Genomic DNA, 54,892 nt, shown 5'->3' on the forward strand with positions numbered 1-54,892 from the left:
CAGCCGATGGTGCGCAACGTGGGCGAGGCGCTGGGCGTGCACGCGCTGACCAACTTCGTCAACCCGTTCGGCCAGCCCAACCCGCCGAACCTGCGCTGGCAGTCGTCGGTGCGGGTGCAGGACATCCACGCCATCGAGAAGCAGCTGGAGAAGCTCCGCCCGCCGGTGTGGCCGGAGGCGGTGCTGGGCACCATCGACCGCGCCAAGGCGGCGCAGGGCCGCGCGCTGTTCGGCGAGCTGTGCGCCAGCTGCCACGAGGTGAAGCCGATCGCCGACACCACGCCGCAGGAGTGGCACACCCCGGTCATCCCGCTGCCCACCATCGGCACCGATCCGACCGAGGTGAACAACTTTAACACGGCGAAGCTGGACGGCACCAAGCTGGGCGTGACCGGCCCGGTGACGCCGGCCGCCGGCCTGAAGCTGGTGACCGAGAAGATCAAGGACCAGCAGTACGACAATCTCAAGCTCACCAAGGCGCAGCGCGCGGAGATGGACGGCTGGGGCCGGGCGAACGAGGTGCGCGAGACCTGCGGCTACAAGGCGCGCCCGCTGCACGGCGTGTGGGCGACGGGGCCGTTCCTGCACAACGGCTCGGTACCCAACCTGTACGAGCTGCTGGGGCCGGGCGAGGCGCGCTCCAGGACGTTCGCGCTGGGCACGCTGGAGTTCGACCCGGTCAGGGTCGGCTACCGGACGGAGCCGTTCGAGAACGCCTTCATCTTCGACACCACGCTCACCGGCAACTCCAACCGCGGGCACGAGTTCTCGAACACGCCGGGCACCGGCGTGATCGGCCGGGCCTTGAGCGAGGACGAGCGCTGGGCGCTGATCGAGTATCTGAAGGCCGTTCCCGGCGAGCCGTATCCGGTCGCCGCCCCGGTCAAGGGGCCGGTCGGGGTCTGCGGCAACGGTGCGTGAGCACCGGGATCGTTCGACGGACGAACGGGGGGCTCCGGCCCCCCGTTCTGCGTTCGGGATCAGCCCAGGCGGACGGCGGTGCCGTTGATCGACACCATGAGCATGCCGTTCTCCTTGCCCAGCACCTCGTAATCGATGTCGACGCCGACGATGGCGTTGGCGCCCACGGCGCGCGCGGCTTCCGCCAGATCGGCGAAGGCGGCTTCCCGTGCCTCGCGCAGCGCGTTCTGGTAGCCGCCGGCGCGGCCGCCGACGATGTCGCGGATGCCGGAGAACAGGTCGCGGAAGATGTTGACGCCGACGATCGCCTCGCCGGCGACGACGCCCAGGTGTTCGACGACGCGGCGGCCTTCGACGGTGTCGGTGGTGGTGATCAGCATGCTCGGACTCCGCGGTTGTGGGTTCCTCACCAGATGGCGTAGCCCAGGTCGCGCTGCAAGACCGCCGCGATCCGCACGAAACGCGCGCCGGCATGGCGAAGGGCATCGCCAAACGCGCGGAACGGCGCTATCGTAGCGAGGCAAAACCGCTTCACGGCCCCGCGACCATGTCCCTGCGCCGCACCGAGTCCTTCGGCTATGTGATCAACTACCTGGGGCGGCTGTTCGCCCGGGCGCTGGAGCGGCGCATCCAGCGCTATGGCCTGCACCCCGGCCAGTTCCCGGCCCTGCTTGCGCTGTGGGAGCGCGAGGGCATCAGCCAGGCCGAGCTGTGCCGGCTGGTGCAGGTGGAGCAGCCGACCATGGCCAACACGCTCAACCGCATGGAGCGCGACAGCCTCATCCGCCGCGAGCCGGACCCGCAGGACCGGCGCCGCGCCCTGGTCTTCCTGACCGAACGCGCCCGCGCGCTGGAGGTGGAGGTGACGGCGGAGGCGCGCGGCGTCAACGCCGTCGCCATCGGCAGCCTGACCCCGGAGGAGCGGGCGGAACTGTTGCGCCTGCTCAACAAGATGACGGGCAACCTCGAACGGGAAATGGGCCTCTGAATCGGAGTACCCGTGCGGTTTCGCAGCCCCGGACGCCGTGTTCGCGCGTTGTTCCCCCAGCTTCGCTTGCGAGGACGCACGTTACTGGGGTTGGCCGGGGTATGGACGACACGCGACGCGCGCTGATGCGCTGGATGACGGGCGTTATGGAGGCGCGCGGCTGGAGCCCCGGGACCTGGGCCCGCGCCGCCGGGGTGACGCCCACGAACCTGACGCGGTTCCTGCGCGATCCGGCGCGGGGAAGCATGCCGGGGGCGGACACGCTGGGCCGGCTGGCCCGCGCCGCAGGATCGGAGCCGCGCTTCCTCGACGACGGGACCTGCCCGCCGGTCAGCCGCGTGCCGGTGCTGACGCTGGACCAGGTGGAGGTGCTGCGCGACCTGGGCCGGCGGGCCGCCGAATCGTTCCTCGCCACCGTGCTGCGCCAGGGCGGCGACAGCGTGCCGGTGGACCGGCCGGCCTCGCGCCGGGCCTTCGCGCTGCGCATCGGCTCGCGCAGCCTGAACGCCGCCGGCGTGCTGCCGGACGACCGGGTGGTGCTGGAACCGCTGGACGTGCTGCCGCCGAAGCCGGGCGACATGGTGGTGACGGTGCACGACGACAGCGTGTGCGGCTACCGCTTCTTTCCGCCGCACCTGCTGCCGGTCTCCACCGATCCCGATTGCGGGCCGACGCCGATCACCGACGCCAGCGTGGCCGGCGTGGCGGTGCACATCGTCCGGCCGCTGCAGCGCTGACGCGGGCATTTACCTAAGGTTTACGAAACGGCGGCACGCTGGTGCGAAGACAACCGGCGAGCGCAGGCCATGGATGTGAAAGCCGCCGGCGGCACGGCCGCCATCACCCTCCCATCGATTCCCGTCCGCACGGCGGCCTCCGGCACCGCGGCGGAGGCCGGTGCGCCGGCCGGCGATCAGGTGACCCTGTCCGCCGCGGCCCGGCAGCTGGTGGCGGGCGGCACGCCGCCGGACCTGTCGCGGGCCATACTCCCGGCACTGGACATCGACGCGCTCCGGATCTCGGCGGAAGAGGCGACGCGCGCCGAGAAGGCGAAGTACAACGAGCGCTTCATGAGCTTCGTCCGCGATACGCTGGGCGTGGACAAGGACGTCGGCATCAGCCTCAGCGGCAAGGTCATCGACGTCCTGAAAAAGATGGCCGCGAAGCTGGGCATCGAGGAGCCGGGCGCGTTCGGAAAGGGCACCGCCAAGCAGGACGACGAGGACCTGGACCCGGTGCACGCGGACAGCTCCGTCATCACGCTGACCTTTCCGAAGGGCAAGGGCGGCGGGTCGGTGTCGATGTTCATCGACAACGACGCCTTCGCCATGCTGGGCGACGTGGCGCCCGGCGACCTGGAGAAGGGGCTGGTCAACATGATGGACCGCGGCGGCAGCGGCGACCTGATGCGCAAGGCCATGGAGTCCGGCCTGTTCGGCGAGCGCATGCTGAAGGACGTGGTCGAGCATCCGGAATGGCGTCAGGCGAAGGCGCGCTACGGCTTCTCGATGCTGGGCACGGATTCGCCGCCGGCCTTCATGATCCAGTCCCATGACAAGCCGGAATACGTGGAGACGAACGTCAAGGACCTCTCCCGCCGCCTGCTGCGCATCGCCAAGGCGGCGGGCGCATAAGGCGGGTTCCACGGGGCGCCGCCGTCCCCCGCCGTTCGCACGGCTGGACAAGGCCGATTGCTCCCGTACACTCCCAGGCAAAACAACCAATGCCTTCGGGCAGGGAGGAGTGTGCATGCGGAAACTTGGATTGCGCTTCGGCGGCCTCGCGCTGGCGGCGGGCGTGGCGCTGGCGGCGCCGGCCTTCGCCCCGGCCGCCTTCGCGTATGACGGCATCGTCGAGAAGAAGACCTTCGAGATGCCCAGCTACACCACCACCGGCGGCGAGACCATCAAGCAGGTCCGCGTCGGCTGGGAGGCCTACGGCAAGCTGAACGAGGCCAAGGACAACGTCATCCTTGTCACGCACTTCTTCTCCGGCACCTCGCACGCCGCCGGCAAGTACAAGGCGGAGGACAAGGCGCCGGGCTACTGGGACTCGATCATCGGCCCCGGCAAGCCGCTGGACACCGACAAGTACTACGTCATCAGCTCCGACACGCTGGTGAACCTGGGCGCCAAGGACCCCAACGTGGTCACCACCGGCCCCGCCAGCATCAACCCCGACACCGGCAAGCCCTACGGCATGAGCTTCCCGGTCGTCACCATCCGCGACTTCGTCAACGTGCAGAAGGCGCTGCTGGACAGCCTGGGCGTCACGTCGCTGCACGCGGTGATCGGCGCCTCCATGGGCTCGCTCCAGGCGCTGGAGTGGGGCATCGCCTACCCCGACATGGTGAAGCGCGTCGCGGCCGCCATCGGCGGCGGCGAGGCCAACGCCTTCCTCATCGGCTGGCTCAACGTCTGGGCGGCACCCATCAAGCTCGACCCCAACTGGAACAACGGCGACTACTACGGCAAGGCCGAACCGGTGAAGGGTCTGGCCGAGGCGCTGAAGGTCGTCACGCTGCACGCCAACTCCTGGAAGTTCTACGACGCGCAGTTCGGCCGCAAGCTCGCCGAGGAGGGCAAGGACCCGCGCGCCGCCATGGCCAACCAGTACGCGGTGGAGGCCTTCCTGGACAAGGCCGCCACCGGCCGCGCCGCCACCAGCGACGCCAACCACTTCCTCTACCTCGTGAAGGCCAACCAGGCCTTCGTCGCCGGCCACGGCGCCTCGCTGGACGAGGGGATCGCGAAGATCAAGGCGCCGGTCCTGCTGATCCCGTCGGCCGACGACATGGTTTTCCCGCCGGAGGAGGCCATGCGCGCCCTGAAGGACAAGCTGGCCAAGGCCGGCAAGGACGTGACCTACACCGAGGCGATCACCACCAACATGGGCCACCTCGACGGCGTGGTGCACATCGCCAAGGCCGGCGAGGAGATCGGCAAGTTCATGGCGAAGTGAACGGGCGGAGCCCCCTCACCTCGGGTGAGGGGGCTTCCCTTACGCGCTCTGTGGACGGATGTTCCGCACCGAGACGCCAATGACACTGGCCACGTCCTGCCACACACGCTCCGTGGTCAACGCCGTTCCGTTGCGTTGCTTGGCGAGTGCGAGACAACAGCGGTCGCCAAGGGACAATCCCTTCGACCGCGTCAACGGACGCAAGGCCCCCGCGATCTCCGCAAGGGTGGTATCGAACTCCACGATTCGGGGCCCAAGTGCGAGGGCTACGGCCTGCGCGCGGTCGGCCGGCATGCCGCGTTCGGCCAGTTTGCTGACCACCTCGGCCAGATTGACCGCGCAGAGCAATGCGCCCGGCATGACTGCCTCGACCGCCTCGTGGCCGGGCTCCTCGTCGATGAGCGCCAGCATGGCGGACGCGTCCAGAACGGCCGGGCTATTCACGCTCGGCTTCCGCCCGGCGGTCCCGGCTCAAATCCTCTGCCAGATCGGTGCCCGCCGGGATATAGCGGCGCACCTCGGCGCGAACCCGCTCCAGGACATCCCGGTAAGGCTCCAGAACGACCTTTCCATCCTGGACCGACACGACAAAAGTCCCGCCTTCGGCCATCCCAACCTCGGCCCGGACGGGTGCGGGAATGACCAAGCGCCCGTTCGGCGCCATCGAAACATGCGGCATGGCACGACCCTCAATATGGCGTGCTGGTGAATATGACATTTCCATCACCCTGCCACAAGCGCCGCTCAATCCCCCGGCAGCGGCCCCACGTAGTTCTTCATCAGCTTCGCCTGATCGCCGATGTAGACGGAACAGCGGCTGTCCTGGTCGTCGAAGAAATAGACCTTGCCGGCTTGGCGCTTCTTCTGCGGATCGTCCAGGTTGGCGCCGCCGGAGAACGCCACGCCGTACGTGCGCTGCGGCGTGCGCGCCCAGTAGAAGCCCGGCGTCTCCTGCGTGAAGGCCCCCAGCCGGCAGAGGTGGGAGAGCGCCGGGTCCAGCGTCGCCACCTCCCGCAGGTCGGTGGGCAGGCGGTAGACCACCTGGCTGCGGATGATGCGCGTGCGCGGCACCACCCGCTCCGGCTGGATCAGCGGCCGGTTGAAACCGCGCAGATGGTCCGGCCGCGTCTGCTCCAGCCGCAGCATCTCGGCCACCGCCGGGCTTGCCGCCAGCACCACCAGGACACCCATCAGCGCCAGAATCCGGATCGCCATGCCATCCTCCCGCGAGACGGCATGTTACCACGTTGTAACGCTCAGTGCACCGAGGGGTTGTTGGCGACGAAGGCGATGTAGGGCAGCCGCTTCAGCGCGTCGGCCACCATCAGGTAGGCGATGACGAAGGCCACCAGCGACGCCAGGAAGTAGCCGTAGCCGTACCACGCGAAGCCCATCTCGCTGAACACCAGCGTGCAGACGACGTTGATCGCCAGATACAGCGCCTGCGCCATCAGGTTGCGCCGCCGCAGGTCGAAGTACGACAGGATGATCGTGCAGAACAGGAACATCACCTGGAAGAACGCCCCCAGCGAGCCGAAGCGGAAGATGCCGATCTGCGTGTAGGTCAGCCCCAGCCAGCCCACCAGGCTGGGCGCCAGGAAGATCGTCACCGCGCACACGGCACCCTGCAGGATGATCAGGTTGCGCGCGCTTTCCAGCAGCGCCTGGATGATGGACGTGTGGTTGCGGGCGATCTGCGCGTAGGTCGCGTGCGCCTGGATGTCGCGGTAGAAGGCCTGATAGCGCTCGAAGAAGCGCGTCTCGATGTTCACCGTGAAGATGGTCAGCGCCGGCACGATGGTCAGGTACGCCACGAACATGGCGCTGTCGTAGGCCGAATAGATCACCATGGCGCCGGACACCGTCTCGCGCTCCGGCACGAACCACATGATCCACTTGTCGGCCCACACCGCGAGGTTGCCGACCAGCCCGATCAGGGCGAGGTCCCAGTACTTGCGGAAATACTCCAGGAAGGCGAAGACGCGGGCGACGCGGTACGGGTATTCCGCGAACACCCGCGCGATCAGCCCGAACTGGATGGTGGCGAGGCCGACGCTGAACCCCCACACCATGCCGGCCGGCCCGCCCAGCGCGCCGAACCCGATGGCGGCCAGAAGCGCCACCAGCATGCCCACCCCGAACGCCGTGGTGACCGCCACATAGTCCTTCAGCGCCGACAGGAAGATCGACACCACCCAGATGCCGCACACCAGGAAGAAGTTCACCAATGCGGCCAGCATCACCGCCACCGGCAGCGCGCTCAGCAGCACGTAGAACGGCCCCGCCGTCACCGCCGCCAGCCCATAGGCGATGGCCAGCGTCGCCAGCAGCATCCCCGGCGCGGTGTCCACCTGCTTCAGGTAGATGGCGTCGGCCAGATACCGCGTGGCGACCAGCACCAGCGGCCCGGTCAGCACCACCGAAAAGCAGAAGTTGTAGATGATGACGACGCGGAAGAGGTTCAGCTCCTCGTTCGAGGCGAGGTCCTTGCCCACCAGATTGATCCCGGCCAGCGCCAGGATGGTGAACATCCACGGCCCCGACGAGATGAAGGCCGAATGCGCGTAGCCCTGCAGCACGCCCAGCAGGTCGTCCCGGCGCGCCAGCCGGCGCAGGGCAAAACCGATGCCCGCCATATCAGGCCGCCTTCCCGAACAGGGCCGGCCGGTCCGGCATGGTGCGGTAGGTCTCGTAGACGCCGCGGTAGATGCGGTCGATCTCCTTCTTGTCGTAATAGCGCCGCACGCGTTCCTTGATGGCCGCCGCGCAGCGGTCCCGCCACACGGGGTCGAGCAGCAGTTCGCGCAGCTCGCGCGCGGTGTCCAAGGGCGAGGCCAGCGGCGTGATGGCGCCGCCGGGGCCGATGGCCGGCTCCTCGTCGCCGCGCCCCAGGATCAGCTCGGCGCAGGAGCCCACGTCGGTCGCCACTGTCGGCACGCCCGCCGCCCCCGCCTCCAGGATCACCAGCGGCTGCGCCTCCGACACCGAGGTCAGGGCGATGGCGTCCACCTTGCCCAGCCAGTCGGTCAGCTTGACGCGGCCGGCGAAGATGACGGTGTCCTCCAGGTCCAGGTGGCGGACGATGGTGCGGCACTCCTCCACGTACTGCGGATCCTCCTCCAGGGGGCCGAGGATCATCGCCTTCAGGTCCGGGATGTCCTCGCGCAGGATGCCGGCGGCGCGGATGTAGGTCTTCACGTCCTTGATCGGCACCACGCGCCCGATCAGCGCGATGGTCGGCGGCCGGTCGGAGGTGTCGCGCACCACCTTGGAATAGCCGGCGTAGTCAATGCCGTTGGGGATGATCTTCAGCTTTTCCGGGTCCGCCCCCTGGCGCCGCTGGAACTCCTGGTTGCCGCCGTACAGCGTGAAGATCTGGTCGCAGGCGTCGTAGCACGCCTTGGAATAGCTGGCGAAGGTGTCCAGCCACAGGTCGCGCAGGTCGCGCTTCTTCTTCTCCACGGCAAGGCTCATGTCGGAGCCCTCGAACAGCCACTCCGCCATCAGGATCTCGATGCGGCGTTCGTTGGTGTAGATGCCGTGCTCGGTCAGGATGGCCGGCCGCCCCGTCTCCAGCCGCGCCCGCGCCGCGAACAGCCCGGCGTAGCCCGTGGAGATGGCATGATAGACCTTGGCCGCCGGCATCGGCGCCAGCATGACCGAGAACATGCCGCCCATCAGCGCCCGCAGGCCCCAGAAGTACTCCAGGAACGAGGCGTCCGGCAGCGTCTGCTCATAGAGCCGCACGACCATCCGGAACGCGTCCTCGGAGTTCAGCAGCACCCGCCGCCCGATGCGCGGCCGTCGGGGGGCCAGCAGCCGCACCACCTCCTCCACCTCGGCCAGCCCGCCGCCCTGCTGGAGCTGGAGCAGCGGCGCCTCGATCCGCCGGAACAGCTCCGCCGCCTTGCGCGTCCACGGCCAGCCGGGGTCGGGCTCCTGCAGATAGACGTGGGTCAGCCCTTTCACGTTCGGCGGCAGTTCGTAGGCCAGCTTGCGCTGGCTGCGGTCGGCCACCAGCGCCACCACGTGGAACGTCAGCTCCGGATAGGCGCGGATCACGTCGTGCGTCCAGCTCGACACGCCGCCCAGCACGTAGGGGTAGGAGCCTTCCATCAGAAGGCAGACGTCGACCGGTTCGCCGTTCACGCCGCTTCCTCCAGCGCCGGCCGGTCATCGGCGTTCCACAGGTCCAGCACGTCGCGCAACGCGTCCGGCAGGTCGGCGCCGGGACCCAGATGGTCGGCGCGCAGGCGGCAGAGATCGCGCAGGTCGTCGAAACGATGCAGGCGGAACAGGCTCTCGGCGTACCAGAACAGGATGCGCCGGTCGGCCGTGCGCCCGGCCAGCGGCGCCAGCGTCTCGGCGGCTTCCGCGACCATCCCCAGGCGCAGCAGCAGCCGCCCCAGGTCGTGCCGGATGTCGTCGTCCTCGGGCGCCAAGTCCAGGCAGCCGCGGTATCCCTCCAGCGCCCGCTCGCGCACCTCCTGCTCGCGGTTGGTGTCGAGCAGGCCGCAGAAGGCGTAGTCGTCCAGATGCCGGGCCAGGGCGTAGCGGGTCGCCGCGTCGGCCGGGTTGGACTGCACGGCGCGGTCCAGCTGCTGCCAGCGCTCGTTGAACTCGTGCTCCACGCGCGCCGTGGCGGTCGCCGCCTGCACGCGCACGGACGGGTCGGCGTCGGCCAGCCCCAGCTTCAGCGCCGGCGTGAAGGCCGGCCGGAAGTGGCGCGCCACCAGCGCGATCACCGCCTGCTTCTGCGGCGGCGAGCCGACGGTCATCACGTCGGTGAAGCTCTCCCCCGCCGCCACGCTCGCCTGCTCGCGCCCCGACACGATCAGCTCGTACAGCTCCTGCGCCGGCTCAACCTGGCTTTCCGGGAACAGCGACAGGTACCATTCCTGGAAGCCCATGGCGTAGCGGCTGAAGATCGCGTGCATCACGGCGGTGGCCAGCGTGCAGGCCGGCCCCAGCGGCCCCAGGAACGGTGTCGTCACCGCCAGCAGCCCGGCCAGCCGCGCGTCGCGGTCGCGCTTCACGCGCCACCACACCCAACCCCACAGCAGCACGGCCAGCGCGAAATGCCCCACCGCCGCCATCAGCGCGCCGCCGGGCACCGGCAGCACGTCCAGCAGTGCGGCCGTGACGACGCCCTCCACCGTCAGCGCGGCCAGCCCGACCAGCGCGAACTCCGCCGTCCCCGGCCGGGGCGCGTCGGCCGGCACGGCGCCGTCCATGCGGTCGTCGGGCAACCGGCTCACTTCTCACCCCCGCCGACACTCTCGGCGACGAAGCTGATGGTGATGGTCGACAGCCGCGCCGGCAGCGCCTTGCGCACGGCCGTCTCCAGCTTGGCCGCCACGATGCGCGCCTGCTCCACGCCGGTGGCCGGCAGGACGACGCCGTAGACGAGGCCGTTGTGCCCGATGTCGCAGGCCAGATCCGTGTCGCGCAGCGACGCCCGCACCGCCTTGCCGATGGACGCCGCCACCTCGCTGCGCTGCGCCACGGTCAGGCGCGCGAGGCCGTGCGGCTTGATGGTGATCATGCTGGTCTCGAAGCCCAGGCGCTTGCCCAGGTGCGCCAGGAATTCCGCCTGCCGGCCGATGAAGCTGGAGGTGTAGAGCGAGCCGTCCTCGGTGAACACGCGCTGCTCGTTCGCCTCGCGGTACTGCTTGGCCTTGCCCAGCGCGGTGCCGATCCATTCGCACAGGATGCGGAAGTTCTCCACGCTGTTGACGCTGAGGTCCATGAAGCCGAGGCTTTCGATCTTCACCATGCCGAAGACCTCGCCGGTGTCCGGACTGACCAGCGGCCCGGCCATCAGCCCCTCGCCGCGCAGGGTGCGTTCCTCCTCCACCCGCGCCACGGACAGGAAACGCTGGCGCCCCACCACCGTCTCGAAGATGGCCGAGGAGTTGTCGAACCAGCGCGCGTAGTTGTCGTCGTCGTCCCACCCCTCGTTGGTCACCGATTCCAGCACGTCGTTGTTCAGCAGGAACAGCGAGAACTTCTCCGGCTTCATGACCGTGCGGATCAGGTCGGCCACGCCCAGCATGATCTCGCCCTCGTCCAGCTTGTCGATGGCGCGGGCGGCTTGGTAGAGCGTGAAGACGGTGCGCAGCTGGCCGGCGACGCGCGTCTCCAGGCTTTCCTTCACCGATTTCAGCTGCCGGTAGGAGCGCGCGATGGCGTCCGATTCCTTGCGCGCGGTGTCCAGGCTGGCGCGCAACTCCTCCCGCTCGCGCAGCTGGCGCATGCGCAGCTCGCCCACCAGCACGGCGGTGACCAGCCACAGGATCGGCTCCCGGCTGACGGCGTAGAGGTACTGGTACAGGTCCTGGCTGATCAGCTGTTCGGGCATGTTGCCCAGGCGCAGCGCCACGGTGGCCGCGATGGCGGCCAGCACGCCCTCGCCCGTGCCGTACTGCACGGTGATCAGCAGGACGGGGATCCAGAACGGGTGCGGCTGCACGCCCTCGAAGCGCATGCCGCCGGTGCTCAGCCAGTCGATCCCCAGCGCCGCGGCGAAGAACAGCGCCAGCTCCAGCAGCGCCACGCGCCGGAATCCCAGCAGGCGCGCGGGACCGTCCAGCCCCTTGGCCGACGTCTTGTCGGCCGGCGGCGGCTTCGTCTGCGTGCCCGGATCGAGGGCGGATGCGCTCATCGCGTGTGTGTCCGTGCTGCCCGGCGTCTTGATAGCGTGGTCATGGATACCGAGGGGTTAATAGCGCCACAGCAGGTAGCCGCCGGCCGCCCGCACCGTGTTGCCGGTGCCGCGCGCCGTGCTGATGGTGTGGCTGGCGCGCAGGCCGAATTCCAGTTCCGGCAGCGGCGCGAAGGCGACCTGTGCGGCGGCGAACGGCCCCCCTTCGTTGCGCCGGTCGTGCGACCAGCCGGCCTGCAGGTTGTAGCGGAACCAGTCGGTCACCGGATGGTCCACGGCCAGCTGCAGCGAGTGCACCTCGCGCGACACCAGCGGCAGCGGCGCCTGCACGTTGCCGCGCGGGTCGATGCGCTCCGTCTTGTCGGCCACGTACTCGGCGTCCAGGACGTAGGCGACGCTGGCGATCGGCCCCTCGTCGTTGAAGGTGTAGCGCACCCACCCCTCCACCGAGGCCGAGCGCGCGAGGTTCGGGTCGCCCGCCAACCCATACCGGTTGACCGCCCCGCCCAGCGACGCGGCAAGGCCCTGCCACAGCCGCTCGTCATGCGCCACCATCACGCGGTCGCGCCGGCCGGCGCCGACGATGCCCTCGATGAAGGTGTAGGTCGGCTCCTGCACATGCAGCGCCGCGCGCGTCTCGCCGCTGCCGTGCGTCACGCTGTGGCCGACGCCCAGGCCCACGGTGCGCTCCGCCAGGAACAGGCTGGCGCGGGTCTGCTGCGGCTCGTCCCAGTCGTGCACGACGCTGAGTTCGGCGCGGGAGCGCCGGCCGTGGAACGCCTGCGGCGGCCCGTCGCGGCGCGGCACCTGGTCGACGTCGACGATGCGGTTCTCCAGCGCGAAGCGGAACGCCGTGTCCGCCCCCAACTCCTTGACGCCGGTCAGGCGGGTGACGCGCTGCACGTCGGCGTTCTTCACGCGGAACAGGTCGAAGTCCAGGCGCACCTGCTCCCCATACTCGCGCAGCAGCCGCGCCTTGGCCTCCGCCGCCTCCACCCGGTCCGGGCTGAGGACCAGCGCCCGGTCGTACAGCCGCACCGCCTCGCGCCAGCGCCCCAGCCGCTCCTCGGCCTGGGCCAGCAGCTCGACCATCTCGCGGTCGCGCGGGTTGGCCGCGACGAGGCCGCGCAGCCGCTCGCGCGCCGCGCGCACCTCCCCCTCCTCCAGCGTGGCGAGCGCCCGGTAGTAGTCGAGCCGCCGTTCGGCGTTGACCTCCGCCTCGGCCCGCTCCCGCGTGACCGGGGCGGCGCGGGTGAAGTCCAGCCGCACGCCGGTGCGCTGCGCCTCGGCGTTCACCGCCACGTCGGGGGCCAGCACCAGCAGCAGGCTGTCGTAGCCGTACTGCGTGTTCTCCACCCAGCCCGACAGCCGGTCGGGAATGCCCTCGATGCCCTTGGCGTCGCCGATCGGCCGGCTGAAGCGCAGCGTCAGCTCCCGCCCCTGCTGCTGGCGCTCCACCGTCACCGCCTGCGCCCACGACAGCGTCAGCCGCGCCGCCACGTCCTCGCGCACGGCGTCCACCGCCATGGCCGGCGGCGCCTTCTGGGCATGGGCCGGCTGCGCCGCCATCAGCAACGCCGCCAGCAGCAAAATACCCCCTCCCCTGCCCCCGGCGGGGGAGGGAGGGGCCCCGCGCGAAGCGTGGGGGGGGTGGGGGCAAGTTGTTTCGGGACAACAAGCACCCCCAGTCCCGCCGCCCGCAAAGGCCGTTGCCCCCACCCTGCCCGCTTCGCGGGCTTCCCTCCCCCGCCTCTCGCGCTGGCCAGAGGCCAGCGCTGACGGCGTCAGGCGGATGCCCTTGGCATCCGCTGAGAGCCGGGGCCAGGGGAGGGAGAAAAGGGCGTCAGTCCTGCTTGAGCACATGCTGTGCCTCCTTCAGGCGGCGGTTCTCGATGAGCATGGCGGCGTAGTCGGCGCGCAGCTGGTTGTCCGTGGGCCGGCGGCGGCGCAGCTCCTCGAACAGCGCAACCGAATCGTCCACCCGGCCGACACGGTGCAAGATGTTGGCCTGCGCCTGTTTGATCCCGTCGTTGCGCGCCCCGGCCGGCAACGCCTCGATCTGCTGGAGCGCCCGGCGGTAGAACGGCAGCGCCTCGGCCGTCCGCTTGGCCGCCGTCAGCGCCTCGCCCAGGAAGTAGTTGGCCTCGTAATCGCCTTCCCCCTTGGCGAGGAAGCGGCGCAAGGCCCGCTCGGCCTCGGCGAGGTGCCCCTGGTCGTAGGCCAGCATGCCGACCTGCCGCAGCCCGTCCGCATCGTCCGGCTTCAGCGCCAGCAGCGCCTTCCACGCGGCCTCCGCCGCGGCACTCTCGCGCTGCGCCTCGGCCAGCCGGGCCCAGCGGCGCAGCACCTCCGGGTCGCGCTCGCCCGGCACGGCGGCGCGCACCGCCTCGCCCAGCGCCTTCGCCTTGCCGTCGGCCGCCAGCGCCTCGATGTAGGAGCCGCGCAGCTTGCCGTCCGGCGCCGCGCCGCGCTGCGCCACCGCGCCGATCACACGGGATGCCCCACCGCTCTCGGCCAGCTTGGCGTACCACGCCGCTTGCTCGGCCGGTTCCTTCGCCGCTTTAGCGCGCGCCTCGATCCAGTCCAGCGCGCCGGCCGGCGGGCGCGGCCCCCACAGGTAGAACAGCTGGCGCACGTCCGGCCCGTCCGGCCCCTGCCCCACGGCCAGCTTCTGGAAGGTCGCCTCGGCACCCTTCTTCTCGCCCATCTCCAAGAGCGCGAAGGCCAGCTCGCGGCGCTCCTTCACCGGCATGCGGCCGTCACCGGCGCGGGCCAGCAGCCACGCGCGCAGCTCGTCCCGGCGGTTCAGCTTGCCCAGCGCGTCGCGCACCATGCCGTCCCACGGCCCGGCCGGCGCCGCCTCGGCCAGCTGCTTCAGCGCCGGCAGGGCGCGCGCCGGCCCGCCCTCCTCCAGCAGCGCGAAGGCCATGGCCTCGCGCGTCTTCACCGCCAGCTCGGGCCGCTTCAGAAGCCGCTCCAGCAGGTCGGCGGCCATGTCCTTCCGTCCGGCCTGCCGCAGCGTCTCCACCGCCATCGCCCACCAGCGTTCCGGGTCGCCCTCGGCGTGCGCCGCCAGCACCGCGCCGGCCTCCGCCGCCCGGCCCGCCTTCCCGGCGGCGTCCGCATAGGCGTACACCCACTCCACGCCGCGCCGTTCCGCACGCTCCCGCAGGAAGGGCAGCGCCGCCGCGAACGCCTTGCGGTCCAGCAGCAGGTAGACCATCCCGTCCGCCTCCGCCTCGCCCATCGTGCCGGCGGCCAGCAGTTGCGTGACGTAGCCCTCCAGCTCCTCCCCCGCCCCGGCGGCGTCGAGCGCGGCGAGGTACAGGCCGCGCACATCGGCCAGGTCCTCGCCCAGCAGCGCCCGCAGGTGCGGCAGCGCGTCGCCCGGCCGCTTCGCCGCCAGCAGCGCGTTGACCAGCGCCAGCCGGCTGCGCGGCGTGGGCGCCGCCGCGAACACCCGCTCGGCCGCCTTCAGCGCCAGCGGCACGGCACCGCGCTCCACCGCCACCGACGCGATGTCCTGCAGCAGCCCGTCGTCCAGCTTGCGCTGCGCGTCCAGCCACGCCGCCACCTCCGCCGGGTCGCCCGCGCGCACCGCCAGCCGCACCCAGCCCAGGTCGGCGGCCAGCGACGGCTTGGCCGTCCGCCGCGCCGCGAACCAGCGGAACCCCTCGGCCACGCGGTCCAGGTCGGCGAACAGCGTGCCCAGATCCTCCAGCAGCTCGTCCGGAACGTCCCCGCCCGCCAGCGGCAACGCCGCAAACAGTTTCCCCGCCGTCTCCTTCCGCTCGACGCGGACCAGCATGCGCACGGCGGCCAGCCGGTCCGCCAACGGCGCGTCTGCATCGGCGGCAGCGCTCTCGGCCCACCGGGCGGCGGCGGCGCGGTCGCCGCGGGCCAGCGCGATCTCCCCGCCCAGCAGCGGCAGGCGCTCCAGGAATCGATCGCCCAGGCCGCGCACAAGGCGGTCGAGATAGACACGGTCCCCCTCGCGGAACGCCGCGTCGGCAAGGCCGACCAGCGCCCAGTCGGGGATCAGGTGCGGGTCGCGCGGCCGCGCCGCCTCCAGCGCCAGCTTCGGCAGCCCGGCGTTCAGCGCCAGCGCCGCGAAGCGGCCGACCGCCGCGTCGTCCACCGGCCGGTTCGCCCACCAGTCCTGAAGCGCGCGGCGCGCGTCCTCCAGCCGGTTGTCGGCGATCTGCAGGTCGATCAGCGTCAGCGCCAGCACCGGCTCCGCCACGGCGCGCGCGGCGAACGGCTCGATCAGCCGGTGGGCGAAGTCCGCCCGGCCGATCTCCATCATCATGCCGGTCAGCGCCAGGATCACGTGGGCCGGCGGCTCGCCGGCCAGCCAGCGCCCGGCGCGCCGCATCGCCTCCTCCTCCCGCCCCAGGTCCATGAGCAGGCTCAGCAGCAGCTCGCGGCCGTCGAAATCGATGGCGCCCTCGGCGCGGTCGTCGATCGCCGCCAGCACCTCCGCCGCCTCGGCGTGCCGGTCGCGCACCGCCAACAGCTTGCCCAGGTCCACCGCCGCGTCCCGGTCGTCCGGCCGCAGCGCCACCAGCCGCTTCAGCGCCTCGGCCTGCTTGTCGTAATCGCCGTGAAAGGCGTAGAAGCCGACCAGTTCGCGGAACACGTCCTCCGTCGGCCGGTGGACGGCGATCTCCTCCAAATTCTCCAGGTAGTCGCCCAGGCGCTGCGCGTCGCGGTACAGCTTGCCCAGCAGCTCCCGCGCCTCGATCTGCCCTGGCTCGCGCGCCACGTACGCCTCGATCAGCTCGGCGGCGCGGGCGACGTTGCCGTCCTGCATGTACAGCTTGGCCAGCGGCATCACCGTGCCCGGCCCGTGGTCGCCCGCCGCGAAGCGCGCCTCGAAGCCGGCCCGCGCCGCCTCGAAATCCTGGTCGCGGAAGCGCTGCAGCGCCAGCTCCCCGCCGCGCGGGATCAGCAGCAGGCTGATGCCGATGCCGACGGCCAGGACCAGGAGGACGACCAGGAGGTTGCTGCGCATGGCGCCCGCCCCCTCACGAGCCCGCGCGCGCGACGCGCAGCGTCAGCGGCGCCACGGCGTCGGCCTCCACGGTGAAGGACAGCCGCCCGTCGGCGCCGGCCTCCGCCGTGCCGCGCCACAGCTCCCGCCCGTCGCGCTCGGCCACCACGGCGTAGCGGCCGGGGGCCGGCACATGCCAGACCATCGCCCCCGCGCCGAACCCCTGCGCCCGCACGCGGAACCCCTCGCCCTCCACCGCCAGCCCGGCCAGCGGCCAGCGCCCGTGCACCAGATAGGGCCGCGGCGCCGGCGGGTCAGCGTCGGCCCGATCCACGTCCATCAGCGCCACCACCGGCTCCACCACCGCCGGGTCGAGCGCCACGTAGAGGCTGCCCTGGTGGTGCCGCTGCCCCAGCACGCCGGCGGAGCGGGCGAAGTCCACGGCGGTGAACAGCGCCCGGTCGAAGCGCAGCGTCGCCAGTTCCCCCCGGTCGCGCACGCGCCAGCGCCGCTCGCCGTCGGCCACCAGCCGCGTCGTGTAGAACCCCTCGGCGATGCCGGCGTAATGGGTGGCGGTGACCGGGGCGATCTCGCTGTTGCGGGCCAGTTGGAGGTTCTTCTTCAGCGCGCTGATGCTGCCCGGCTTCTGGCCGGAATACATGTGGTAGTAGATGTTGAACGGCTTCACCCGGATCGGCGTCCCGGTGTTGCGCACCGTGGCGGCCAGGTTCTGGAAGCCGTAGAAGCGGTCGGTCCACAGGTCCGTGTAGGTGTTCTCGTTCGACCCGGCGGCGTAGACCTGCCGCTCGCCCCCCACGGCCACGCCGACCGGCGAGACGGAGGTGTAGGACGGGTATTCGGCGTCGAACCGCGTGTCGCCGCCGTTCATGTTGCGCGCCCCGGCGCGGCGCGCCTCCGCCACCGCCCCTTCGAAGGGCGAGGTGTCGCCCGACCATTGCAGCAGCCGCGCCCGCTTGCCCTCCGGCGCCAGTTTCTCGATGTAGGACAGCGAGCCGCCGATCTCCTGCGTCAGGTCGAAGGGTGCTTGCAGGAAGGCGCGCGGCACGGCGTAGCGGCCGATGTCCGGCCCGCCGGCCGGCGCCTCCGCCTCCGCCGCCTCGCCGACCACCTCGTAATCCGCCTCCTTGCGCCGGGGCAGCAGGCGGCTCAGCAGGCCGCCCTCCTTGCCCTTCCCGGCGCGGGTCTCGAACACCTCCTCCTTGTCGGCGGTGTAGTCCTTGAAGAAGCCCCAGTTGAACGGGTGCGTCCAGGTGTGGCTGGCCGCCTCCACCTGCGGCAGGGCCAGCAGGCGCTTCGCCGCCTCCATCGCCTGCGGCGTGCCGCGCCACGCCGGGTCCAGGTCGCCGACGATGGGCGCCACGGTCACCGGCAGGTCGGGGAAGGCCTCGATCGCCTCCTTGCGCACCACGTCGGCGGCCAGCAGCCGCTGCTTGGCGTAAGGCTCCACCTCGGTCACGTTGCGCCAGCCGTCGCCGTCGATGTGGCTGAAATACAGGCGCCGGCCGGCGATGGTGGTGACGTCCGGCTTCGGCAGATCATCCGTGGCGAAGGCCAGCCGGAAGAACAGGAACGGGTCGATGATCCAGCGCCGCCGAATGAACTCTGCGTCGTAATAGCGCGCGTAGTCCTCGACGACGAAGCCGCCGGACGGGCCGGTGACGATCAGGTGGCTGTCGCTGGCCGGGTCGCCGCCGCGCCGCATCACCAGATGCGACGTGAACCGCCCGTCGATCTTGCTCAAGCGCGGATAGCCCGGCAGCACGCCGCCCAAATCGCGCTCGAACCCGATCATCGCCGGGTCCGCCCAGGCCGGGCGGGAGCGGTACGTCAGGTCCGAATAGCCGTCGTCGTCGCGCAGCCCGAAGCGGGCGAAGAAGCGGTTGACCAGCGCCATCGGCATGCGCCGCCCGTCGCGCGACGACCGCACCCCCAGTTGCCCCAGCGACACCACCCGCGCGCCCCGCGCGGCGGCCGCGTCCAGCCAGTCCACATAGGCGTGCGGGTCCTCGAACGGCGAGGAGGCGAACCACGTGATGACGCCGCGCAGGTCCGAGTACTGCCCCAGGTCCGGCAGCCCCTTGCCGACGTCCCAGTACACCACCGTCAGGCCGAGGTGGTTCAGCGGCATCTCCGCCATGGTGTGGATGCGCGACAGCTTGAGCTTCACCTCCTCCGTCTCGTCGTACAGCGCCAGCACGGTGCGCGGCACCGGCTGCGCAGCCGCTGGCAACGCCACGGCCAGCAGCAGGACGGCAAGGATGAGGCGGAGCGGGCGCATGGCGGCCTACCCGCGGCCGTTGCGGAGGGCCGTCACGGCTTCGGCTCCGGCACGACGCGGTCCAGCTCGACCACCGACACGTGCGGCGAGAAGCCGTTGGCGCGCTGCGTGGCGTAGATCCGGCGCACCCCCTCCACGTCCGCCGGGTCCCAATAGTCCAGCGACATCAGCGCCAGCTTCGGGTTCAGCCGCTTGGCGCCGTGCAGCGCCTCGACCTGGAAGCGGTAGTCCTCCTCCGGCTGCAGCTTCGCCTTGCCGGCCTGGAAGTCCCAGGTGGTGTAGACGGACTCGCCCAGCGCGTAGTCCAGCGAACCGGCCGTCTGCGGCAGGATCTCGTAGGCGCGGTTCAGCATGATGCGGGCCGACGGGTAATTGCGCCGGATGGCGTTCACCAGCCGCGCCGACGCCTCCGTCATGCCCTTCCAGCGCTGCGGGTCGGTGCGTTCCAGGTGCGGCGGGTTGTCCAGCGTGTCGAGGAACACCCCGTCGAAGCCGCGGTGCAGGATGGCGGGGACCAGTTCCTCCACCACCAGCTTGACCCAGCGCTTGTCGCGCACGTCGACGTAGAAGCTGCCCGGCCAGTTGGGGTTCTCCTCCGACAGGATGCCCCAGGACTTCACCTTCTCGAACCACGGCCGATGGTTCTCCACCTCGCCCAGGCTGATGTAGCCCAGCAGCGTCTTGCCGCGGTCGCGCAGCGGGCGCAGCGGCGGGTGCCGGTCGCTGTCCAGCACGACGAGCTTGTACGGCTCGAACGCCTGCGGCGGCTCCTTGTCGGCGTAATAGACGGTCCAGCGCACCTCTGTCTCCGCGCGGGCCTCCGCACGGGGCTCCGCGCGGGCCTCGGCCGTCCGGCCGACCAGCCCCGCGACCACGGCCGCCAACAGCGTCAGCGTGCGGATCGTCACCCCAGCCATGCCAGCGTGTCCCGCAGACCGTCCGCGAGGTCGGTCTCGCAGGCCATGCCGAAGGCGCCCACCAGCCGTGCCGGGTCGCCGATCGACACGCGGATGTCGCCGGCCCGCCCCGGCCCGTGGCTCACGTCGGGCGACCGCCCCGACAGCTCGGCCAGCACCGCCGCCAGCCGGTTGACCGACGTCGGCTTGCCCGTGCACACGTTGAAGACCGGCGCCCCCGCACGCGGCGCGTCCATCGCCGCCGTCAGGTAGCGCACGAGGTCCTTCACATAGACGAAGTCGCGCACCTGCTCGCCGTCGCCGTGGATGGTGATCGGCAACCCCTGCGCGATGCGCCCGGCGAAGATGGAGATGACGCCGGAATAGGGCGACTTCGGGTCCTGGCGCGGCCCGTACACGTTGAAGAAGCGGAAGCCCGTCGTCGGCACGCCGTGCACCCCGTCGGCCACGCGCGCGTGCAGCTCGCACCCCAGCTTGTCGGCGCCGTAGGCCGACAGCGGCTTGGTCGCCGCGTCCTCGTTGAGCGGCATGTTCGGATTGTCGCCGTACACGGCGGCGGAGGAGGCGTAGACCACCGGCACCGGCCGGCCGTCCCTGGCACGCCGCGCCGCGTCGAACACCGCGATGGTGCCGACGAGGTTGGCGCGGTTGGTCGCCACCCATTCCTCCTGCGAACGCTGCACCGACGCCACCGCCGCCAGATGGAAGCAGCCGTCCATGCCCGCCATCAGGTCGCGCACCAGCGCCTCGTCGGCGACGTCGCCGATGGTGACCGGAACGCCGTCGGAAAGGTTCTCGCGCTTGCCGGTGGACAGGTCGTCCAGCACGTGCACCGCGTGGCCCGCCGCCAGCAGCCGTTCGATGAGGTGGGAACCGATGAACCCGCAGCCCCCGGTGACCAGATAGCGCGCCATGATCGTTTCCGTCTCTTCCCTTTGAGGTCAGGCCTTTGAGGTCAGGTAAAGGTCAGGCGTCCGCCGTGGCCGCGTCGCCCAGGAAGGCGGAAACGGTGGCCAGGAAGTCCTTCGGCTTGATGGGCTTCGACACGTGCCCGTTGAAGCCGGCGTCGGCAAGGCGGCGCTTGTCCGCCGGGGTGGCGAGGTTGGTGACCGCCACCACCGGGATGGCCGCCAGCCGCTCGTCCGCGCGGATCTGGCGGATCAGCTCCACGCCCGACACGCCGGGCATGACGATGTCCATCACCACCATGTCCGGCGGCGTGTCCAGCATCAGGTCGATCACGCTGCGCGGGTCGTCCGCCTCGATGACGGTGAAGCCGCCCTCCTCCAGGCAGCGGACGAAGAGCTTGCGCATCAGCACGTTGTCCTCGACCACGAGGATCGTCCGCGCCTGTTCTGCCGCATCCATGCAAACGCCGCCCTTCGTGTCGCGGTTGATGGCTGCGGGCGTGGTCGCGTGCGGTTCCATGCCGTCGGCCATAGCGAATCCCCGGAAAGCCCCAATCGGAGCGAATTTCGGCAAATTTAGGTTAATTCGTGATTCACCGTCAAGGCGACCACCTGCGACCTAATTGTGCCAATCGTAGGGACTCGCAACCTGTGGCAGAACCGACACACTTATTTCGGTGCCGGAGGGGCCGCCGGCGCCGCGCCCTCCCCGATCCACCACGCGTCGAAGGCCAGCGAATAGGGCGGCGTCTTCTCCGGCCGCTTCAGGCGGTTCCAGTAGGCGACGCGGTAGGTGCCGCTGTGCCAGTGCGGCACCACGTAGTGGCCCCACAGCAGCACGCGGTCCAGTGCTGCGACGGCCGCTTCCAGGTCTTCGCGCGTGTCGGCGCGCACGACGGCGTCGACCAGCGCGTCCACCGCCGGGTTCTTGATGCCGGCGAAGTTGCGGCTTCCCGAATCGTCGGCGGCGGCCGAACCCCAGAAGTCGCGCTGCTCGTTGCCCGGCGACAGCGACTGGCCCCACACATTGACGATCATGTCGAAGTCGAAGTCGCGCGTGCGGTTCTCGTATTGCGTGGTGTCCACCGTGCGCAAGGACGCCTGGATGCCCAGGCGCTTCAGGTTGTCGATGAAGGGCAGCGTCACCCGCTCGAACGAGGGCGAGTCGATGAGGATCTCGAAGGCCAGCGGCTTGCCGTCCTTGAACACGCGCACGCCGTCCTTCACCTCCAGCCCGGCGGCGTCCAGCAGCTTGCGCGCCTCCAGCAGGTTGGCGCGCATGCCGTTCGGCCCCTTGCTGACCGGCGGCTCATAGCGCTTGGTGAAGACCTCCGGCGGGATCTTGTCGCGCAGCGGCTCCAGCAGCTTCAGCTCGGCCGGGCTGGGCAGGCCCTTGGATTCCAGGTCAGAGTTCTCGAAATAGCTGTCGGTGCGCTTGTAGGCGCCGTGGAACAGCGTGTCGTTGGTCCATTCGAAATCGAAGGCGTATCCGATGGCCTGCCGCACGCGCGGGTCCTGGAACACCGGCCGGCGCGTGTTGAAGACGAAGCCCTGCATGCCGGCGGGGACCTTGTTGGCGATCTCCTCCTTCACCATCCGGCCCTCCTTCACGGCCGGCACGTCGTATCCGGTGGCCCAGGTCTTGGCGACGTTCTCGAAGCGGAAGTCGTACAGCCCGCCGTGGAAGGCCTGCAGCGCCACCGTGGCGTCGCGGTAGTACTGGTAGGCCATGGTGCCGAAGTTGTTGCGCCCGCGGTTCACCGGCAGGTCCTTGCCCCAATAGTCGGCGACCCGCTCGTAGGTGATGCCGCGCCCGGCGTCGACCGTGGCGATCTTGTACGCCCCCGACCCCAGCGGCGGCTCCAGCGTCGTCGCCGCGAAGTCGCGGCCCTGCCAGTAATGCTTGGGCAGCACGGCGAGCTGGCCGAGGATCATCGGCAGCTCGCGGTTGTCGCCCGGCTTGAAGGTGAAGCGCACGCGCCGCGGCCCGTCCGCCTCCACCTTCGCCACGCCGGCGTAGTAGCCGCGGTAGAAGGGATGGCTCTTCACCAGCGTCTCGAAGCTGAAGACGACGTCCTCGGCGGTCACCGGCTTGCCGTCGTGCCAGCGCGCGATCTCGCGCAGCGTGAAGGTGACGGAGCCTCGGTCGGCCGGCACGTCGATGCTCTCGGCCAGCAGACCGTATTCGGTGAACGGCTCGTCGGCGGAGGAGGCCATCAGCGTGTCGTACATCTCGCCCAGGCCGGCCGCCGGCACGCCCTTCAGCGTGAAGGGGTTCAGCGTGTCGAAGGAGCCGATGACCGACAGCGTCACCTTGCCGCCCTTGGGCGCGTTCGGGTTGACGTAGTCGAAGTGCGTGAAGTCCGGCCCGTACTTCGGCTCGCCGTAGAGGGCCATGCCGTGGTGCGGCTCGGCCCGCAGCCCTCCCGCCGCCATAGAAACGACCAGTCCGCACGCCAAAGCCGCCGCGATCCGCCGCATGCCACCGTCTCCTTCCCCAATCCGTCTGCCTTATGTGTCCCCGGCGGGTCCTGTCGGCAACCAGGGCAAGGCACCGGAACCATACCGGAAACGCTGCGGTTATCCATCCGTCGCCGCCGCGCCGGAGAGCGCATCATGCCCAAGCCCTACCATCCCCCCTACCACCTCGTCGACAGCCAGCACGTCCTGCACCTGCTGCGCCAGTGGCTGAAGACCGCCGCCCCGCCGGAAGGGGTGGACTGGCTCGACGACGCCCGCGACATGGTGAACGACGGCGCCGACGACGGCGCGTTCCTCGGCATCTTCGCCGCCGCCCCGCGCCACGTCGGCCGCAACCCGCTGCACCTGCGCGCCGAGGACCGGACGGAGGCCGAGCGCGTCCGCCCCGGCTGGCGCCCCCACACCTGGACCGCCGACCAGGCGGCCCGCACCGTCCTGCTGCTGGTCTACGACGACAGCGACGCCCCGGCCTACGGCGCCATGCTGGCCGACGTGCTGGCCCGCGGCCACACGGAAGCGGCGGCGGTCTACCGCGCGCTGCCCCTGCTCCCCTACCCCGAGCGGCACAAGGCCCTGGCCGCCGACGCGCTGCGCGCCGACAACACCACGCTGTTCGAGGCGCTGGCGCTCCACAACCCCTACCCGGCGGATGCCCTGGACGAGCCGGCGTGGAACCGGCTGGTCATGCGCGCGGTGTTCCTGGACGCGCCGCTCGACGCCATCATCGGGCTGGAGCGGCGCGCCAATCCGGTGCTGGCGCACGAGATCCGCGACTACGCCCGCCTGCGCCGCGCCGCCGACCACGCCGTTCCCCCCGCCCTCTGGCGCGCCGTCGGCTGTCACGCCGCCGGCCATCTGGTGGACGAACTGGCCCGGATGCTCGACGGCCCGGACGTGGACGAGGCGCTGGCCGCCGCCCTCGTGCTGGGCCGCAGCCGCGACCCCAAGGCCGCCGAGGCGCTGGCCCGCCGCCCCGATCTGGACGACGCCGTCCGCAGCGGCCGCCTCACCTGGGACCGCCTGTCCGTCCACCGCCTGCGCAAGGTGGGGTGAGAAGGGATTTCAGACACGGATGGACACGGATGCCGGCGCGGCCGGCCACGGACGAACACGAATGGAATGAATATCCGTGTTCATCCGTGCAAAATCCGTGTGCATCCGTGTCTCAAAAGCACCTTTCCGGCTCCGGCACCGAATTGGCCGATCACCGCTCCCCGAACCAGCGTTCCAGCGCACCGGACAGCGGCATCAGCGCCAGCAGGATCACGCCCGTGAAGGTCCCGGCGAAGCCCGCCGCCAGTGCTGCGGCAAGGCCCGCCACACCCACCGTCGCGGTGCGCTGCGCCGTCTGCACCGGCGTCGGGCGCGGGTCGGTGGCCGCCCACAGGAAGTCCGGCAGCGTCCGCACGGCCAGCGCCAGCGCGAACGGCAGCGCCGCCAGCCCGCCGAAGTCGTCGCGCCAGCCCAGCAGGATCGGCAGCGCCACCGCCCCCAGCAGCAGGCCCAGCGCCGCGTAGACCGTGCCCCACCCCGCACTCCGGCCATCGCCGCGCGCCACCGCGCCGAACGCCATGCCGTACAGCACGAAGGCCACCGCCCCCGGCCACGCCGTCATCAGCCCGCCCGGCGCCGACCCCATCAGGTACAGCCCGCCGAGCGCCAGCCCGGCCAGCGCCGGCCCGGCCAGCATGCGTTGCCGGCCGCCGGCCAGGAAGCCGGCCGTCGCCGTCGCCGTGGCGATGGCCAGCCAGCCCGAGGCCGCCGACACCTGCGCCGCCGCCGCGACGGCGGCCAGCATCAGGACCACCGCCAGCGCCAGCGTCGCTGCGCGCGACAGCGGCGGCTCGCCCTCGCCGAAGCCTGCCGCCATGGCGCCGGACGCCGCCCCGAACGCCGCCGACGCGCCGAGGATCCAGGCAAGCGCCCCCGGCACGGCCGGACCGGGATCCGCCGCATGCCCGGCCAGCGCCGCGGCGATGGCCGCGACCACCAGCGACGGGCGCAGCACCGCCACGCACGCCCAGGCGGTGGCCCGGACCGGGACGGACAGCACGGACTGGGCCTGTGGCATGGTCGGCGGTATGGGGCCGGGATCCGGAATCATGCGGGACACCTTCCTTCAAGAACCCCCTGTCTGATGAACCCGCGCGCCGACAACCCTGTTCCACGCCACCACCATCGGATGGCGCATGGGCGCCCTGCGTGGCATTGTGGGAACACCAACGAAGAAGCAGGGAGACCCAACCGTGAGCGCCGACTACACCGTCTACGGCCACTACGCCTCGCAGCCGGCGACCCGCGTCGCGCTGTTCCTGTCGATGGCCGGCGTGCCCTTCGCCTACCGCCACGTGGATTTGCGCAACGGCCAGCAGAAGTCGCCGGAATACCTCGCCATCAGCCGCTTCGGCCGGGTGCCGGCGCTGGTGCACGGCGGGCGCAGCCTGTCCGAATCCGGCGTCATCCTCACCTACCTCGCCGAGCAGACCGGCCGGTTCGGCGGCCGCGACGCGGGCGAGACGCTGCGGCTGGCGGAATGGCTGTCGTGGCTGGCCGACGTGCTGCTGCCGCTTCAGCGCTCCCGCGCCGTCCGCCGCTTCGGCGGCGACGCCAACGCCCTGCCCTGGCTCGACAAGAGCGCCGCCTCGGGCCTGGCGCAGCTCGACGCGCACCTGTCCGGCCACAGCTTCGTGGATGGCGAGCGGCTGACCATCGCCGACATCTTCGCCTTCCCCCTGATCGATCTGGCCGGCGAGGCTCAGGTCGACCTCGCCCAGTACCCCAACGTGCAGGCGTGGCACGCCCGCATGCTGGCCCAGCCCGGCTGCAAGCCGCAGTACGAGCTGATGCCCCAGCACGACGTGGGCTGACTTTTAGCCCCTCCCCCCTCGCGGGAGAGGGGCTTATGGAGCTAGGCCACCACGAACCACTCCGGGGCGACGCGGTCGGGCGTGATGCCCGCCAGCGTCGCCCGCTCGCCCGTGGCGAACAGCAGCATGGCGTTGCCGGCGTCATCCGCCGTCACCGCCGACGCCGCTCCCGCCGCCAGCGCGATGCGGTCGCCCTCGCCGGGGTCGAAGTCGGCGACCAGCACGGTGCCGCCGCCCCCGCCGACCACGAAGGTGTCGGCCCCCGCGCCGCCGGCCAGCGTGTCGTCGCCCGCCCCGCCGCGCAGCGTGTCCTCCCCCTGGCCGCCGTACAGCACGTCGCCGCCCTGCCCGCCGTGCAGGAAGTCGTGGTCCTCGTTGCCGTACAGCCGGTCGTCCGCCTGGTTGCCCAGCAGCCGGTCCGGCCCGCTGCCGCCCGACAGCGTGTCGCCACCCTCGCCGCCGGTCAGCGCGTTGCCGATGCCGTTCCCGGTCATAGCGTCGGCGTGCGCGCTGCCGACCGCGTCCTCGATGGTGGTGTCCAGCGCGATGGCCAGCGCCTTCGGCGCCGTCCGCCCGCCGGCCCAGGCGCCGACGTCGCTGAAGGCGCCGGGCTCCAGGCTGACGGTAACGGCGAACAGCTGGTTGGAGAAGTCCAGCGTGTCGTGCCCGCCGCCGTCCCAGATCGTGCGCGCCTGCCCGCGGATGTCGAACCCATAGACGTCGTCGCCTGCCCGTGTGGATCGGTTGGCCCCGTACAGGTATTGCAGCGCCGCGATGTCGTACATCTGGTAGCCGACCGGGTACAGCCCGGTGCCGGTGCTGTGATAGGACATGGCGGTGTAGAGGAAGCTGTCCTGCTCCCTCGGCAGGAACGGCCCGCCCACCGAATTGCCGCCCGAACCGGCGTTGTAGTCGCCGGGATGCTTCAGGCCCAGCGCGTGCCCCACCTCGTGCACGAGCACGGTGTAGCCATAGCCGCCGGGCACCGGGTCCAGGTTCGGCTGGTAGTTCTTGTTGAGGAAGATCTCCCCGCCCTTGCCGCTGCCCGGCAGGTAGCAGTATCCGGCGGAGCCCTGCTGGGCGCTCATGCCGAAGCGGATGGCGACCTCCTCGCCGTCCGGGACCTCGACCAGGCGGATGCTGGCGACCTCGGCCACCATATCCAGCACGCCGCGCGCGGCTTCCCGCATCGCCTCGTTGAAGGCCTGGAAGGTCGCGGATTCCTCCGGCGTGGCGTCGGCCGGGGGTGCTGTCATGAACGAGAACGTCACCTCCGTCGGCGTGCCGAAGGGCTCGCCCGCGTTCCACCGCCGCCCCTCGCCCGCCAGCAGCGCGTCGATGTAGTAGATGCCCGAAAGGGTCTCCCCCGCCTCCAGCGGTTCCAGCGGTTCCGCCATGGTTCGCCTCCGTCTCGCCCCAGTGCACGAAACGGCGGGCCTATGACCGCGGGCAGCGGTTTACCCTGATTGGTTCAGCCGCTCACCCGCTTGAATCCCAGGAACGCGCTTAGGGGTGGCAGCACCAGGATCCGCCCGTCGGCCGACACCTCCGCGGCGGTGGCACCCGGCGGGCCCGGCGGGGCAAGCGGGGTAAGGCGTCCCCCCCAGTTCAGCGCCATCTCGTCCGGCGCCACCTCGCCCAGCGCCACCTCCGCCGGACGGTCGGACAGGTTGAAGGCGGCCAGCACCTCGGCCCCCGCCCCACGCCGCCGAAAACTCAGCACCGCCCCCCGCACCGCCACGTCCTCCACGGTACCGGTGCGCAGCGCATCGTGGCCGCGGCGCAGGGCCAGCGCCGCCCGCCAGACCGCCAGCGGGCTTCCCGGCCGCCCCTCCTGCCGGTCCACCGCCAGCGCCCGGTGCTCCTCCGGCACCGGCAGCCACGGCGTCTCGCCCCCGGTGAAGCCGGCGTGCGGCACCGCCGCGCGCCAGGGCATCGGCGTGCGGCTGCCGTCGCGGCCGGGGAACTCCGGCCAGTAGGTGATGCCGAACGGGTCGCGCAGCTGGTCCTGCGCCAGCACCGCCTGCGGCAGCGCCAGCTCCTCCCCCTGGTACAGGCACACGGTGCCCGGCAGCGCCGCGAACAGCACGGCCAGCAACGCGTTGAATCGCGCCGGATCGGCCCCCTCCGGCAGCCAGCGGCTGACGGCCCGCTCGACGTCGTGGTTGGAGAAGCTCCAGCAGATGGCCGACGGATCCGGCACGCCGGTCAACGCCTGCGCGAAGCCGGCGGCCGAGAAGGGCTGCTTGGCGAGGCTCAGCGAATAGGCGGCGTCCAGCCCGCCCGGCGCGGTGTACGCCGCGATCCGCCCGCCCGCCCCCGGCTGGCTCGACAGCTCGCCCAGCAGCACCCGTCCGGGGAAGCGGTCGACGGTGGCGCGCAGCTCCGCCAGGATCGTGCGGATGGAGGGGTGCATCATGTCGTGCAGGTGCCGCTGCAGCGCGAAGGGCTTCAGCGGCGGTTCCGGCTGCGTCCACGGCTGCGGCGGGTTGGCGCGCAGGTCCGGGTCGTGCGCGAAGAAGTCCACCGCGTCGATGCGGAAGCCGTCCGACCCGCGCTCCAGCCAGAAGGCGGCGGTGTCCAGCATCGCCTGCCGGCACGCCGGGTCGTGCAGGTTCAGCGCCGGCTGGCTGGACAGGAAGTGGTGCAGGTAGTACTGGCGCCGCCGCGGCTCCCACGTCCAGGCCGCCCCCCCGAAGACGGACAGCCAGTTGTTGGGCGGCGTGCCGTCGGCCGCCGCGTCCGCCCACACGTACCAGTCGGCGTACGGGCCTGTGCGCGACCGCCGCGACGCCTCGAACCACGGATGCCGGTCGGAGGTGTGGCCGCACACCAGGTCGAGGATCACCTTCAGCCCGCGCGCGTGCGCCGCCGCCAGCAGCCGGTCCACGGTATCCAGCGTGCCCAGCCGCGGGTGCACCGCCCGGTGGTCGGCCACGTCGTAGCCGAAATCCTTCCACGGCGACGGGTAGAACGGCCCGATCCACACCCCGTCCACGCCCAGCGACGCCACGTGGTCGAGCCCGCGCAGCACGCCCTCCAGGTCGCCGTAACCGTCGCCGTCGGCGTCGAGGAAGCTCAAGGGGTAGATCTGATAGAGGGCCGCTCCACGCAGCCAGGATGAGGAGGTGGGGGACATGACGCCTTCCGCGGACCACGGTCACGCGGAACAGGCTGTCCCCCTAACCCTAACGATTGGTGAAAGGCGCCGGAATGGTCACGCCCGTGCCACGCCTCGGGCCATGGCACGGGCGTGCGCGGTCTAACGCATCAGCATCTCGACCACTTCGTTGTTCGCCGACTTCACGCGAATCCCCTTCAGCTCACTCGGAAACGCGGGCCATTGGGACACCGCAATCCGATAGGTGAGCGCCAAGGTGTCCGGTCCGGGCTTCTTCCCGGCCACCAAGGTCAGGTTGTAGATGCCGTCCGCCGGCGGCGCGACGTTCACCTCCGGAACAAGCCAAGCATCGGTCCATCCGGAGGACGGAAACTGGCCAAGCGCAACGATGATCAAACTCGGCACCGGAGTGCTTATCAGAACAAGCCGGACCTGCTGCACCTGTGAGGCAGGACTCACTTCGAACTCTCCGATCTTCGGCTCCCCAAGGTTCTTGGCAGCGCCGAAAGGAAACGGCACCTCAGCCCCCTGCAGGCTGATCAGCGGCCACGGGCATTCCTCGCAGGCATCGATTGCGGCCGGCGCGGCGCCGGCTGCGTGGTTCGACGCTTCGGGCATTTCATCCTCCCTCGCGGATTATTGAGGAAGAAAGTAGGCGCTCTGGCATTGCGGCACAGCAATGGGAATCACGGCTGACCGACGTATTCCAATGGGTATGTCATTTACGCAATTTTCGGCTTCAGCATACAATGCCATGACAGCCGCCAGCAGACTGGATACAGAATTATTTACGCTCGATGCGGGGCAAGGCACCCATGGCGGACAGCCACGGCACCCAGGCCTGCTGCACCATGCTGGTCCACGCCTGCACCGGCGCTGCCCACAGCGCCAGCATCGGATTGGTGAACATCGAGTTGGCGAACATCGGGTTGCCAAGCATCCCGTTGCCCAGCAGCGGCGCGAAGCTGCGCGCCACGCTCTCGAAGTCCGGCGTCGCCTTGAAGGTGATGGAGATCACCTCGGCGCGCTCGTCCGGGTATTCCCGGTGGACGATCTGCACGTCGAGGTTCGGCAGGGCGGCGGTCAGCTTGGTCTCGTCCATGGTGGTCGCTCCCGGCGGAAAAGGGTCCCGTCACGATACGGATTCCGCACCGCAAAAGAAACCCCGCGGGGGTGTGCCGGGTTATTCCGCCATGGACGCGCACACCCCCACCGAACTCCCCCCCGTCGACCAGACCGCCAACCAGACCGCCGAGGCCCGCGAAGCCGCCGCCTGCGCCGGCCTGCTCTACGTCAGCGACGAGGAGCCCGGCATCCGCCGCCGCCGCGCCGGCAAGGGCTTCGCCTACAGCTGGCCCGACGGCACCAAGGTGGCGGAGGAGGAGACGCTCGCCCGCATCCGCAAGCTGGCGATCCCACCGGCCTACACCGACGTGTGGATCTGCGCCGACCCCGACGGCCACATCCAGGCGACCGGGCGCGACGCCAAGGGCCGCAAGCAGTACCGCTACCACCCGCGCTGGACCGAGCTGCGCGAGGGCACCAAGTACGGCCGCATGCTGGAGTTCTGCCGGGCGCTGCCGAAGATCCGTGTGCGCGTGGACGAGGACCTGTCGCGCCGCGGCCTGCCGCGCGAAAAGGTGCTGGCGGCCGTCGTGCGCCTGCTGGAGACCACGCTGATCCGCGTCGGCAACGAGAGCTACGCGAAGGAGAACAAGAGCTACGGCCTGACCACCCTGCGCGACCGCCACGCCGACGTCGACGGGTCCGAGATCCGCTTCGCGTTCAAGGGCAAGTCCGGCAAGGTGTGGAACGTCAGCCTGAAGGACCGCCGCCTCGCCCGCGTCGTGCGCGCCTGCCGCGACGTGCCGGGGGACGAGTTGTTCCAGTACGTCGGCGACGACGGCCAGCGGCACGCCGTCACGTCGGGCGACGTCAACGACTACCTGCGCGCCGCCACCGGCGAGGACTTCACCGCCAAGGACTTCCGCACCTGGAACGGCACCGTGCTGGCCGCCATGGCGCTGAAGGAGTTCGAGACGGTGGACGGCAAGGCCAAGGCCAAGCGCAACGTCACCCGCGCCATCGAACAGGTGGCCGCGCGCCTCGGCAACACCGCCAGCGTCTGCCGCAAGAGCTACGTCCACCCGGAAATCGTCGACGCCTACCTGGAGGGCCAGCTTCTCGACGCCCTCACGGCCGAGGTCGAGCGCGGCCTGCGCGAGGAGCTGTCCGGCCTGGACGCCGAGGAAGCCGCCGTGCTGGCCTTCCTGCACAACCGCCTGGAACGCGAGCGCCACGCCCGCGCCAGGGAGGGGGAGCGGCGGCGCAACGCCCGCTGATCCGGACTGTTCACCCCGTCGATACCCCTCCGACAGGGAGACCGACCATGGCGAAGGCCACCACGAACCACGACGAGATCCGCCACTGGGCCGAGGCGCACGGCGGCCGCCCCGCGGTCGTGCGCAGCACGCACGGCGAGGGCGGCAAGGGCCGCAAGAGCGGCGTCGGCCTGATCCGGCTGATGTTCCCGAAGGCCAAGAACTCCGAACACGACAACCTGGAAGAGATTTCGTGGGATGAGTTCTTCAAGCAATTCGAACAGTCCAAACTCGCGCTGCTGTACGAGGAGGACAGCCTGTTCTCCAAGCTGGTCGGCCGCGACACGGTCGAAAAGCGCGAACACGGCGACCACAAGGCAGCCCGGCATTAATATTTCCCTCTCCCGCCCCGCTCACGCCGGATCTTTGATCCGGCTGACGCGGCAGGCGGATGCCTCTGGCATCCGCTGAGAGCGGGAGAGGGTGGCGCCGCAGGCGCCGGGTGAGGGCAAATGCAAGAATCCTTGGGTTTGCCCTCACCCTCCCGCCCTACGGGCGGGTCCCTCCCTCTCCCGGGGCGGGAGAGGGCCGCTCGATCACGCCCCCTTCACCCGCCACGGCAGCATCCGCGCCAGCACGCCGTCCTTCAGCACATATTGGTGCACGATGGCCGCCACCGCGTGCAGGCCGGCGAGGATCAGGATCAGGTTGCCGATCACTTCGTGCGCCTCCTCCGCGGCCTCCTTCAGGCCCGGATTGGGGGCGATCAGGTCCGGCAGGGTGAACAGGCCGAACACCGCGATCGGCCGGCCGCCGGCCCACGACATCACGGCACCCGACAGCGGCACCAGCAGCATCAGCGCGTAGAGCGCCACGTGCCCCGCCTTGGACGCGGCCACCACCGGCGCCGCCATGCCGCCCGGCAGGGCCGGCGGCGGGCTGAATTGGCGCCAGACGAGACGCAGCACGACCAGCGCCATGACGGTGACGCCCACCGACTTGTGCAGCATCATCATGTTGGCCCGTTCCGGGCCCTTGGGCATGCCTTCGGCGACCTGGATCAGGACGAACGCGCCGATGATCAGCAGCGCCGTCGCCCAGTGCAGGAGCTGCATCGGCAGGTCGTAACGATCCTTGTGGGGGCGATCCTTGCTTGCAATGTTCACGACAGTCTCTCCAGGGACGATCCGTTCTTGTTGGGGCGCACTCTGCACCCCCGTCCCTGAACCCCGCCTGAACAACCCTGCCTGAACGCTCAAGCCTCCGCCGGGACCTCCGCCGTCACCAGCCGCCGCACCACGAGGCAGGCCACGTCCCCGGCCGGCTCGCCGCCGGAAAAGATCTTCAGCGCACTCATCGCCTCTTCCGCCTGCCCGCGCGCCCCCCGGCCGGCCGCGTGGTGCAGAACGGCGCGCAGACGCTCCTCGCCGAAGGGGCTGCCGTCGGCGGCCACGGCGCCGGTCAGCCCGTCGCTGTGCACGAACAGCGCCTCGCCCGCCGCCAGCACCGTCCGCTCCTCGCGGTGGTAGCGGCCCGCCGCCACGCCCAGCACCACGCCGCCGCCCGACGCAAGCCGCTGCACGGCCCCGTCGGGACCCACCCGGCACGGGGCGTTGTTGCCGCCGCCGGCATAGCGCACCTCCCCCGTCTCGCGGTCAAGGACGCCGTAAAGCACGCCGGCGGCCAGACCGAACGGGTTGCGGGCGCACACCCAGTCGTTGGCGGCGGTCAGCACCGCGGCCGGCGACGGGGAGGAGAGCGCGGAGTCGCGGATCGCGTCGCGCGTCGCCAGGGCGAAGGCCGCCGCCGAAACACCGGCGCCCGACACGTCGCCGACCACGAAGCCGACGCGCCGCTCGTCCAGCACGAAGGCGTCGCAGAACCCGCCGGCCACCGCGCGCCCGTCCACCACCGCGCCGAACAGCTGAAGATCCTCCCCCTCCGGGAAGCCGCCGGGCGGGACCGAACGCTTCAGGTCGCGGGCGACGCGCAGGTCGTCGTCCAGCTGGGCGCGCGCGGCGGCCAGCTTCTCGTTGCTTTCCTCCAGCGCGGCGGTGTGCATGGTCACCAGCGCGTCCAGCCGCTCCTCGCGCGCGTCCAGTTCGCGCACCATGGTGCGGAAGGCGCGCGTCAGGCGGCCCAGCTCGTCGCTGCGCTCGGCCGCGGCGTCCAGGGTGAAGGGGTTGAAGCGCCCGGCCTCCACCGCCGCGGCGGCCGCGACGATCTGCTCGACCGGCGAGGTCTGGCGCTGCGCGAACCGCGCCGCCGCGACACCCCCCAGGCCGCCCAGGACCAGCATCAGCCCGGCGCCGATCGCCAGATGCGTGCCCCAGCCGAACGCCGCGCCCGTCGGCAGCCGCAGCAGCACGGCGCCAACGCCCGGCGCCGGCGCGGCGGCGATCACGGCGCCGTCGGCCAGCGCGGCGACCGGCGCCCCGGCGCCCAGCGCCGCCTCCAGCACCGCCATCGCGCGCGGCGCCGGCTCCGCCGCCGCCTGCGTCAGCGGCCGGCGCTGGGCGTCGAACACCCACAGCGCCTCGATGCCGCCGCCGGCCAGCAGACTTTCCGCCACGCGCGGCACGCCGACGCGCCCGCCGGCCTCGGCCAGGGTGCGGGCGTCGATGCCGATCTGCACGATGCGCGGCTTGTCCACGCCGGACACGCCCACGTACTTCATCACCTTGTCGTCGATCTCCCGCTTCATGGCGGGCTGGTCGACCACGTCGGGGCTGCGGCGCAGCAGGCCGTGGAAGGCGTGCGCCTGCGGCTGCGCCTTGGGATCGGGGCCGAAGGTGAAATCCGGCCCCGGCACGTTGTGCAGGTACGCCTTGCCGGCGGAATCGGTGATCCAGAACTCGTCGATGCCGGTGGTGCCGGCGATCGCCCGCAGGCGGTCGCTGATGGCCTTGGGCGGCTGCTTCGCGGCTTCCGCCACGGCCACGAGGTGCGCGGCCAGCACCGCCTGCCCCACCATCTGCTTGCCGATGGCGGCCTCGACCTCGGCCGGAACGTCGCGCGTCAGCCCCACGGCACGCGCGGCCAGCGCCGCCACCCGCACGCCTTCGGCCTGCGCCGCGGCGTCCTGCGCGCGCTGCGCGTACCAGCCCAGCGCCAGCGTGGCGACCAGCACCGCCGCGGCCAGAAGCGCCGTGACGAGCAGGATCAATCGTCCCTGAAAACCCATGGCCGTCCGGTGCCCCTGCCGGTGAAATCCCCGGCCCCGCTTCTAGTGGAGGCGGCTGGGGTTGTCCAGTTCGCCCGGCGCCGCACGGCCGGCGATCTGCGCGTCGAACGCGCCCCGGTCCGCCGTGCACACGGCCGCGTCGTCGCGCAGCTGGCGCGCGAAGTCGCGGATCCGGTCTTCGACGTGCAGCCGGTGCCCGCTCAACACCAGCGCCAGCAGCGGCAGGGCGAGCAGCCCGACCGCCATCGCCGGGCCGGTCACGGCCGGCGCCGGGCGCGGCCCCTGCGGCACGGCGACGCGGGCCAGCGCCCAGATCGCCGCCAGCGCTGCGGCGGTGCCGATGGCCAGTCCGATCATCACCTCCGGCACCGAATGCGCGGACAGCCGCACCCGCGTGATGCCGACCGCCACCACGACCACGGCCACCGCCAGCAGCAGCAGGTGCCGCCGCCAGCCGCGCAGCCGGCTGCCGACCATCATCCCCACCGTGCCGTAGAAGGCGGCGCCGAACGCCGCATGGCCGCTGGGGCTCACCACCAGGGTGCCCAGCACCTCCATCCCGCAGGCGTGGCCCACCACCTTCAGCGCCGCCATGCCCGCCAGGCACAGCCCCAGCGGCATCGCCCACGCCAGCGCCACGGCCGGCGACCGGCGAACCCACAGCAGAACCGCCATGGCCGCCGACAAGGGCAGCAGCAGCGTGCTGTCGCCCAGCACGGTCACGGTCTCGCTGACGTTGATGCCGGGGAAAAGGTCGACCATCACGGCGATGATAACCCGATCGAAGGGCTGGGATGCAAGCCGTTCAATACCAGTACCCACCCATTCGATAGCGCGGCCGGCGCCGCACCTGCGGGAACGCCATGTGGACCGGCAGCCGCTCCAGATCCGGCAGCACCGGCGGCGGCGTGCGCAGCTCCATCAGCCGCGCCACCCGCTCCCGCGTGTGCGGGTGGGTGCGCAGCAGGGACGGCATCCCGCCGCCGCGTCGGCGCGGCAGCATGACGCCTTCCCAGAAGGTGCCCTGCGCCCGCTCGATGCTCAGCAGGGCGGACGCGATGCCCTCCGGATCGCCGGTCAGGTGCGCGGCGTCGAGGTCGGCGTCGAACTCCCGCGTGCGCGACAGCGCCAGCTGCATCAGCGCGCCCACCCACGGCGCCGCGCTCAGCAGCAGCACCAGCGCCCACGGCACCGGCTCCCGCTCCATCAGCATCAGCGGCAGGTTGAGGATCAGCAGGATCATGCCGAACGTCGCCATGGTGCGGGTGACGTTGGCAACCGTGTCGGCCAGCCCCATCACCCACAGGTCGTTGTTGCGGACGTGGCTGATCTCGTGCGCCAGCACGCCGGCCAGCTCGCGCAGGGACAGCTCCCGCAGGATGCCGTCGGTCACCGCGATGGCCGCCTGGTCGCGCCCGCCGACGGCGAAGGCGTTCAGCGTCGGGCTGGCGATGTGGTGCAGCTCCGGCACCGCCGGCAGCCCGGCCCGGCCGGAGATCGCCGCCACCACCTCGAACAGGCGCGGCGCCTCGGCGTAGTGCAGGCGCCGCGCGCCGAACAGGCCCAGCACCAGCCGCGGCGAGACGCGCGGGCTGAAGGCGACGCTCAAGGCACCCGCCAGGAAGGCCCAGATCACCCCCTCCCACCCGGCCACCAGCCAGCCGCACGCCCCCAGCAGCAGCACCATGCCCAGCAGCAGCACGGCGGAGTGCAGCAGGTTGGTCGCCTTGTGCCGCCGCCGCACCTCGGCGGCGGCGTATCGGGTATCGATCTCGTGCATGGCCGATATCTGGGCGCTGCGCCGCGGAAAGCCATCCCGCCTCTCTCCAACCGGCAGGGTTCCCCTTTGCCGGGGCGGGGCCTATCTTCGTGTGGCAACACCGCCCAGGAAGAGGCAGCCCTAATGCAGAAGTTCGGCATCGGCCAACCGGTTCCCCGCACGGAAGACGCGCGCCTCCTCACCGGGCGCGGCCGCTACACCGACGACGTGTCGCTCCCCGGCCAGACCTACGCCGTGTTCGTCCGCTCCCCCCACGCGCACGCCGACATCCGCGGCATCGACGCCGACGCGGCGCGCGAAGCGCCCGGCGTGCTGGCCGTCTTCACGGTGGCGGACCTGGACGCCGACGGCCTGGGCCCCATCCCCTGCCAGTTCGCGCTGAAGAGCCGCGACGGCAGCCCCTACAAGACCACGCCCCGCCCGGCGCTGGCCCGCGGCCGCGTCCGCCACGTCGGCGACCCGGTCGCCGTGGTGGTGGCCGAGACGCTGAACCAGGCCCGCGACGCGGCGGAGCTGGTGATGGTCGACTACGACGACCTCCCCTCCGTCACCGGAACCGCCGAGGCGCTGGAGCCGGGCAAGCCGCTCGTCTGGGACGACGCCCCCGACAACCTCTGCTTCGACTGGGAGGCCGGCGACGAGGCCGCCGTGAAGGCGGCCTTCGCCAAGGCCGACCACGTCGTCACGCTCGACCTTATCAACAACCGCGTGGTGGCGAACCCGATGGAGGGCCGCGCCTGCCTGGGCGCGGTGGAGGCCGACTCCGGCCGCCTTCTCCTCTACGTCTCCAGCCAGGGCGTGCACGGCATGCAGAAGCAGTTGGCGAAGGAGATCTTCCACCTGCCGGAGAAGGACTTCCACGTCGTCACCACGGATGTGGGCGGCGGCTTCGGCATGAAGCTGTTCATGTACCCGGAATACGTCGTCACCCTGTTCGCCGCGCGCCGGCTGAACCGCCCGGTGAAGTGGACGGCCGACCGCATGGAGGGCTTCGTCAGCGACGACCACGGGCGCGACCACGTCACCCGCTCCGAACTGGCGCTGGACAAGGACGGGCGCTTCCTGGCGCTGCGCGTCTCCACCATCGCCAACCTGGGCGCCTACCTGTCCAACTACGGCCCCTTCATCCCGACGGAGGCCGGCACGGCGATGCTGGTCGGCTCCTACCGCACGCCGGCTCTGTACGCCCACGTGCGCGGCGTCTTCACCAACACCCAGCCGGTGGACGCCTACCGCGGCGCCGGCCGGCCGGAGGCGGCCTACGTGGTGGAGCGCACCATCGACCACGCCGCCCGCACGATCGGCATGGACCCGGCCGAGCTGCGCCGCCGCAACTTCATCCCGCCGGACGCGATGCCCTACGCCACCCCGCTGGGCCAGACCTACGACAGCGGCGACTTCCGCCAGAACCTGGAGGACGCCCTGGTCATGGCCGACGTCGCCGGCTTCCCCGCCCGCCGGGCGGAGGCGAAGGCGCGCGGCAAGCTGCGCGGCCATGGCATCAGCACCTACATCGAGGCGTGCTCCGGCGGCGGGCCGGAGCAGGCGACGGTGGAGATCCTGAAGGACGGCCGCGCCATCCTGATGATCGGCACGCAGAGCAACGGCCAGGGCCACGAGACCGCCTACAAGCAGATCCTCGCCGACCGCCTGGGCCTGTCGCCCGATGACGTGGAGGTCGTGCAGGGCGACACCGACCGGGTCAGCTGGGGCTCCGGCACCGGCGGCTCCCGCTCCGTCCCCGTCGGTGGGGCGGCGCTGGCCGAAAGCGCCAAGCGCATCGTCGAGAAGGGCACCGAGCTTGCCGCCGAGATGCTGGAGGCGGCCGCCGTGGACGTGGAGTTCAAGGACGGCGCCTACGCCATCGTCGGCACCGACCGCAGCGTGTCGCTGAAGCAGGTGGCCGAGAAGGCGGCCGGCATGGGCACGGTGGCCTTCTCCGAACGCGCCCGCTGGACGCCGCCGGCCAGCACCTTCCCCAACGGCTGCCACGTCTGCGAGGTGGAGGTGGACCCCGACACCGGCATGGTGGAGATCGTGCGCTACAGCGTCGTCGACGACTTCGGCGTCGTCATCAACCCGTTGCTGGTCAAGGGGCAGGTGCACGGCGGCGTGGTGCAGGGCATCGGCCAGGCGCTGCACGAGCGCGTGGTGTTCGACCCGGACTCGGGCCAGCTTCTCAGCGGCTCCTTCACCGACTACGGCCTGCCGCGCGCCGGCGACGTGCCGTTCATTGAGGTGAAGCTGAACTGCGTGCCCAGCATCACCAACGCCCTGGGCATGAAGGGTGCCGGCGAGGCCGGCGCCATCGGCGCCCCGCCCGCGGTGATCAACGCCCTGGTCGACGCCCTGTCGGACCTTGGCGTGTCCACCGTCGACATGCCCGCCACCCCCGCCTACCTGTGGGAGCTGATCCAGCGCCACAGGACCCGCGCGGCGGCGGAGTAAATCCAATCAAAGCCCCTCCCCCCTTGCTCTCGCCGGATCTTTGATCCGGCTGCCGCGACAGGCGGATCCGTTGGATCCGCTGAGAGCGGGGGAGGGGTTGGGGAAAGGGGGAATTACGCCCGGCAGGGCGGAGAAAGACTCTCTTCCGGCTTCGCCGCAGCCACCCTCTCCCCAACCCCTCTCCCGTCAAGGGAGAGGGGCTTTCGGCGTCACCCGCGTCTCACTTCAACGACTTGAGGAACGCGATCAGATAATCCTGCTCGGCCACGTCGGTGATGGCCACGTGGCGCATGCGCGTGCCCGGCACGGTCTTCTCGTTGTCGGCGACCCACTGGCGCAGCTTGTCCTCGGTCCAGGTGATGCCGGACTTGCGCATGGCGTCCGAATACTCGAAGCGCGGCACCGTGCCGGCCTTGCGGCCGACCACGCCGTGCAGCGACGGGCCGAAGGCGTTCACCGACGTGTCGAGCGAATGGCAGGTCTGGCAGCGGTGGAACACCAGCCGGCCGGCGGCCTCCATCATCTCCTGGTTGGCGTCGGCACGGGCAGGCCCGGCCGCCAGCAGGACCCCGACCGCAACCGCCCCCATCGACATCGCAAGGCTGGCGACTTTCATCAAACGAACTCCCCCGTCATGAACCGCGGTGCGCCGGCACCGGACGGCTGCATATTACGGGGGCGCGTGTGGGGGCATTATTAGACTTTAGGATCGGCAACCTGCCTCACCCGGCCACCCTCACCCGGCCCGCCGCACCCGATACGCCATGCCCTCCCCATAGGACGCCAGCTTGCGCGCCAGCGTCTCCCCTGCCCCGTTCCACGGCACGAAGCCCTGCCGCTCCCAATACGACAGCGCCCCCGGCGTGGAGGTCAGCGCCAGCCACGCCCAGCCGCCCGCCCGCGCCAGATCCTCCGCCACCGCCAGCACCGCCTCCCCCAGCCCATGGCCGCGCGCTTGTGTCAGCAGCGCCACGTCGTGCAGGTACAGGCAGTCGGCCGGGTCCGGCAGCCCGCCCAGCAGCGTGTCCAGCGCCGGCGGCGCCCCCAGCCGGCCCGGATGCAGGACGGCGTAGCCGACCGCGTCGCCCCCAATCTCCGCCACGCGGCAGCCGGCCGGATACAGGCTCAGGCGCTCCTCGAACACCGCGGGCGATTCGGGATAATCGACGTGCACCCGCTCCGCGATCCGCAGCACCGTGTCGAGATCCGCCGCCGTCATCGGCCGCCAGACGGCCCCGTTCGTCCCCATGCTCCCCTCTTTCGCGCCCATCCGTCTGCGCCGGCCGCAAAAGCTTCCGGCTTTTGCCCTCCGCGCGTTATGGTTCCGTTACACCCGCGTTTGGAGGATGACCATGACCGAGATTGCCGTAGCCAAGTTGCTGCCGACGGTCCGCACCATCGCGCACGAGGCCGGCCAGGTCATCCTGCGCTTCTACAACGACCACATGACCGTCGCCACCAAGTCCGACGGCAGCCCGGTGACCCAGGCCGACAGCGCGGCCGAGGCGGTGATCCTCCCCGCGCTCCACCACCTCACCCCCGACATCCCCGTGGTGGCGGAGGAGGAGTACAGCGCCGGCCGCGTGCCCGACGTCTCCAAGGGCCGCTTCTGGATCGTCGATCCCCTGGACGGCACCAAGGAGTTCATCAGCCGCAACGGCGAGTTCACCGTGAACATCGCGCTGGTCGAGGACGGCCGGCCGATCCTGGGCGTCGTCTATGCGCCCGCCATCGGCGACCTCTACGCCGCCTGCGGCCCCGGCACCGCCGTGCATTGGGTGGAGGGCCGCGGGGAGCGCCCGATCAAGGTCCGCCCCCGCCCGGCCGACGGGCTGACCGTGGTCGCCAGCCGCTCGCACGGCGACCCAGGCGAGACAGACCGCTTCCTGGACCAGTTCACCGTGAAGGAGCGCATCTCCTGCGGCTCCTCGCTCAAGTTCTGCGCGCTGGCGGAGGGCAAGGCCGACCTCTACCCCCGCTACGGCACCACCATGGAATGGGACACCGCCGCCGGCCACGCCGTGCTGCTGGGTGCCGGCGGCCGGGTGTGCGTGGCCGGGACGGAAGACCCGCTGCCCTACGGCAAGCCCGACTTCCGCAACCCCTTCTTCGTCGCCTATGGATGGTGACGGGCGGATGGTGACTCTCAGCGAAGCGGCGCGTGCGGTGCTCACCACCGCCGCACCGCTGGAGAAGGTGCGGCTGACGCGCGAATACGCCGCCGCGTGGCGCGACGACCGCATCGCGGAGATCGGCACCACCGCCCCGCCCGACCGCCCGGCCCGCCCCGACCGGCCGGAGCTGAAGCTGCCCCGCGACATGCCCAAGCGCGGGCGCGGCGGCAGTTCGGCCAACCGCATAGCCCTCCTTCACGCGCTGGCGCACATCGAGCTGAACGCCATCGACCTCGCCTGGGACATCGTCGCCCGCTTCGTGGACGAGGGCATGCCCAAGGGCTTCACCGACGACTGGGTCCAGGTCGCCGACGACGAGGCCCGCCACTTCGTGATGCTGGAGGACCGGCTGAACGCGCTTGGCGCCTCCTACGGCGACCTGCCGGCGCACGACGGCCTCTGGCAGTCCGCCCAGGCGACCGCGCACGACCTCGCCGCGCGCCTCGCTGTCGTGCCGATGGTGCTGGAAGCGCGCGGCCTGGACGTCACCCCCGACACGGTCGCCCGCCTGCGCGCCTTCGGCGACGAGACCAGCGCCGCCCTCCTCCAGACCATCTTCGAGGAGGAGATCACCCACGTCTCCGCCGGCCGCCGCTGGTTCGCCCACCTGTGCGCCAAGCGCGGCGCCGACCCGGTGGACACCTGGCAGGACCTCGTGAAGACCCACTTCCGCGGCACCCTCAAGCGCCCCTTCAACACCGCCGGCCGCCAAGCCGCCGGCCTCGGCCCGGAATTCTACGAGCCGCTGGCGCAGGGGTGAGGCCGGGCGTATCGTCCTTGGTAAGGGAGGCGGCAAGGGAGGCGCCGATGTCCGCACGGTTCGAAGACGATCGCCCGCTGACGCTGAGCGGGTTCCTCGCCTGGGAACGCCGCCAGCCCGAACGCTATGAATACGTGGGGAACGAGATCCGCATGATGGTGGGCGGCACCGTCAACCATGCGCGGATTGCCCGCAACGTCACCTCGGGCCTTCAGAACGCGCTGGGCCGCTGTGGCTGCGAAGCCTTTCAGGAGGGCCTGAAGGTCGTCGCGGCGGAACAGGTCCACTACCCGGACGTGATCGTCACCTGCACGCCGCCGGATGGCCGCAGCGACGTCGTCGACGCGCCGTCGCTGATCGCCGAGGTTCTGTCGCCATCGACGGCGAACCATGACCTTGGCCTGAAGCGCCGGAACTACACGACGCTGCCGTCGCTTCTGGCCTACGTGGTGGTGGCGCAGGACAGGATGCGCGTCGTCGTCTGCGCTCGCGCCGGCACTGACTGGGCGGAAACCACGCTGACCCATCCGGACGAGGCTGTCACCATCCCCGCCCTCGACCTGTCCCTGCCGCTTTCCGAAATCTACAGAGGCGTGGACTTCGTCACTGCGGCCTGAGAGCCTGTTTTACAGTATCGCAGTCGAGGGATCTTCCCGTAAGAGAATTCGTCATGCCCGGCCTTGTGCCGGGTATCCACGTACTCCGATCAATCCCAGGTACGTGGATGGCCGGGACTGGGCCCGGCCATGACGTATTCATGCTGAAAGCGAACGAAGCCTCCGCAACAGCCCTGCGCGCTGCGCGCGAAACGGCGCCCCGCCCTCACCCCGCCCGGATGCGCTGCAGGAAGGTCTCCACGCCCTGGCCCAGCTCCGTCGCCTGACGGTTCAGCATGCCGGACGCGTCCAGCACCTCGCCGGCGATGCCGCCGGTCTCGGACGCGGCCTGGGCCACGTCGGCGATGGTGCGGGTGACGCTCTGGGTGCTGACGGCGGCCTGCTGGACGTTGCGGGCGATCTCGCGGGTGGCGGCGGTCTGCTCCTCCACCGCGGCGGCGACCGTCGTGACGATCTCGTTGATGCGGTTGATGGTGCCGCCGACACCGCTGATCGCCTGGGCGGAGCCGCGCGCGGCATCCTGCATGGCGGTGATCTGCGCGGCGATCTCCTCGGTCGCCTTGGCCGTCTGGTTGGCCAGGCCCTTGACCTCGCTGGCCACCACGGCGAAGCCCTTGCCGGCATCCCCCGCCCGCGCCGCCTCGATCGTCGCGTTCAGCGCCAGCAGGTTCGTCTGGCTGGCGATGTTGTTGATCAGCTGCACCACCTCGCCGATGCGCTGGGCGGCGTCGACCAGCCCGTTCACCGTCGTGTTGGTCTGCCCGGCCTCCTCCACCGCCGCCCGGGCGATCTGCGAGGACAGGCTCACCTGCCGGCTGATCTCCTGGATGGAGCTGGTCAGCTCGTCCGACGCCGAGGCGACGGACTGCACGTTGGCGGCGGCCTGCTCGGCGGCGGCGCTCACCTCCATGGACTGGCGGTTGGCGGTGGCGGCGATCCGCGACATGCGCTCGGCGCTGCCCTGCATCTGCTGGGAGGCCGAGACCGTGCCGTGCACGATGGCCTTCACGTCACCCTCGAAGCTGCCGGCGATCTGGTTGAGCGTCTGCCGGCGCGTCGCCCGCTCGGCCTCCGCATAGGTCTCCAGCAGCACCTCGATGTCGAGCCACGCCGCCTTGTTGAGCGCGCCGCGCAACGCCGCCTTCTCCGATCCCTTGCCCCGCCCGAACAGGCCGCCGCGCCCGGCCTCGTCGTCGAGGCCGAGCGCCGCGACGATCCCGTTCATCACCGCGTTGTGGCAGATGGCGACGGCGTAGCCGGGCACGCCATGGTCATAGAACGCCTGCCCCAGGCGGCGCGCCGAGTCCATGAACCCCTCGTCGTCGATCCGCCCGGACGCCACCCGCACCCAGTGCCGCATGCGCACCTCGTGCACCGCGGGGTTCATCAGCGCGTTGCGGATTTCCGGCCACGGCGCGAAGAACGAGTGCCACTGTTCCAGTAATGCGGGCAGTTTCTGTTCGGCGAAACCCGTATTGCTCCGCAGGGCGGCGATGTCGCTGGCCGTAATCTTGAATACAGAAAAGCGCTTTTGCTGGTCTTGCGACAGGCCGGACATCGACATTGCCACCACTCCTCGGTTCTGATCACACCTGTACGAACCGGCCACACGGCCGGATCAGCGATGCGCGATCGATTTTATAGGCAGCAATTGGCATGCCATCGCCGACGGAGCACTCCGGCGCCTCCGCGTGACGGACAATCAGCCCTTCACGGCATATACACGCTTTCGCATAGGTCCATCATGCGAAGGGTGTAGGCAAAATGCAATGCAAATGGCGAATGATCCGCCCTTCGCACAGGACCAGCGCTTGGCCCTAGCGCTTGGCGCCGCCGTACACCTTGGGCTCGGCGAAGTGCAGGTGGTCGGCCAGTTCCTTGCTGACGCAGCCGTCCACCGGCAGCTTGGCCGCCTTCTGATAGGCGCGGATGGCGGACTGCGTCTGCTTTCCGGGCTTGCCGTCGACGGGGCCGGCGCGGAAACCGTGGTCGGTCAGCTGCTGCTGGATGTCGCGGGCGTAGGAGGCGTACATGTCCGGCGGCATGCCGCGGACGTCGCAGGTGGCGGCGAACGCGGGCGCCGAAACGGCGGCCAGGGCGAGTGCGGCGGCGGTCAGCGTGCGGATCATGCAGGAACCTCTTCGATGGGATCGCAGAGGGTGAACACGCGGAACGGCGTTTTCATTCGGCGGCCCGGTGCCCCCGCCCCTCCCCCGCCGCAGGCGAGGGAGGGAGAGGCCGGGCTTACGCCGCGTCCATCTCGTCGCCCTGGCCCTTGATGCGGGAGGCCAGTGCGGCTTCCAGGAACGCGTCCAGGTCGCCGTCCAGCACGGCCTGGCTCTGCGACGTCTCCACGTTCGTGCGCAGGTCCTTGACCATCTGGTACGGGTGCAGGACATAGGAGCGGATCTGGTGGCCCCAGCCGATGTCGGACTTGGTGGCCTCCAGCGCCGCGGCGGCGTCCTCGCGGATCTTCAGCTCGCGCTCGTACATGCGGGCGCGCAGCATGTCCCATGCCTTGGCGCGGTTCTTGTGCTGCGAGCGCTCCTGCTGGCAGGCCACGACGATGCCGGTCGGCAGGTGCGTGATGCGGATGGCCGAGTCCGTCTTGTTGACGTGCTGGCCGCCGGCGCCCGACGCCCGGAAGGTGTCGATCCGGCAGTCCTTCTCGTTGATCTCGATCTGGATCTTGTCGTCGATCACCGGCGACACCGACACGGCGGCGAAGCTGGTCTGCCGGCGCGCCTGGCTGTCGAACGGGCTGATGCGCACCAGGCGGTGCACGCCGGCCTCGGTCTTCAGCCAGCCATAGGCGTTGTGGCCCTTGATCTGCACGGTGGCGGACTTGATGCCGGCCTCTTCGCCCGGGCTCTCTTCCAGCCATTCGGTCTTGTAGCCGTGCTGCTCGGCCCAGCGCGTGTACATGCGCATGAGCATCAGCGCCCAGTCCTGCGCCTCCGTGCCGCCGGCACCGGCGTTCACCTCGACGAAGCAGTCGTTGGCGTCGGCCTCGCCGGACAGCAGGCTTTCCAGCTGCAGCTTGGCGGCGCGGTCGCGCAGGCCGTACAGCGCCTTCTCGGCGTCGGCCACCACGGTGGCGTCGCCCTCGGCCTCGCCCATCTCGATCAGCTCGAGGCTGTCGCTGAGGTCGCGTTCCAGCGCGCGGTAGCCGGCGACCGAGGTCTCCAGCTGCGTGCGCTCACGCATGATCTTCTGCGCGTTCTCCGGGTTGTCCCAGAGCTTGGGATCCTCGGCCAGCGCGTTCAGTTCGTCGAGACGACGCAGTGCGTTGTCCCAGTCAAAGATGCCTCCTCAGCAGCGCCAGCGATTCTCTGATCTCGCTGGCGGCCGCCTCGATCTCGGCCCGCATCGCGGTACCTCCTCGTCAGCCTGGGGTTGGACCATGTTCGGACCGGGTTATGTAGCGCCTCGCCCCCGGATTTGCACCCCTTTTCGGCACGCGCTCGCCGTCAGTACAGCCCGCCCGTGCCCAGCGTCGACGCCGATGGCGGCGCCCCCGCCGGACCGCCGGCCGGAACCGCGCCGTACCCCTGCGCACCAGCGCCCGGCGCGCCGAAGCCCGGCGCCCCAAAACCCGGCGCGGTGGTGCCGTAGTCCGATCCCGGCACGGTCCCCGTCCACGCCCCGCCGCCGCCGCGCTGGCCGGAACCGTCGAGCACCGGGGCCGGCATGTCGGGGTTGGGCTCGGTGCCGGGCAGGAACGCCTCCCAGATCACCTTGCGCTCGCCCGGCTGGGCCAACTGGCCGGTCTCCGGGTTCACGCGGACGAGGCGCAGGCCCGGCGGCACGCGGAACGGCGTGGCCGGCCTGTCCTTCAGCGCCACCTCCATGAAGTCCTTGAAGATCGGCACCGCGGCCGAGCCGCCGGTCTCCTTCGCACCCAGCGAGCGCGGCTGGTCGAAGCCGATGTAGGTGCCGACCACGAGGTCCGGCGAGAAGCCGACGAACCACGCGTCGTTGGCGTCGTTGGTGGTGCCCGTCTTGCCGGCCAGCGGCTTACCCAGCGACAGCAGGCGCGTGGCCGTGCCGCGCTGCACCACGCCCTCCAGCATCGACACCATCTGGTATACGGTGCGCGGGTCGTTGACGCGCTCGCGCACGTCGGGCACGCGGGGCGCCGGCAGGTTGGACGACCACGCCGTCTCCAGGCACCCCTCGCACGGGCGGTTGTCGTGGCGGAAGATGGTCTTGCCGGTGCGGTCCTGCACGCGGTCGACGAAGGTCGGCTTGATGCGCTTGCCGCCGTTCGCCAGCATGGCATAGGCGGTGGTCATGCGCAGCACCGTCGTCTCGCCGGCCCCCAGCGACATGGGCAGGTAGGGCTGCAGGGTGTCGACGATGCCGAACCGCTCCGCCGTCGCCTTCACCTTATCCATGCCGACGTACTGGGCGAGGCGCACGGTCATGACGTTGCGCGACTTCTCGATGCCCGCGCGCAGCGGCGTGGGCCCATAGAACTCGTGGCTGTAGTTTTCCGGCCGCCAGATCGGCTGGCCGCCGCCGGGGTCGTACTCGAACGGCGCGTCCATCACCAGCGACGACGGCGAGAACCCGTTGTCCAGCGCCGTCAGGTAGACGAACGGCTTGAAGGACGATCCGGGCTGGCGCTGCGCCTGGGTGGCGCGGTTGAACACGCTCATGTGCGGGGAGAATCCGCCGACCATGGCCAGCACGCGCCCGGTGTGCGGGTCCAGCGCCACAAGGCCGCCCTGCACCGCCGGGATCTGCCGCAGGCCGAAGGTGCCGGGCGGCAGGTCCTTGCCCTTCTCGTCCTTGGCCACCGGCTCCACCAGCACGATGTCGCCCAGCTTGGCGACGTCGGACGGCTTGCGGATCTCCGGCCCCATGCGGTCGTCCTTGACCGAACGCGCCCACTTCAGCTCGGCCAGCGGGATGCGCCCGCGCGAGCCGTCGGCCAGCCCGACGTCCAGCCCTGTCGCGTCGTCGTCCTTCAGCACCACGGCGATGCGCCAGCCCTCGCTGCCCGGCGGCGGTGGCATGGCGGACAGCTTCTTCGCCCAGTTGTCGAAGTTGTCCATGCGCCCGACCGGCCCGCGGTAGCCGTGGCGGCGGTCGTACTGGATCAGGCCGTTGCGCAGCGCGCGGGTGGCCACCGTCTGCAGCGTCGGGTCCATGGAGGCGCGCACCGACAGCCCGCCCTCGTACAGCGCCTGCTCGCCGTACAGCTTGACCAGCTCGCGGCGGATCTCCTCGGCGAAGTACTCGGCGGTGACGGCCTCCGTCTCGTCGCGCTTGCGCACGACCAGCGGCTCGGCCTGGGCGGCGCGGCCTTCCTCCGGCGTGATGTGGCCGTCCTCGATCATGCGGCCGATCACCCAGTTGCGCCGGGCCAGCGCCGCCTCGCGCTGGCGCTCGGGGTGGTAGTTGTTCGGCGCCTTGGGCAGGGCCGCCAGATAGGCCGCCTCGCCGATGGTCAGCTCGTCCAGCCCCTTGTTGAAGTAGTTCAGCGCCGCCGCCGCCACGCCGTAGGACCGGAAGCCCAGGAAGATCTCGTTGAGGTACAACTCCAGGATGCGGTCCTTGCTCAGCGTCCGCTCGATGCGGATGGCCAGGATGGCTTCCTTGATCTTGCGGGCGAACGACACCTCGTTGGTCAGCAGCATGTTCTTGGCGACCTGCTGCGTCACCGTCGAGGCACCCACCGGACGGCGGTCGGAGCCGAAGTTCTCCACGTTGGTCAGCACGGCGCGCAGGATGCCCAGCGGGTCGATGCCCTTGTGCTCGTAGAAGCTCTTGTCCTCGGCCGAGAGGAAGGCGGTGCTCACCCGCTTGGGGATCGAATCGATGGGCACGAAGACGCGCTTCTCCGACGCGAACTCGGCCAGCAGCCGGCCGTCGCCCGCATAGACGCGCGTCGTCACCGGCGGCTGGTAGTCGGCGAGCTTCTTGTAGTCCGGCAGGTCGCGGTCGTAGTGGTCCACCACGTAGACGAGGCCGCCGGCGCCCGCCAGCCCCAGCATGACCAAACCCATCAGCACCGTCAGAAGGAACCGCATCGCCAATCCCGTTTCAACGCCCCCGCCAGGGGCCGAATTCCGCGCCGATGCCCGTGCGGCACCCCATGCGGCACAACGCGCCCCGCGGCCGGTGAGGGCCACGGGTCGCCGCGGCGCATCCTACACCCGGCGGGCGGGGCGCGCCGACTCCCACGTTCGATTGCCAGGAAAATGTGACACCCACAAGGCGGGCGCAAGAAGGGGGTAGGTGCTATGAGCGGGGCGCATCCAAGAGCGCGCGAACGGCCGCTACGAACCGCTCCGCATCGCCGATGACGCGCTCGACGCGATCGGCCGGCGGCGGGGCCGCCACATAGTCGGCCGCGCGGCGAAGCTCGAGCGCGACGTTGAAGGCTCTTCCGAGATCCCGTGCAATAAGGCCGCTTTCGACGAACTCTCGCCCGAACTGCCCGACGAGCGCATCGTGGGTTTTCGTGACGACACCGCGTGCGGCGAAGGCTGCCGTCGCCGCATGAAACATGGCGTAGTAGGTGCGGTTTGCGGCTCCGTCCGTATCGCCGTCTTCGAACAGCAGGCGCGCCGAACGCAGGTCACGAACGGCCAGCTCCATCCAATACGCGGGCAATTCCGGCCAATCCAACGTCATACTTGTATCCCGTCCCGCAGGATCGAAGCCACGAGAGGGCCGCAGCGATACCGCCGTGGATCTTGCCGGGCACCCTCGGGAAGTGTCCAGGGTTGGATATACAATCCACGTTCGAGCAGCAGGTCGTAGGAGTCATCGATCACGTCATAGCGTTCCTCGACGGGATCGTTCTCCTCCTCTTCCAGGAACACCGCCACATCGGTGTCGCTGTCCGGGCGGTGGTCGCCGCGCGCGCGGCTGCCGAACAGGTAGACGGCGACCAGCCGGTCGCCGAAGCGCCGCTGCAGGCGCGCCTTCAACTCGCGCACAACGTCCAGCGCCAGTGGGTCGGGCACCTTCTTCGTCAGGGTGTCGGGCATGCGCGCAATCCCCCACGCGGTGTGACGGACACCCCTGACAGTAGGTCTCCCCGCCCCACCGGTCAACGGGTGTCCGCCGAGAGCGATTTTCGACACGGATGCACACGAATAAGGGACACGGATGGACACGGATAGAATTCAATCCGTGTTCATCCGTGGCCGGCCCCGCCGGCATCCGTGTCCATCCGTGTCTAAAAATCCTTCTGCCGCAAATCCTTCTGCCGCGCCTACGGCCGCCGGCCGCCCAGCCACTTGAAGTAGGCGTCGATGCCGCGCGTCATGGAGCGGGCGAGGCGCTCGCGGTGCTGGTGGCTGTTCAGCAGGCTGGCGTCCTGCGGGCTGGACAGGTAGCCCATCTCGACCAGCACGGAGGGAACGTCCGGCGCCGTCAGCACGGCGAAGCCCGCCTGCCGGTGCGGCTTGCTGGGCAACAGCGTGATCTCCTTGCCGACGTGCTCCAGCGCCATGCCGGCGAAGCGCTTGGAGTGGTTCATGGTGTCGCGCTGCGCCAGGTCGATGAGGATGCTCGCCACCAGGTCGTTCTCGGCCGACAGGTCCAGGCCGGCGATGGCGTCGGCGCGGTTTTCCTTGGCGGCCAGCATTTCCGCCTCGCGGTCGGACGCCTTGTCGGACAGCGTGTAGATCGACAGGCCGCGCACGTTGTTGGTGCCGATGCTGTCGGCGTGCAGCGAGATGAACAGGTCGGCGTCGGCGTCCCGGGCGATGGCGACGCGCTCGCGCAGGCGGATGAACACGTCCTTGTCGCGCGTCAGGCGCACGCGGTAGCGCCCGGTCGCCTCCAGCTGCTGGCGCAGCTCGCGCGCCACGGCCAGGGTGATCTCCTTCTCATAACCGCCGCTCACGCCGATGGCGCCGGGATCCTCGCCGCCGTGGCCGGGGTCGATGACGATCATCGGCTTGTCGCGCGCCGGGGCCGGGCGGGCCTGCGGCTGGGGCGGCGGCACCGGGACGACGACGGCGCGCGCCGGCTGCACGGCGGGCGCGGGCGCAGGCGGCGGGGGCGGCGCCAGCACCGCCGGAGGAGGTGCCGCGACGGCGGGAACGACCTTCGGCTCCTCCCCGCCCTCCACGGTGCGCCGGCCGCGGTCGAACTCGGCGCGGCTGACGCCCTCCAGGTCGATGACGAGGCGCGGGCGGTGCCCCTCGCGCGGCGGGATGATGTAGGCCTCGCGCACGCGCACCGGCCCGCCGGTCTCGAAGACCAGCCGCCCGCCGCCCGCCGTCGGCCCGTAGCGGTAGCGCTGCACCAGCCCGCGGCCGGCCTGCGTCTCGCCGGCCTTGGCCCAGGCGAGGTCCGGCAGGTCGACGCTGACGCGGTAGGGATCGGCCTCCGTGGTGACGCGGAAGGCGAAGGCCTCGCTCACCTCCAGCACGAATCGGGTCTTGTCCGGGTGCACGCCCAGGCGCGCGTCGATCACCGCCGGCCGCGCCGCGGACGGCCCCAGCGGCAGGGGCAGCGCGGCGGTGGTCTGACTGTTCGGCGCGGCGGCGCGGGCCGGCGACGGGGTGCCCGCACTCCATGCGGCCCCGAGCAGGACCGCCACGGCGACCACCAGCGCGAGAAATCGGGGCATACCAACCACCAGAACCGGACGACAAGGACCGACGGTCTACCTATAGCTTAGACGAATCAATGCGTTCAACGCGCACGACGAGACGGCGTCTCATATGCCGGCACCTGTGGCCCGCGCGCATCAGCGTGGCACGGCGATGCGACAGGGAAGCCCGCCCGCCCCGCCGGCCCCGGCGCCGCGTGTCAAACCGGGGATCGGCCGAATTCACCCGTTGTGCAAGCTTTCGTGCTTGTCTATGGTAGCCCTGCGACATACCGCGATCCGCAAGTTTCCGTAAGGGGGCGGCGGCGTCGCCCTCGGAATGGGTCCGGCCGGCTTGCCTTTTCGGTCGCGTTCCGTGTGGTGGCGCTCTTGGATTCGCCGGTGACTGAGGATGAAACCTCGAAGCTGGTTTCGGCCGCAAGGCCGGAACCCGGATGCCGCGGCTCGGATCGTCCTGGCAGCTCTGGAAAGCGCCGTTCGACGACCCCCCGGGCAGGCTCCGCACGCTTCGCCAAAACGATGACGTTGCCCCTGCGTCCGTTTGGTCGCGCGGGTGTCCGGGTGGCGTCATGGGGATCTTGAATGAAGCGTATGCTGGTGGACGCCACGCACCCGGAAGAAACACGGGTCGCCGTGGTCAGTGGAAACAGGCTCGAGGAACTCGACTTCGAGATCGCCTCGCGCAAGCAGCTCAAGGGCAACATCTACCTGGCCAAGGTGACGCGCGTCGAGCCGTCCCTGCAGGCGGCCTTCGTCGAGTACGGCGGCAACCGCCACGGCTTCCTGGCCTTCTCGGAAGTCCACCCCGACTATTACCGGATCCCGGTCGCCGACCGCGAGGCGCTGATCGCCGAGGAGCGCCGGCAGGAGGAGGAGGCCGAGGCCCGCGCCGAGCGCGCCGAGCGCCAGGGCCGCCGCTCCTTCGCCGAGGAGATCCAGCCGGAGGAGTTCTCCGAGCGCATCTCCCCGATGCCCTCCCCCATCGAATCCGATGACGAGAACGGCAACGGCGAGAACGGCGGCAACGGCAACGGCAACGGCGCCACCGCCGACGCCGACGGGGATGCCGGCCGCGCGGAGTACGCGGGCGACGACGGCGGGTACGCCGAGGCCGCCGTCCAGGCGTACGCCGATCCGGGCGCCGAGCCGGAAGCCTACCCCGCGGGCGACGTGGCCGTCGCCGAAGCCGGCCGGACGGAAGAGCCGGCCGCCGCTGACGACGACGCCGACGACCGCGCCGCCGACGAGCAGGGCGCCGACGAGCAGAATTCCGAGGACCGGAACGCCGAGAGCCGGCACGCCGACGATCACGGCGCCTCCGCCGAGGCCCGGTCGGCCCAGTCGGCCGAGAACTTCGACGTGGTCGGCGGCGACGACGTGGAGGAGGTGCACCGCCGGCGCACCCGCCCGCTGCGCTCCTACAAGATCCAGGAGGTGATCAAGCGCCGGCAGATCATGCTGGTGCAGGTCACGAAGGAGGAGCGCGGCAACAAGGGTGCGGCACTCACGACCTACCTGTCGCTGCCCGGCCGCTACTGCGTGCTGATGCCCAACACCGGGCGCGGCGGCGGCATCAGCCGCAAGATCACGAACCCGGCCGACCGCAAGCGCCTGAAGGAAATCCTGTCGGAACTGGACATTCCGGACGGCATGGCGGTCATCCTGCGCACCGCGGGCCTCGAGCGCTCGAAGCAGGAGATCAAGCGCGACCTCGAATACCTGCTGCGCCTGTGGGACGACATCCGGGAGCAGACGCTGAAGTCGTCCGCCCCCTGCCTCATCTATGAAGAGGCGAACCTCATCAAGCGCGCCATCCGCGACCTCTACGGCAACGACATCGACGAGATCTGGGTCGAAGGCGACGCCGGCTACCGCGCCGCCAGGGACTTCATGCGGATGCTGATGCCGAGCCACGTCAAGCGCGTGCAGTCCTACAAGGACGAGGCGATCCCGCTGTTCCACCGCTATCAGGTGGAAACGCAGATCGACGCGATCCACAGCCCGGTCGTGCACCTGCGCTCGGGCGGCTACATCGTCATCAACCCGACCGAGGCGCTGGTCGCCATCGACGTCAACTCCGGCAAGTCGACGCGCGAGCGCAACATCGAGGAGACGGCGTTCAAGACCAACCTGGAGGCCGCCGAGGAGGTGGCCCGCCAGTTGCGCCTGCGCGACCTCGCCGGCCTGATCGTCATCGACTTCATCGACATGGAGGAGCCGCGCAACAACGCGACGGTCGAGCGGCGCCTCAAGGAGGCGATGAAGACCGACCGGGCGCGCATCCAGCTCGGCCGCATCTCCGGCTTCGGGCTGCTCGAGCTGTCGCGCCAGCGCCTGCGTCCGTCGCTGCTGGAGACCAACTTCGAGCGCTGCCCGCACTGCTCGGGCACCGGCGTGGTGCGGTCGGTCGAGTCCGCCTCGCTGCACGTGCTGCGCGCCATCGAGGAGGAGGGCATCCGCAAGCGCTCCGCCGAGATCACGGTGACCGTGCCCACGGCCATCGCGCTGTACATCCTGAACCAGAAGCGTACGGACCTCGCCCGCATCGAGTACAAGTACGGCTTCCGCGTGCTGCTGCAGGCCGACGACACGCTGATCGCGCCCGACCTGCGGCTTGAGCGCGTCAAGGCCAAGCAGCCGGGCGACGAGGGCGGCCCGCTGGTCAGCGCCGAGCGCATCTTCGCCGAGACCGACCGTACGCTCGCCGCCGCCGCGGCCGCGCCGGCACCCGTGCCGGCCGAAGTCGCCGAGCCCGAGGAGGTCGACGAGGACGAGGACGAGGGCACCGAGGCCGAGGCGTCCGAGGAAGGCCGCGCCGACGCCGGCGAGGGTGGCGAGGCCGGCGACCGCCGCCGCCGCCGCCGCCGCCGCCGCCGTGGCCGCAACGGCGAGGGCCGCGACGAGTCCCGCCCGGCCGCCATGCCGGCCGAGGCCGGCGCCGAGGAGGGCGTCTCCGAGGCGACCGAAGCCGGTGAGGATGGCGACGAGGGCGAGGAGGACGATGAGTCCGCCGACCGCAACGCCGCCGACGGCGACCAGCAGGGCCGCAAGAAGCGCCGCCGCGGCAAGCGCGGTGGCCGCCGCCGGTCCCGCCGCGAGCTGATGCCGGGCGAGACCGCCGAGGGCTCCGAGGAAGGGGCCGAGGACGGCGAAGGCACCGACGACGGCGATAGCGACGGCGAGACTGGGGGCGAGACCGAGGGCGAAGCCCCGGCCCGCGCGCCGGTGGTGCCGCCCGCCCCGGTCGCCGGCCCGGCCCTGGAGCCGATCGACTTCGACTGGATCCTTGACACCCCGCCGCCGGCCGCCGAGCCCGCGCCGGCTGCCGAAGCTCCGGCCGAGGTGGTCGCCGAGACCCCGGCTCCGGAAGCCGCCCCGGCCGCCGAGGAGGCCAAGCCGAAGAAGCGTCCGTCGCGCTCGCGCAAGAAGGCCGCCGAACCGGCCGCCGAGGAGGCCCCGGCCGAGGTTGTGGCCGAGACCCCGGCCCCGGCCCAGACCGAGGCACCGGAAGCCGAGGAGGCCAAGCCGAAGAAGCGCCCGTCGCGCTCGCGCAAGAAGGCCGAAGCCGCCGTCGAGGAGGCGCCGGCCGAGGTTGTGGCCGAAGCGATCGCCGAACCGGCTCCGGCCCCCGCCCCGGCGGAACCCGCCGCCGAGGAGCCGAAGCCGAAGAAGCGCCCGGCGCGCTCGCGCAAGAAGGCCGCCGAGCCCGCCGAGGCTCCGGCCGAGACGCTCAGCGAGCCGGCGGTCGCCGCCGTGGCCGAGCTGGCCGCCCCGGAGGCCGTTCCGGCCGCCGCTCCAGCCGCCGAGGAGCCCGCCCCGGAGGAGAACCAGCCGGCCCGCGCGGCCGAGGTGGTGAACCAGCCGCCGGAGAAGCCGAAGCGCGGCTGGTGGAGCCGCTGAGTCCCAC

General features: G+C 70.9%; 47 protein-coding genes. 14 read left to right on the forward strand and 33 right to left on the reverse strand.

Going from position 1 to position 54,892, the window contains the following annotated elements:
- A partial coding sequence (locus VED21_RS23160) for a di-heme-cytochrome C peroxidase (protein ID WP_324886485.1) occupies positions 1-921 on the forward strand: 921 nt, incomplete at its 5' end.
- Between the two features lie 59 nt (positions 922-980).
- Here VED21_RS23160 and VED21_RS23165 read toward each other — a convergent pair.
- Positions 981-1,301, reverse strand: a complete 321-nt coding sequence (locus VED21_RS23165; RefSeq protein ID WP_324886486.1) for a heavy metal-binding domain-containing protein — start codon at positions 1,299-1,301, stop codon at positions 981-983.
- A 167-nt stretch (positions 1,302-1,468) separates the two neighbouring features.
- Between VED21_RS23165 and VED21_RS23170 the strand changes: the two genes are divergently transcribed.
- The 4 genes from VED21_RS23170 to VED21_RS23185 all read left to right on the forward strand — a co-directional run bounded on the left by VED21_RS23170 (position 1,469) and on the right by VED21_RS23185 (position 4,870).
- Positions 1,469-1,909: a MarR family transcriptional regulator gene (locus VED21_RS23170; RefSeq protein WP_324886487.1), complete on the forward strand. Its 441-nt coding sequence runs from the start codon at positions 1,469-1,471 to the stop codon at positions 1,907-1,909.
- A 101-nt stretch (positions 1,910-2,010) separates the two neighbouring features.
- On the forward strand, positions 2,011-2,646 hold the full coding sequence (locus tag VED21_RS23175) for a helix-turn-helix transcriptional regulator (protein ID WP_324886489.1): 636 nt from the start codon (positions 2,011-2,013) through the stop codon (positions 2,644-2,646).
- 69 nt (positions 2,647-2,715) lie between these two features.
- A complete protein-coding gene (locus tag VED21_RS23180) occupies positions 2,716-3,543 on the forward strand; it encodes a hypothetical protein (RefSeq protein WP_324886490.1) in 828 nt (275 codons plus the stop codon).
- A 115-nt stretch (positions 3,544-3,658) separates the two neighbouring features.
- Positions 3,659-4,870 carry an E22 family MetX-like putative esterase gene (locus VED21_RS23185; protein WP_324886491.1) on the forward strand — a complete coding sequence of 404 codons (1,212 nt, stop codon included), beginning with the start codon at positions 3,659-3,661 and terminating at the stop codon, positions 4,868-4,870.
- A gap of 39 nt (positions 4,871-4,909) precedes the next feature.
- On the opposite strand, the gene VED21_RS23190 is transcribed toward VED21_RS23185, so the two are convergent.
- The 14 genes from VED21_RS23190 to VED21_RS23255 form a co-directional block, all read right to left on the reverse strand.
- Positions 4,910-5,314 carry a type II toxin-antitoxin system VapC family toxin gene (locus VED21_RS23190; protein ID WP_324886492.1) on the reverse strand — a complete coding sequence of 135 codons (405 nt, stop codon included), beginning with the start codon at positions 5,312-5,314 and terminating at the stop codon, positions 4,910-4,912.
- Positions 5,307-5,549 carry an AbrB/MazE/SpoVT family DNA-binding domain-containing protein gene (locus tag VED21_RS23195; protein WP_324886493.1) on the reverse strand — a complete coding sequence of 81 codons (243 nt, stop codon included), beginning with the start codon at positions 5,547-5,549 and terminating at the stop codon, positions 5,307-5,309. The genes VED21_RS23190 and VED21_RS23195 overlap by 8 nt, the downstream gene beginning before the upstream one ends.
- Positions 5,550-5,614: 65 nt before the next feature.
- The gene (locus tag VED21_RS23200; protein WP_324886494.1) at positions 5,615-6,085 is read right to left on the reverse strand and encodes a hypothetical protein; all 471 of its coding nucleotides are present in this window, start codon (positions 6,083-6,085) and stop codon (positions 5,615-5,617) included.
- 41 nt (positions 6,086-6,126) lie between these two features.
- Positions 6,127-7,506: an exopolysaccharide Pel transporter PelG gene (gene pelG, locus VED21_RS23205; RefSeq protein WP_324886495.1), complete on the reverse strand. Its 1,380-nt coding sequence runs from the start codon at positions 7,504-7,506 to the stop codon at positions 6,127-6,129.
- Between the two features lies 1 nt (position 7,507).
- Positions 7,508-9,019 (reverse strand): GT4 family glycosyltransferase PelF, encoded by a 1,512-nt coding sequence (gene pelF / locus VED21_RS23210; protein WP_324886496.1) that lies wholly within the window; start codon positions 9,017-9,019, stop codon positions 7,508-7,510.
- Positions 9,016-10,128 (reverse strand): tetratricopeptide repeat protein, encoded by a 1,113-nt coding sequence (locus VED21_RS23215; protein ID WP_324886497.1) that lies wholly within the window; start codon positions 10,126-10,128, stop codon positions 9,016-9,018. Before VED21_RS23215 ends, pelF begins: the two co-directional genes overlap by 4 nt.
- On the reverse strand, positions 10,125-11,534 hold the full coding sequence (locus VED21_RS23220; protein ID WP_324886498.1) for a GAF domain-containing protein: 1,410 nt from the start codon (positions 11,532-11,534) through the stop codon (positions 10,125-10,127). Before VED21_RS23220 ends, VED21_RS23215 begins: the two co-directional genes overlap by 4 nt.
- A gap of 57 nt (positions 11,535-11,591) precedes the next feature.
- Entirely contained in the window at positions 11,592-13,124 is a 1,533-nt protein-coding gene (locus VED21_RS23225) for a tetratricopeptide repeat protein (protein ID WP_324886499.1), read from the reverse strand.
- A 253-nt stretch (positions 13,125-13,377) separates the two neighbouring features.
- Complete coding sequence (locus VED21_RS23230; RefSeq protein ID WP_324886500.1) at positions 13,378-16,548, reverse strand: tetratricopeptide repeat protein; 3,171 nt, start codon at positions 16,546-16,548, stop codon at positions 13,378-13,380.
- 13 nt (positions 16,549-16,561) lie between these two features.
- The gene (locus VED21_RS23235) at positions 16,562-18,826 is read right to left on the reverse strand and encodes a hypothetical protein (RefSeq protein WP_324886501.1); all 2,265 of its coding nucleotides are present in this window, start codon (positions 18,824-18,826) and stop codon (positions 16,562-16,564) included.
- Between the two features lie 32 nt (positions 18,827-18,858).
- Positions 18,859-19,743, reverse strand: coding sequence for an endo alpha-1,4 polygalactosaminidase (locus VED21_RS23240; protein ID WP_324886502.1), 885 nt, complete (start codon positions 19,741-19,743; stop codon positions 18,859-18,861).
- Positions 19,731-20,657: an NAD-dependent epimerase/dehydratase family protein gene (locus VED21_RS23245; RefSeq protein ID WP_324886503.1), complete on the reverse strand. Its 927-nt coding sequence runs from the start codon at positions 20,655-20,657 to the stop codon at positions 19,731-19,733. Before VED21_RS23245 ends, VED21_RS23240 begins: the two co-directional genes overlap by 13 nt.
- Positions 20,658-20,709: 52 nt before the next feature.
- Positions 20,710-21,183 carry a response regulator gene (locus VED21_RS23250; RefSeq protein WP_324886504.1) on the reverse strand — a complete coding sequence of 158 codons (474 nt, stop codon included), beginning with the start codon at positions 21,181-21,183 and terminating at the stop codon, positions 20,710-20,712.
- A 137-nt stretch (positions 21,184-21,320) separates the two neighbouring features.
- On the reverse strand, positions 21,321-23,132 hold the full coding sequence (locus tag VED21_RS23255; protein WP_324886506.1) for an extracellular solute-binding protein: 1,812 nt from the start codon (positions 23,130-23,132) through the stop codon (positions 21,321-21,323).
- A gap of 135 nt (positions 23,133-23,267) precedes the next feature.
- Here VED21_RS23255 and VED21_RS23260 point away from each other — a divergent pair, with 135 nt between their 5' ends.
- The gene (locus tag VED21_RS23260; protein WP_324886508.1) at positions 23,268-24,185 is read left to right on the forward strand and encodes an EboA domain-containing protein; all 918 of its coding nucleotides are present in this window, start codon (positions 23,268-23,270) and stop codon (positions 24,183-24,185) included.
- Positions 24,186-24,336: 151 nt separating this feature from the next.
- On the opposite strand, the gene VED21_RS23265 is transcribed toward VED21_RS23260, so the two are convergent.
- Complete coding sequence (locus tag VED21_RS23265; protein ID WP_324886509.1) at positions 24,337-25,236, reverse strand: hypothetical protein; 900 nt, start codon at positions 25,234-25,236, stop codon at positions 24,337-24,339.
- A 142-nt stretch (positions 25,237-25,378) separates the two neighbouring features.
- On the opposite strand from VED21_RS23265, the gene VED21_RS23270 reads away from it, so the two are divergent.
- Complete coding sequence (locus tag VED21_RS23270; protein WP_324886511.1) at positions 25,379-25,999, forward strand: glutathione S-transferase family protein; 621 nt, start codon at positions 25,379-25,381, stop codon at positions 25,997-25,999.
- A 41-nt stretch (positions 26,000-26,040) separates the two neighbouring features.
- Here VED21_RS23270 and VED21_RS23275 read toward each other — a convergent pair whose 3' ends face one another.
- The 4 genes from VED21_RS23275 to VED21_RS23290 form a co-directional block, all read right to left on the reverse strand.
- Positions 26,041-27,396 (reverse strand): M10 family metallopeptidase C-terminal domain-containing protein, encoded by a 1,356-nt coding sequence (locus VED21_RS23275; protein WP_324886512.1) that lies wholly within the window; start codon positions 27,394-27,396, stop codon positions 26,041-26,043.
- A 74-nt stretch (positions 27,397-27,470) separates the two neighbouring features.
- A complete protein-coding gene (locus VED21_RS23280) occupies positions 27,471-29,138 on the reverse strand; it encodes an alpha-amylase family glycosyl hydrolase (protein WP_324886514.1) in 1,668 nt (555 codons plus the stop codon).
- A 123-nt stretch (positions 29,139-29,261) separates the two neighbouring features.
- Positions 29,262-29,738 carry a hypothetical protein gene (locus VED21_RS23285; RefSeq protein ID WP_324886516.1) on the reverse strand — a complete coding sequence of 159 codons (477 nt, stop codon included), beginning with the start codon at positions 29,736-29,738 and terminating at the stop codon, positions 29,262-29,264.
- A 166-nt stretch (positions 29,739-29,904) separates the two neighbouring features.
- Positions 29,905-30,222, reverse strand: a complete 318-nt coding sequence (locus VED21_RS23290; protein WP_324886518.1) for a hypothetical protein — start codon at positions 30,220-30,222, stop codon at positions 29,905-29,907.
- A 91-nt stretch (positions 30,223-30,313) separates the two neighbouring features.
- On the opposite strand from VED21_RS23290, the gene VED21_RS23295 reads away from it, so the two are divergent.
- Both VED21_RS23295 and VED21_RS23300 read left to right on the forward strand, forming a co-directional pair.
- A complete protein-coding gene (locus VED21_RS23295) occupies positions 30,314-31,462 on the forward strand; it encodes a DNA topoisomerase IB (RefSeq protein WP_324886520.1) in 1,149 nt (382 codons plus the stop codon).
- 47 nt (positions 31,463-31,509) lie between these two features.
- Positions 31,510-31,833 carry a hypothetical protein gene (locus VED21_RS23300; RefSeq protein ID WP_324886522.1) on the forward strand — a complete coding sequence of 108 codons (324 nt, stop codon included), beginning with the start codon at positions 31,510-31,512 and terminating at the stop codon, positions 31,831-31,833.
- 204 nt (positions 31,834-32,037) lie between these two features.
- On the opposite strand, the gene VED21_RS23305 is transcribed toward VED21_RS23300, so the two are convergent.
- The 4 genes from VED21_RS23305 to VED21_RS23320 form a co-directional block, all read right to left on the reverse strand.
- Positions 32,038-32,607, reverse strand: coding sequence for a cytochrome b (locus VED21_RS23305; RefSeq protein ID WP_324886523.1), 570 nt, complete (start codon positions 32,605-32,607; stop codon positions 32,038-32,040).
- A gap of 89 nt (positions 32,608-32,696) precedes the next feature.
- The gene (locus tag VED21_RS23310; RefSeq protein WP_324886524.1) at positions 32,697-34,607 is read right to left on the reverse strand and encodes a PP2C family protein-serine/threonine phosphatase; all 1,911 of its coding nucleotides are present in this window, start codon (positions 34,605-34,607) and stop codon (positions 32,697-32,699) included.
- A 60-nt stretch (positions 34,608-34,667) separates the two neighbouring features.
- Entirely contained in the window at positions 34,668-35,387 is a 720-nt protein-coding gene (locus VED21_RS23315; RefSeq protein ID WP_324886552.1) for a phosphatase PAP2 family protein, read from the reverse strand.
- 43 nt (positions 35,388-35,430) lie between these two features.
- Positions 35,431-36,405, reverse strand: coding sequence for a zinc metalloprotease HtpX (locus tag VED21_RS23320; protein WP_324886525.1), 975 nt, complete (start codon positions 36,403-36,405; stop codon positions 35,431-35,433).
- Positions 36,406-36,528: 123 nt separating this feature from the next.
- On the opposite strand from VED21_RS23320, the gene VED21_RS23325 reads away from it, so the two are divergent.
- Positions 36,529-38,853 carry a xanthine dehydrogenase family protein molybdopterin-binding subunit gene (locus VED21_RS23325; RefSeq protein WP_324886526.1) on the forward strand — a complete coding sequence of 775 codons (2,325 nt, stop codon included), beginning with the start codon at positions 36,529-36,531 and terminating at the stop codon, positions 38,851-38,853.
- A gap of 220 nt (positions 38,854-39,073) precedes the next feature.
- Here VED21_RS23325 and VED21_RS23330 read toward each other — a convergent pair whose 3' ends face one another.
- A complete protein-coding gene (locus tag VED21_RS23330) occupies positions 39,074-39,469 on the reverse strand; it encodes a c-type cytochrome (protein ID WP_324886527.1) in 396 nt (131 codons plus the stop codon).
- Between the two features lie 120 nt (positions 39,470-39,589).
- Positions 39,590-40,102, reverse strand: a complete 513-nt coding sequence (locus VED21_RS23335) for a GNAT family N-acetyltransferase (protein ID WP_324886528.1) — start codon at positions 40,100-40,102, stop codon at positions 39,590-39,592.
- Positions 40,103-40,205: 103 nt separating this feature from the next.
- Between VED21_RS23335 and cysQ the strand changes: the two genes are divergently transcribed.
- From cysQ to VED21_RS23350, 3 genes are read left to right on the forward strand one after another with little or no spacing between them, the layout of a single operon-like run.
- Positions 40,206-40,982, forward strand: coding sequence for a 3'(2'),5'-bisphosphate nucleotidase CysQ (cysQ, locus tag VED21_RS23340; RefSeq protein WP_324886530.1), 777 nt, complete (start codon positions 40,206-40,208; stop codon positions 40,980-40,982).
- Positions 40,983-40,989: 7 nt separating this feature from the next.
- Positions 40,990-41,787, forward strand: a complete 798-nt coding sequence (locus VED21_RS23345; RefSeq protein ID WP_324886532.1) for a ferritin-like domain-containing protein — start codon at positions 40,990-40,992, stop codon at positions 41,785-41,787.
- 47 nt (positions 41,788-41,834) lie between these two features.
- The gene (locus tag VED21_RS23350) at positions 41,835-42,404 is read left to right on the forward strand and encodes a Uma2 family endonuclease (RefSeq protein ID WP_324886534.1); all 570 of its coding nucleotides are present in this window, start codon (positions 41,835-41,837) and stop codon (positions 42,402-42,404) included.
- Positions 42,405-42,609: 205 nt separating this feature from the next.
- On the opposite strand, the gene VED21_RS23355 is transcribed toward VED21_RS23350, so the two are convergent.
- The 7 genes from VED21_RS23355 to VED21_RS23385 form a co-directional block, all read right to left on the reverse strand.
- Positions 42,610-43,968, reverse strand: a complete 1,359-nt coding sequence (locus VED21_RS23355) for a globin-coupled sensor protein (RefSeq protein ID WP_324886536.1) — start codon at positions 43,966-43,968, stop codon at positions 42,610-42,612.
- Positions 43,969-44,221: 253 nt separating this feature from the next.
- Positions 44,222-44,533 (reverse strand): peptidoglycan-binding domain-containing protein, encoded by a 312-nt coding sequence (locus tag VED21_RS23360; protein WP_324886538.1) that lies wholly within the window; start codon positions 44,531-44,533, stop codon positions 44,222-44,224.
- Between the two features lie 115 nt (positions 44,534-44,648).
- Positions 44,649-45,774, reverse strand: a protein-coding gene (prfB, locus tag VED21_RS23365; RefSeq protein WP_324886540.1) for a peptide chain release factor 2 whose coding sequence is annotated in 2 segments (ribosomal slippage) — positions 44,649-45,704 and positions 45,706-45,774 — 1,125 coding nt in all. Because the reading frame shifts where the segments join, the coding sequence is not laid out codon by codon here.
- 100 nt (positions 45,775-45,874) lie between these two features.
- Positions 45,875-48,442: a penicillin-binding protein 1A gene (locus VED21_RS23370; protein ID WP_324886542.1), complete on the reverse strand. Its 2,568-nt coding sequence runs from the start codon at positions 48,440-48,442 to the stop codon at positions 45,875-45,877.
- Between the two features lie 211 nt (positions 48,443-48,653).
- Positions 48,654-49,049 (reverse strand): HEPN domain-containing protein, encoded by a 396-nt coding sequence (locus VED21_RS23375; protein WP_324886544.1) that lies wholly within the window; start codon positions 49,047-49,049, stop codon positions 48,654-48,656.
- Positions 49,046-49,408, reverse strand: a complete 363-nt coding sequence (locus VED21_RS23380) for a nucleotidyltransferase domain-containing protein (RefSeq protein ID WP_324886546.1) — start codon at positions 49,406-49,408, stop codon at positions 49,046-49,048. Before VED21_RS23380 ends, VED21_RS23375 begins: the two co-directional genes overlap by 4 nt.
- A gap of 227 nt (positions 49,409-49,635) precedes the next feature.
- Positions 49,636-51,003 carry an N-acetylmuramoyl-L-alanine amidase gene (locus VED21_RS23385; protein ID WP_324886548.1) on the reverse strand — a complete coding sequence of 456 codons (1,368 nt, stop codon included), beginning with the start codon at positions 51,001-51,003 and terminating at the stop codon, positions 49,636-49,638.
- Between the two features lie 564 nt (positions 51,004-51,567).
- On the opposite strand from VED21_RS23385, the gene VED21_RS23390 reads away from it, so the two are divergent.
- Positions 51,568-54,885, forward strand: a complete 3,318-nt coding sequence (locus VED21_RS23390) for a ribonuclease E/G (protein ID WP_324886550.1) — start codon at positions 51,568-51,570, stop codon at positions 54,883-54,885.
- The last annotated feature ends 7 nt before the right edge of the window (positions 54,886-54,892 follow it).

It is taken from the genome of Azospirillum sp., assembly GCF_035627195.1.
Lineage (GTDB): Bacteria > Pseudomonadota > Alphaproteobacteria > Azospirillales > Azospirillaceae > Azospirillum.

Coding starts and splice junctions, on each gene's coding strand:
- VED21_RS23165 (WP_324886486.1), bottom strand. CDS start 1,301: ATGCTGATCACCACCACCGACACCGTCGAAGGCCGCCGCGTCGTCGAA.
- VED21_RS23170 (WP_324886487.1), top strand. CDS start 1,469: ATGTCCCTGCGCCGCACCGAGTCCTTCGGCTATGTGATCAACTACCTG.
- VED21_RS23175 (WP_324886489.1), top strand. CDS start 2,011: ATGGACGACACGCGACGCGCGCTGATGCGCTGGATGACGGGCGTTATG.
- VED21_RS23180 (WP_324886490.1), top strand. CDS start 2,716: ATGGATGTGAAAGCCGCCGGCGGCACGGCCGCCATCACCCTCCCATCG.
- VED21_RS23185 (WP_324886491.1), top strand. CDS start 3,659: ATGCGGAAACTTGGATTGCGCTTCGGCGGCCTCGCGCTGGCGGCGGGC.
- VED21_RS23195 (WP_324886493.1), bottom strand. CDS start 5,549: ATGCCGCATGTTTCGATGGCGCCGAACGGGCGCTTGGTCATTCCCGCA.
- VED21_RS23200 (WP_324886494.1), bottom strand. CDS start 6,085: ATGGCGATCCGGATTCTGGCGCTGATGGGTGTCCTGGTGGTGCTGGCG.
- pelG (WP_324886495.1), bottom strand. CDS start 7,506: ATGGCGGGCATCGGTTTTGCCCTGCGCCGGCTGGCGCGCCGGGACGAC.
- VED21_RS23220 (WP_324886498.1), bottom strand. CDS start 11,534: ATGAGCGCATCCGCCCTCGATCCGGGCACGCAGACGAAGCCGCCGCCG.
- VED21_RS23230 (WP_324886500.1), bottom strand. CDS start 16,548: ATGCGCAGCAACCTCCTGGTCGTCCTCCTGGTCCTGGCCGTCGGCATC.
- VED21_RS23235 (WP_324886501.1), bottom strand. CDS start 18,826: ATGCGCCCGCTCCGCCTCATCCTTGCCGTCCTGCTGCTGGCCGTGGCG.
- VED21_RS23240 (WP_324886502.1), bottom strand. CDS start 19,743: ATGGCTGGGGTGACGATCCGCACGCTGACGCTGTTGGCGGCCGTGGTC.
- VED21_RS23245 (WP_324886503.1), bottom strand. CDS start 20,657: ATGGCGCGCTATCTGGTCACCGGGGGCTGCGGGTTCATCGGTTCCCAC.
- VED21_RS23250 (WP_324886504.1), bottom strand. CDS start 21,183: ATGGCCGACGGCATGGAACCGCACGCGACCACGCCCGCAGCCATCAAC.
- VED21_RS23255 (WP_324886506.1), bottom strand. CDS start 23,132: ATGCGGCGGATCGCGGCGGCTTTGGCGTGCGGACTGGTCGTTTCTATG.
- VED21_RS23260 (WP_324886508.1), top strand. CDS start 23,268: ATGCCCAAGCCCTACCATCCCCCCTACCACCTCGTCGACAGCCAGCAC.
- VED21_RS23265 (WP_324886509.1), bottom strand. CDS start 25,236: ATGATTCCGGATCCCGGCCCCATACCGCCGACCATGCCACAGGCCCAG.
- VED21_RS23275 (WP_324886512.1), bottom strand. CDS start 27,396: ATGGCGGAACCGCTGGAACCGCTGGAGGCGGGGGAGACCCTTTCGGGC.
- VED21_RS23280 (WP_324886514.1), bottom strand. CDS start 29,138: ATGTCCCCCACCTCCTCATCCTGGCTGCGTGGAGCGGCCCTCTATCAG.
- VED21_RS23285 (WP_324886516.1), bottom strand. CDS start 29,738: ATGCCCGAAGCGTCGAACCACGCAGCCGGCGCCGCGCCGGCCGCAATC.
- VED21_RS23290 (WP_324886518.1), bottom strand. CDS start 30,222: ATGGACGAGACCAAGCTGACCGCCGCCCTGCCGAACCTCGACGTGCAG.
- VED21_RS23295 (WP_324886520.1), top strand. CDS start 30,314: ATGGACGCGCACACCCCCACCGAACTCCCCCCCGTCGACCAGACCGCC.
- VED21_RS23300 (WP_324886522.1), top strand. CDS start 31,510: ATGGCGAAGGCCACCACGAACCACGACGAGATCCGCCACTGGGCCGAG.
- VED21_RS23315 (WP_324886552.1), bottom strand. CDS start 35,387: ATGGTCGACCTTTTCCCCGGCATCAACGTCAGCGAGACCGTGACCGTG.
- VED21_RS23320 (WP_324886525.1), bottom strand. CDS start 36,405: ATGCACGAGATCGATACCCGATACGCCGCCGCCGAGGTGCGGCGGCGG.
- VED21_RS23325 (WP_324886526.1), top strand. CDS start 36,529: ATGCAGAAGTTCGGCATCGGCCAACCGGTTCCCCGCACGGAAGACGCG.
- VED21_RS23330 (WP_324886527.1), bottom strand. CDS start 39,469: ATGAAAGTCGCCAGCCTTGCGATGTCGATGGGGGCGGTTGCGGTCGGG.
- VED21_RS23335 (WP_324886528.1), bottom strand. CDS start 40,102: ATGGGGACGAACGGGGCCGTCTGGCGGCCGATGACGGCGGCGGATCTC.
- cysQ (WP_324886530.1), top strand. CDS start 40,206: ATGACCGAGATTGCCGTAGCCAAGTTGCTGCCGACGGTCCGCACCATC.
- VED21_RS23345 (WP_324886532.1), top strand. CDS start 40,990: ATGGTGACTCTCAGCGAAGCGGCGCGTGCGGTGCTCACCACCGCCGCA.
- VED21_RS23350 (WP_324886534.1), top strand. CDS start 41,835: ATGTCCGCACGGTTCGAAGACGATCGCCCGCTGACGCTGAGCGGGTTC.
- VED21_RS23355 (WP_324886536.1), bottom strand. CDS start 43,968: ATGTCGATGTCCGGCCTGTCGCAAGACCAGCAAAAGCGCTTTTCTGTA.
- VED21_RS23360 (WP_324886538.1), bottom strand. CDS start 44,533: ATGATCCGCACGCTGACCGCCGCCGCACTCGCCCTGGCCGCCGTTTCG.
- VED21_RS23370 (WP_324886542.1), bottom strand. CDS start 48,442: ATGCGGTTCCTTCTGACGGTGCTGATGGGTTTGGTCATGCTGGGGCTG.
- VED21_RS23375 (WP_324886544.1), bottom strand. CDS start 49,049: ATGACGTTGGATTGGCCGGAATTGCCCGCGTATTGGATGGAGCTGGCC.
- VED21_RS23380 (WP_324886546.1), bottom strand. CDS start 49,408: ATGCCCGACACCCTGACGAAGAAGGTGCCCGACCCACTGGCGCTGGAC.
- VED21_RS23385 (WP_324886548.1), bottom strand. CDS start 51,003: ATGCCCCGATTTCTCGCGCTGGTGGTCGCCGTGGCGGTCCTGCTCGGG.
- VED21_RS23390 (WP_324886550.1), top strand. CDS start 51,568: ATGAAGCGTATGCTGGTGGACGCCACGCACCCGGAAGAAACACGGGTC.